The sequence below is a fragment of the Rhodopseudomonas parapalustris genome (genome assembly GCF_053772255.1).
Map to the genome: position 1 here is coordinate 1 of NZ_JAMKBZ010000036.1, position 48,862 is coordinate 48,862.

The following is a 48,862-nucleotide window of genomic DNA, read 5'->3' on the forward strand; positions in this document are numbered from 1 at the left end:
TCACCCCGCGGCTTTCCTGCAAAATCGAATACTTGCCAACAATCGATCAGCCAACAAAATCAACCGCTTCCAAATTGTTCACGGACGACTACTCCGCCGGTGGTGCCTGCGTCGAGCTCAACGCCGACGCCAATCTACCGCAACGCTTCGAGATGTTGCATGGCGCGACCAGGAAGAAATGCCGGATGGTGTGGAAGCGTGGCCGCCGGATCGGGCTCTGCTTCTGAGCTTCAGCAGGCGGTGGAAGTTTCCAACTCAACCTTGTGTCAGCGCTGCAGATCCGGCGGCAGCGGCGGGTTCTCCCGCATCAACGTGATGGTGACGCGGCGGTTGGCCGCCAGCGTCGGCGCGTCCGGAAACAATGGATCGCCATCCCCCTTGCCGACCAGCGACAGCACTTGGCTGGTGGGCAAGCCTTCCTGCTTCAGGATCTGGCGCACGGCATTGGCGCGGCTGACCGACAAGCCGAGAGGATCGTCGTCGCCGGGCCGGACCACGGTCGCGGCGGTGTGGCCGACGATGATCACCCGCAGACTGGTCGCGCGAAGCGGCGCCGCGAGCCGAGCGACCAGCTTGCGGGTTCGCTCGTAAGGTGTCGCCGAACCGTCCGGAAACATCGGCCGGCCGTCCTGATCGGTGAGTTCGAGGTTGAGCCCCGCCGGCGTCTCCTCGAACACCACGTTCTTGGAGACCTCTGCCAGCTCCGGAACGTCCCGCAGCGCCTGACGCAGCGAGGCGGAGGCCAGCGCGAACTCGCGCTCGGCCTTGGCGTGCGACGCGGCACTGCCGGAGCCTCCGGACTCCTCCAGATTCGGCGTGTTGCTGGCCTGGTCGGGCGCGACGTTGTTCTTGCTCTTGACCTTGCCCTGCACCGGAACGCCGTCGGTCTCCAGGACTCCGGCGAAGCGCGAATTCTGCTGCACGCCGAACGCATCGCGCATCGAACCCGCGACGATCTGCAGCTTGCGCAGATCCTGGGTCGAGAACGACACCAGCATGACGAAGAAGCTGACCAGAAGCCCCATCAGGTCGGCGAAGGTGACGATCCAGCCTTGAGTGGCTTGAGCTTCCTCGACCTTCTTCTTGTTGTTGCCCGAGGACAGGCGCCCACCACTGCCCTTCATCAGGATCGCCCCGACGCGGTCATGAGGTACAACAACACGGAACGTTCGAAACGCATGCGCGGATGCCGCTGATCAAATTCGGCGCCGCGATACCGCACATGATGGAGAATGGTTGCAGAAAAATGCGCTTCGCAGCGTCGATGATCTTAGCGGCTGCGGATTACCAAACGGTTTCGTCAGTCTATAACATTCTTTAACCAAAATGCGCATGTCTCACCAAACTGCACATCAACGCTTCTCACCGACAAGGCTTCAACATGACCGCCGCCCTCACCCCCGGCGCCGCCGATGCGCTGCTGTTCGATCTCGGGCGCGTGGTGATCGACTACGATCTCCGTCGCACGTTGAAGGCCTGGGCCGTCGAGCTCGGCAGCGATCCACACGCGCTGATGGCGACGCTCGCGCAGGATGACACCTTCCATCGCTACGAGACCGGCCACGTCACTGACGCCGAGTTCTTCGCCGCGGTAAGGACCGCGCTCGGACTGACGCTGAGCGACGCGCAGCTGCGCGAAGGCTGGAATGCGATCTTCATCGGCGAGATGCCCGGCATCGCGCCGTTGCTCGACCGCGCCGCCAAGCAGCTGCCGCTATACGCGCTGTCCAACACCAACGATGCGCACATCGCTCATTTCTCTCAGCACTACGCCACGCTGCTGGTGCACTTCCGCGAAATGTTTCTGTCGTCGCGGATCGGAATGCGCAAGCCGAACGGCGAGACCTACGATTACGTCGTCAAGGCGATTGGCATCGCGCCGCAGCGCATTGTGTTCTTCGACGATTTGGCGGAAAACGTCGAAGCAGCGCGCGAGCGCGGACTGCACGCAGTGCAAGTGCATTCCAGTGACGACGTCGCCCGCACGCTCGATCAGCTTGGGCTGTAAGCGCGCGAAACCAACGACCGACGAGACGTGATGATGACCACCGCTGCCGCCGATCTCGCCTGGGATCATCCCGCGCCGTTCACGCTGCCGATGACGCCGGCGGCGACCGATATCGACGGTCTCAATCACACCAACAACTCGGTCTATGTGCGCTGGTGCGACAGCGTCGGCTGGGCGCATTCCGAAGCGCTCGGCCTGTCGCTCGCCGACTGGCAGCGGATCGACCGAGCGATGGCGATCCGCCGCGGCGAATACGACTACCTGCTGCCGAGTCACTTGGGCGACGAGCTGCTGCTCGGAACCTGGATCTATGGCAGCGACGGCAAGCTGGTGATGGAACGGCGCTTCCAGCTCATCCGGCTGCGCGACGGCGCCACCATCATGCGCGGACGCTGGCAACTCGTCTGCATCGAGCTCAGCAGCGGCCGGCCCCGTCGCCTGCCGCCGGAGTTCTCGAGCGTCTATCTGCCGGTGATGATCAAGGCGGACGACGCATCGCCGTCCGCCTGACGTCGGTGCGCCGCGTTACTGCGGCGGGTTGCGGCAATCCATCGAATACACCAGCTCGCCCTTGGCGGTGCGGCCGATCGGCTGGCACGGCACATAGGCGCGGCCGGCTTGCCCACTCGGCGCAGCAGCGGGCCGCGCGGCTTCGCTCGGAGCCGCAGCCGGCGTGGTCGCCGGTGTCGAAGCTGCGGGGGGCGCCGCGGGTGCAGCGGCTCCAGGCGCGGACGCGCTCGGCGGGCCGTAATCGTCGGCGTTGAACGACGGCGCCCAGCCTTTGCTCCAGTCGTGGCGCATCCAATACACCGAGCCGAACGCGATGATGCCGACCACGACCATGATCCGCAGGAACCATTTCGGAAAGTCTTCCATCTGCCCGCTCCGTCCGCTCGATGCCGGGAACGTGGTACAGGCGGACGCGACGGTTCGACAATAATGATTTCGAACGACGCGGCGGCAGGTCGCGGGGCGCCGCGATGGCGCTGCGGCCTTGCGTGGTCGCGGCGCGCCACCTAAAGCCGGATCGGGACGGTTCGATTCTCATTCGCCTGCAAGGGAGGAGCCCGATGGCTTTGATGCCGGTCGACGAAGCGCTCGCCGCGGTGCTGGCCGGCGCGCGCGGGCTCGACATCGAGATGGTCGCGCTCGAGGATGCCCACCGCCGCGTGCTGGCGCGCGACCTCGCCGCGCTCCGCACCCAGCCGCCGCAGCCGATGTCGGCGATGGACGGCTACGCCGTGCGCGCCGCCGATGTCGCGGCGCCGCCGGCGACGCTGCGGGTGATCGGCGAGATCGCCGCCGGCCGCCCTGCCACGGTCGGCATCGGCGCGGGCGAAGCGCTGCGGATCTTCACCGGTGGCGTCGTCCCCGAGGGCGCCGATGCGGTGGTGATCCAGGAAGACACGTTGCGCAACGGCGACCACGTCACGGTCAACGAAGCCGTCCGACTCGGCCGCCACATCCGCCCCGCAGGGGTCGACTTTCGCGAAGGCCAGGTGCTGCTGCATCAGGGCCACCGGCTCAACGACCGCGACCTTGCTCTTGCCGCCGGCATGAACCACGCCGCGCTGCCGGTGCACCGTCGGCCGCGGCTGGCGCTGCTGGCCACCGGCGACGAGCTGGTGATGCCGGGAACGGCGCCCGCCCCCGGCCAGATCGTCTATTCCAACGGCTACGCGCTGCGCGCCTTGGCGCAGGCCGAGGGCGCAGAGGTGATCAACCTCGGGATCGCCGCCGATACGCTCGAAGCGACCCGGGCGGCGATCCGGCAGGCCCGCGATCTCGGAGTCGATTTGCTGGTCACCACCGGCGGCGCCTCGGCCGGCGACCACGATCTGGTCAAGGACGCGCTGGAGGCCGAAGGCACCCGGATCGCGTTCTGGAAAATCGCGATGCGCCCGGGCAAGCCGATGATGCACGGCCATCTCGGCGCGATGCGGGTGATCGGCCTGCCGGGCAACCCGGTGTCGTCCTACGTCTGTGCGGTGCTGTTCATGGTGCCGCTGATCCGCGCGCTCAGTGGCATGAGCCAGCCGACGCACATCCGCGAGTCGGCTCTGCTCGGTGCCGACCTCGCCGCCAACGACACCCGCGAGGACTATCTACGGGCCCATCTGGCACGCGACGACGCCGGCCGGCAGGTCGCCACTCCGGTCGACAGCCAGGACTCCTCGCTGCTGGCACGGCTCGCGGCGGCCGAGGCGCTGATCGTCCGTCCGGCATTCGCGCTGCCCGCGCAGGCCGGCTCCCCCTGCGTCATCCTTAAGCTCCCGCTATAACGACCCGTGAAATTCCTGGCGTTCGATTAACAGGTTGCGGAACACACCCCGAACATATAGTGTCCGTTCATGATTTGTTTTCGAGATTCGGCGATAATGAGGCTGTTACGCAGACTCGTCGTCCGAACCGAGACGCACCTCGAACCGGCCGGTCGTCGCCGAATGGGAAATCGCCGATGCTGACGCGCAAGCAGTTTGAGCTGTTGAAATTCATCAACGAGCGGCTGAAGGAAGCCGGGGTTCCGCCGTCGTTCGACGAGATGAAGGATGCGCTCGATCTGCGCTCGAAGTCGGGCATTCACCGCCTGATTACGGCACTGGAGGAGCGCGGCTTCATCCGGCGATTGCCGAACCGCGCCCGGGCCATCGAAGTCATCAAACTCCCCGATACCAGCGGCATGCCCAGCGGCGGTCGCCGCGGCTTCACCCCGAGCGTGATTGAAGGCAATCTCGGCAAGGTTCGGCCGCCGAGCCCGGAGCCGGCCGAAGACGATCATAATCGCGGCAGCGTCGCGGTTCCGGTGATGGGCCGGATCGCCGCCGGTACGCCGATCGAAGCGCTGCAGAGCCGCAGTCACACCATCAGCGTGCCGGCCGACATGCTCGGCAGCGGCGAACATTACGCGCTCGAAGTACGCGGTGACTCGATGGTCGAGGCCGGTATCCTCGACGGCGACATGGCGTTGATCCAGAGGAACGACGTCGCCAGCACCGGTGACATCGTCGTGGCGCTGATCGACGAAGAGGAAGCCACGCTGAAGCGGTTCCGCCGCCGCGGCGCCTCGATCGCGCTGGAGCCAGCCAACGCCGCGTATGAAGTGCGGATCCTGCCGCCCAATCGCGTCCGCATTCAGGGCAAGCTGATCGGGCTGTACCGCAAATACTGAGCCAGGCGGTTCGGTCTCCAACGAGCATCACTCTCAATCGTCGCCCGTCCGATCCTGCGGCGCCGGAGTGGCATCCTCGGATGCTGCCGGTGCGGGCCGTCTGATCGAGGCCGGCCTGCCCTGCGCGTCCGCTGCCGCTTCGGCCCATGGCCGGCTGTGCCCCCTGGGCCGGGCTGCCTCGATTACAAACACGGCCGGCGCGTCGCCACTTCGTCGCAGCGCCAGCGTTCCACCCGTTCGCAGATCATCGTCGCCGAGCACCTGCGCCGCACAGTCCGGCGGCGGCTGCGCCGCGGTGACGACCAGCGCCGCGCGAGCGCAATCGTCGGCCAATCCATCGGGCCGCAGCGACAGCGCCACCAGCCGCCCGTCCGCGAGCGGCGTGACGCAGCCATCTGCATCGCAGGACACACCGACGCGAAGCGAGGCATCATCCGGCGTGCGGGAATCGGCGTCTGCGGCAAGCCATTGCTTGAGCCGGAACGCATCGGCGCCGCTCTGCATCAGCCGGAGCCGACCGTCGGCGCCGCGCACCGCGACCTGCCTGCCGTCGCCGGCGACCAGTACCTCCGGCTGCAGCGTCAGCGCCGCCCAGACGATCGCGCCGATCAGGCCGAGCGCCCCGCTCCAACGCAGCGGCGTGCGCAGCAAACCAACCGTGACCAGCGCGAGCGTGGCCAGTAGCAGCGGTCCGGGGCCGAATGCGGTGACGCGGCCGACCGCGCCGGGCAGCGCCGCCACCCATTGCGCCACCAGGGTCATCCAGTCGATGCCGAATTCCATGATCCGCCAGAACGGCGCGTCGAGTCCAAACGGGATCGCGACGAGACCGAGCAGCCCCGCCGGCATCACGATCGCTGAGACCACCGGCATCGCCGCCAGATTGCTGAGCACGCCGTAGGGCGTGATGCGGTGGAAGTGATAGGCGGCGTAGGGCATGGTCGCGAGGCCTGCGACCAGCGAAGCGAGTGTCAGCAGCGCGATCTCCCGCCCGCCCCACAGCGCCACCCGCGACGCCACCGAGCTGTCGTCTGCTGCGAACAGCGCCGGCATCCCGATCTGCACCAATGCGACCAGACCGAGCGTGGCGGCAAACGACATCTGAAAACTGGGATGCACCAGCGCTTCGGGCGCAATCGCCAGCACGATCAGCGCCGCCAGCGCCAGGGTCCGGAAGGTGATGGCGCGGCGATCGACCATCACCGCGATCAACACGACCGCGGTCATCAGAAAGCTGCGCTGGGTCGCGACTTCGGCGCCGGATAGCAACAGATAGAACGCAGCGGCCGCGAGCGCTGCGGCAGCCGCGACCTTCTTGATCGGAAACGTCACCGTGAGCGCCGGGATCAGCGCCAGTAGCGCGCGCAGCGCAAAGAACACCACGCCCGCCACCACCGCCATGTGATAACCGGAGATCGACAGCACATGGCCCAGTCCGGAGACGAACATCGCATCGTTGACCGGTGTCGAGATCGCATCGCGCTTGCCGGTGAGCAGTGCGGTGGCGATGGCGCGGGTATCGCCGTCGAGCGCGGCTCTGATCCGCGCGTCGATGGCGTCGCGCAAGCCCTGCATCGCGGCGGCATAGCGCAGCCGCCAGCCTCCGCTTTGCGCCGGCGCTTCGACAGTGATCGTGCCGAGCACGAAGCCGGACGCGGCGATACCCTGGAAATACAGATCGCGGGCGAAGTCGTAGCCGCCCGGCTGCAGCGGCTGTAGCGGCGGCTGCAGCCGCGCCTTCAGCGTCACGAAGCTGCCGACCGCAGGCGCCTTACCCTTCTTCACCGACAGTCGCACCCGCTCGAGCTGTGGCGGGGCGCGTGCCGCCTGCATCTGGGTGACACGCAGTACGAAGCGGTCGGTGCGCTCGCGCTCTTCGCGAACTTCGACGAAGCCGCTCAGCTTGGCGGCGTACACCGGCGTGATCAGTACCGGATGCGCAACCCGTGACGCCTTCAGCGTCGCGGTGGCAAAGCCCGCCACCGCCGCCGCGATCAGCAGCAGCGGCGCGAAAGCGCGGGTGCGGCGAAGCAGAAAGGTCCCGATCGCGAATCCGACCGCGGTCGCAGCGGCGACCCAGGCGACCGGCTCGTGATCGGCCGCAAAATACAGTGCGATGCCGGCACCGAACGCGACCGGCGTCCATGGCAACAGCCGCCCCGGCCCGGCTTCGGCCCGCGCCCACACGCGCAGCCGATCGGTCAGCGCAGTCCACGCCGTCAGCCCCCACGCCAACAGCGCGCCGGTGCCGGCCGAGGCGCCGACCGGCCATGTCCGTGCCTTGGTTCGATCGCGCCGCTGCAAGGCCGCGCCCCCACCTTCGCCGCCGGGCGAACAGTGGAACAGATCAGCGGCACCGGCAATCGCCAGCGCCGCACCGTCGGAGATCAGGCTCGATCGGGCGTCAGCCCTTCGCCACTTCCTTGGCGAAGGTATCCCGGAGCCCGATGGTGCGATTGAACACCGGCTTGTCCGGCGTCGAGTCGCGATCGCGGACGAAGTAGCCCTGACGCTCGAACTGCAGCGGCTCGGCCGAATTGCTCGCCGCCGTCTCCGGTTCGATCCGGGCGCCGGTCAGCACTTCGAGCGACTGCGGATTGAGATCGTCGGCGAAGGTCGCCGCGCTCGGTGCCGGGTTGGCGAACAACTGGTTGTAGATCCGGATCTCGGCCTTGACCGACTGCGCCGCCGGCAGCCAGTGCATCGTCGCCTTGACCTTGCGACCGTCGGGCGCGTTGCCGCCGCGGGTTGCCGGATCGTAGGTGCAGCGTAGCTCGACGATCTCGCCCGCGTCGTTCTTGATCACCTCGCGGCACTTGATGAAATAGGCGTAGCGCAATCGCACTTCGTTGCCCGGAGACAGCCGGAAGAACTTCTTCGGCGGGTTCTCCATGAAGTCGTCCTGCTCGATGTAGATCTCGCGCCCGAATGCGATCTTGCGGGTGCCGGCGCTGGGATCGTCGGGATGGTTGATCGCCTCCAGTTCTTCGGTCTGGCCTTCCGGATAGTTCTCGATCACCACCTTCAGCGGCTTCAGCACGGCCATCCGGCGCTGTGCGGTGCGGTTCAATTCCTCGCGGATGCAGAACTCAAGCATGCCGAGATCGACCACGCTGTTGGCTTTCGCCACGCCGATGCGCTTGACGAAGTCGCGCAGCGCCGCCGGCGGCACGCCGCGACGGCGCATCCCGGCCATCGTCGGCATCCGCGGGTCGTCCCAGCCGGCGACATGGCCGCCGCGCACCAGTTCGGTCAGGACGCGCTTGGACAACAGCGTATAAGTGATGTTGAGGCGGGCGAACTCATACTGCCGCGGCTGCGACGGTACCGGCAGCTTCGACAGCAGCCATTCGTACAGCGGCCGATGGTCCTCGAACTCCAGCGTGCAGATCGAATGGGTGATGCCCTCGATCGCGTCCGACTGGCCGTGCGCATAGTCGTAGCTCGGATAGATCGACCATGTGTCGCCGGTCCGCGGATGATGCGCGTGCAGAATGCGATACAGCACCGGGTCGCGCAGATTGATGTTGCCCGACGCCATGTCGATCTTGGCGCGCAGCACCCGCGAGCCGTTCGGGAATTCGCCGGCCTTCATTCGCCGGAACAGGTCGAGATTTTCCTCGACCGAGCGGTCACGGAACGGGCTGTTCTTGCCCGGCTCGGTCAGCGTCCCGCGGCTGGCGCGGATCTCGTCCTGCGACTGGTCGTCGACATAGGCGTCGCCGTTCTGGATCATCAGCTCGGCCCAGGCATAGAGCCGCTCGAAATAGTCCGAGGCGTAGAACATGTGCTCGCCCCAGTCGAAACCGAGCCAGCGCACGTCGGCCTGAATCGAGTCGATGTATTCCTGCTCTTCCTTGGTCGGATTGGTGTCGTCGAACCGCAGGTGACAGCGGCCGCCGAATTCCTGCGCGATGCCGAAGTTCAGCGCGATCGACTTGGCGTGGCCGATGTGCAGATAGCCGTTGGGCTCCGGCGGGAACCGGGTCACGATGGTCCGGTGCCTGCCGCTGTCGAGATCGGCCTGGACGATGTCGCGAATGAAGTCGCGCCCTGCTTCGCCCGCCGCTGTATCTGCCGTGGTCATTCGTCAATCGTCCTACTGGTCGGAACCGAAGGGGGTATCTGCCAAATCCGCCGCCCCGCGCCAACCCCCAGGGGACGCGCGGAGCACTTTAGTTATGCGCCGATCCTGCTATACACCCTGCGCGCCGCTCCGGCCCTGTTCCCTTCCCTGCAATTGGTTCGAATGACCCGTCCCGTCGTCACCCGCTTCGCGCCCTCGCCCACTGGTTTCCTGCACATCGGCGGAGGCCGCACCGCGCTGTTCAATTGGCTGTACGCGCGCAAGCACGGCGGCACCATGCTGCTGCGAATCGAGGACACCGATCGCCAGCGGTCGACCCAGGAGGCGATCGACGCCATCCTCGACGGGCTGAAATGGCTCGGAATCGATTGGGACGGCGGCACTGTCTACCAGTTCGCGCGCGCCGCGCGGCATCGCGAGGTCGCCGAGCAATTGCTCGCTGCCGGCAAGGCCTACCGCTGTTACGCCACCGCCGAGGAGCTGGCGGCGATGCGCGACAAGGCGCGAGCCGAGGGCCGCGCCAAGCTGTACGACGGCACCTGGCGCGACCGCGATCCGGCCGAGGCGCCGGAGGGCGTCAAGCCGACCATCCGGCTGAAGGCACCGCTCACCGGCGAGACCGTGATCGACGATCAGGTCCAGGGCCGAGTCGCCTGGCAGAACGAGAACCTCGACGATTTGGTGCTGCTGCGCGGCGACGGCACCCCGACCTACATGCTGGCGGTGGTGGTCGACGACCACGACATGGGCGTCACCCACGTCATCCGCGGCGACGACCACCTGATCAATGCTGCGCGTCAGAAACAGATCTACGATGCGATGGAGTGGGAGCTGCCGGTGATGGCGCACATCCCGCTGATCCACGGTCCCGATGGCTCGAAATTGTCGAAGCGCCACGGCGCGCTCGGCGTCGACGCCTATCGTGCGATGGGGTACCTGCCCGCCGCACTCCGCAACTACCTAGTTCGTCTCGGCTGGAGCCACGGCGATCAGGAAATTTTTACCACACAGGAAATGATCGAGGCGTTCGACCTGCCGGCGATCGGCCGCTCGGCGGCACGATTCGATTTCGCCAAACTGGAGAGTCTCAACGGTCACTACATCCGCCAGAGCGACGATCACTGTCTCGTGAGCCTGCTCGAGGACCTGCTGAAATACGTGCCGCAAGGTCCGGCGATCGCCGCGAAATTCGACGACACGATCCGCGCCAAGCTGACCCAGGCGATGCCCGGTCTGAAGGAGCGCGCCAAGACCCTGATCGAGCTGCTCGACAATGCCGGGTTCATCTTCGCCGATCGGCCCCTGGCGCTCGATCCGAAGGCGCAGGCGGTGCTGACGCCCGAAACCCGGCAGTTGATCGGCCGGCTCCGCGCCGCGCTGGAGGACGTCACGCCATGGACCGCCGCGACCACCGAAGCTGCGATGCGGACGTTCGCCGAACAGGCCGGGCTCAAGCTCGGCGCCGTGGCGCAACCACTCCGGGTGGCCCTCACCGGACGAACCACATCGCCGGGAATCTTCGATGTTTTGGCGGTGCTGGGACGCGATGAATGCCTGTCCCGGCTCGCAGATCAGGCCGGATAAAAGCCCCGGAAACGGCTGGTGTCCGGCCGCCTTGCAGTGCACAGTGCAATGAGCTACGCATTTGCGCCAGCGCTTCAAGACAACCAGTCTCGCTCGCAAGAGCACTGCGCATACGGCTGGTTTCGCCAACGAACATCGGGGACCACACGATGGACGCAACGACCAACAACAAGACGGCAACGCTCACGGTTGGAAACAAGAACTACGATCTTCCGATTCTGACCGGAACAGTCGGCCCCGACGTCATCGACATCGGCAAGCTCTACGCCCACACCGGAATGTTCACCTACGATCCGGGATTCACCTCGACGGGGAGCTGCCAATCCAAGATCACTTACATCGACGGCGACGCCGGCGTTCTCGAGTACCGCGGCTACCCGATCGAACAGCTCGCCGAAAAAGGCGACTTCCTCGAGACCTGCTATCTGTTGCTGTACGGCGAACTGCCGACCAAGGCGGCGAAGGAAGATTTCGACTACCGCGTCACCCGCCACAACATGGTGCACGAGCAGATGGCCCGGTTCTTCCAGGGCTTCCGTCGTGACGCACACCCGATGGCGGTGATGGTGGCTTCGGTCGGTGCGCTCGCCGCGTTCTACCACGACTCCACCGACATCAACGATCCGACCCAGCGGATGGTCGCCTCGATCCGGATGATCGCCAAGGTTCCGACGCTGGCCGCGATGGCCTACAAGTACTCGGTCGGCCAGCCCTTCATCTATCCGAAGAACACGCTCAGCTACGCTGCGAACTTCCTCCGGATGTGCTTCGCTACGCCGTGCGAGGAATACATCGTCAATCCGGTGCTGGCGAACGCGCTCGACAAGATCTTCACGCTGCACGCCGATCACGAGCAGAACGCCTCGACTTCGACCGTGCGCATCGCCGGCTCGTCGGGCGCTAATCCGTTCGCCTGCATCGCGGCCGGCATCGCCTGCCTGTGGGGCCCGGCACACGGCGGCGCGAATGAAGCTGCGCTGCAGATGCTGAAGGAGATTGGTTCGGTCGAGAACATCCCAGACTTCATCGCCAAGGTGAAGGACAAGAGTTCGTCGGTGCGGCTAATGGGCTTCGGCCACCGCGTCTACAAGAACTACGATCCGCGCGCCAAGATCATGCAGCAGGTCTGCCACGAGGTGCTGGCCGAGACCGGTCATCACGGCGACCCGCTCCTCAAGGTGGCGATGGAGCTCGAGAAGATCGCGCTCAGCGATCAGTATTTCATCGACCGCAAGCTGTACCCGAACGTCGATTTCTATTCGGGCATCACGCTGAAGGCGATGGGCTTCCCGACCGACATGTTCACCGTGCTGTTCGCGGTCGCCCGCACCGTCGGCTGGATCAGCCAGTGGAGCGAGATGATCGAGGATCCGCAGCAGAAGATCGGCCGTCCGCGCCAGCTCTACACCGGCGCCACCACCCGCGACTACGTCGAGATCGACAAACGCGGCTGATCGTCGACGCAGCTCAAAGAACCAACGGCGGACCGCTCCAGCGGTTCGCCGTTTTCGTTTGTAGCCTGCGGCTGATGGGAGCTGCGGCGCGCAGCTCAGTAGCGGGCGCGGTCCGGCAGTGCGCGGAACTCGTTCCAGACCTTCTTGCGGTGAACGACAGTCACCGACGCGAACAGCACATCGAGCGCCGAGGCGGACTCGATGTTGGTTTTCTTCATGGGAGGGAGCTCCGGTTGAGACGGTCCGCGTCCTCTCCGGTCCATTGACGCGCAAACTGGAGCTTCGACGCGTCGGCAGGCTAGTTGCAATCCATTGAGAATTGATTGCAACAACCGCCATCTTCAATCGCGGTGGCCAACGGCAATCAGGCCTGGTGCATCACGTCCAGCACGATGTCGGCCGCACGTCCGCTCGGGGTCTGCTCGCCGGTCGACAGGATGTCGTCGATCTTTGCAAAGCCCGCGAGCTGGCGCCGCCGCGCCGCGGTGTCGCCGATCAGATCGCGGACCGCCGGGGCGAGCTTGGCGGCCACGCACTCCTCCTGGATGAACTCGGGCACCACCTCCTCGCCGATTACCAGATTGGCGAGGATCACTGTGCCCGGACGCACCACCCGGCGCGCGATCCAGATCTCCACGCTGCCGGCCCGATAGGCTGTGACCATCGGGACTCCGGCGATCGCGAGCTCCAGCGTCACCGTACCCGACTTCGCCAGCGCAGCATGCGCTGTCCGAAACGCAGCGCGCTTCTCCTGCTCGCCGACGACGATCCGCGGCTGCACCTCCCACGAAGCCACCGCAGAGCGGACCAGCGCTTCCAGATGCGGCGTGGTCGGCAGCACCGCCTCGAACGCCACGCCCTCGCGCCGGAGCTGCGCCAGCGTCTCGCCGAATGCCGCGGCGTGGTGACGGACTTCGCTGCGCCGGCTGCCGGGTAGTACCAGCAGCACCGGCGGTGAAGCCTCGCGGCGCTCCTGCTCGGCCTCGTTCGGCCGCAGCGAGCCGAACTGCTCGGTGAGCGGATGGCCAACGTAACTGCACGGCGGCCCCTTCAGCCGGCGATATTCGGCCGGCTCGAACGGCAGCAGCGCCAGCACATGATCGACATAGCCGAGCATCGCCCGCGCCCGCCCCGGCCGCCACGCCCACACGGTCGGCGACACGTAGTCGACGATCGGGATCGAAGGATCGCGCCGCCGGACCCGCCGTGCGACGCGATGGGTGAAGTCTGGACTGTCGATGATCACCAGGATGTCGGGCTGAGTGGCGACCACATCGTCGGACGCGCGCCGGATCAATTTCAGGATCATCGGCAGCCGTTGCAGCACCGCGGCGAAACCGATGATCGACAACTCCTCGATCGGAAACAGCGATACCAGCCCCTCGCCGGCCATGCTGCGACCGCCGATGCCGGCGAACCGCACCGAGCCGCCGAGCCGCGACCGCAGTTCGCGCATCAAGGCAGCGCCGAGCCGATCGCCGGACTCCTCGGTGGCGATCAGATACACCGTCCGCACCCGATCCTCGGCCTTTGCCGCCGTGCTCATGCGGGCATCCCGATCACAAACAGCCCCGCCCGGTCGGCGGCGGCGATCATGTCTTGCGGCTCGGCGACAACGGTATGGCCTGCCACGACGGCGACGCCGCCGAGCTGCGCGGCGACCAGTCCCTCGATGGTCTTCGGTCCGAGCGCCGGCAGGTCGAAGCGCAGATCCTGGCCGATCTTCGGCGCCTTCACCAGCACGCCGTGGCCGGGCTTGGCGCGGATCCGCCGAGCGTCACGGAGCTGCGCCACCCGCCGCAGCAACTCGTCGGTGCCGCCGGTGTCCTCGACAGCGACTACATGCCCGTCGATCACCACGCAGCCCTGGCCGATGTCGAACGGGCTCAGCGCCGCCAGCACGGCACGGCCCTTGGCAATGTCGGCCTGAACGTTGGCATCCGGCGCGGCGCGGGTGAGACAGCCCTCCGGGATCAGCAGATCGCTGGCGATATCCTTCAGGCCGAGCAGCCGGAAACCATAGCGCTCGAACAGCCGGCCGACGCCGCTCAGCAGATGGTCGTCGCCGCCGCGGTAGGCCGCCAGCACCGCCGGGAGTACTTTGATGGCGCCCCAGTCGAGCCGCAAATCCGACAGCGCCGGCCGCACCAGGGAGCCGATGAACACCAGGTCGCGGCAGCCTTCGGCGCGCAGCAGACGCAGCAGCCTGCCGAACGCCCCCATCGGCAGCCAATGATGCCTGTAACCGGTCACGCGCTGGGGATCGCAGCTCCCCTTCAGGGCGAACAGCACCGGGGTCAAGCCGCGGGCGGCGAGCAGGTCGGCGACCGCGAACGGCAGCGTGCCGCCGCCGGCGATGATGCCGACGGGGCTAGCTGTCTGCAGCGAGGGATCGGTCATGGCCGGAGCGCCGGCCGGTCAGGCGTCGTCGCCGTCGTTGACGGCCGTGCCGCCTTCACGCGCCATGCACAGCGCGATGCGCTGGCCGCGACCGCCGCGTCCCTTGATGTCGTCGATGAACGTGATGATCTCGGCGATCGCCGGGTCGTCCGCCGTGCGCGGCCGCACCCGTTCGAGCCGTTCGGCGAGCGGGCCGCTGCTGTGGAACAGGTCGTTGAAGAACGAGCGCACAATCGCGAGCCGCTCCTTGGTGAACTTACGCCGGCGCATGCCGACGATATTCAACCCGGCCAGCTTCGCATAGATGCCGTTGGCCAGCGCGTAGGGAATGACGTGGGTGCGCAGGCCGCTCATGCCGCCGATCATCACCTGGGGACCGACCCGGGTGAACTGCTGCAGCACGGTCATACCGCCGATGAAGGTGAAATCGCCGATTTCGCAATGACCGCCGAGGGTGGCGGCGTTGGCGAAGATCACGTCGTTGCCGACGATGCAGTCGTGGCCGACATGGCTCGCCGCCATGAAGAACCCGCGATCGCCGACGCGGGTGACGCCGCCGCCGCCGACCGTGCCGGTATTCATCGTCACGTTTTCACGAATGGTGCAGGCGTTGCCGATGATCAGCGTGGTCGGCTCGCCCTTGTAGCCGGTCGATTGCGGCGCGCCGCCGAGCGAGGCGAACGGATGGATGATGCAGCCTTCGCCGATCGTGGTGTGGCCGGTGACGTTGACGTGGCCGATCAGCCGGGTTCCCGCGGCGATGCTGACGTTTGGGCCGATCGTGCAATAAGGCCCGATCTCGACCCCGTCGCCGATTACGGCCCCGTCTTCGATCCGCGCAGTCGAGTCAATTGTGCTCATTCAGGTCCGTCAATCTGCCAGCATCGCGCCGACATCGGCTTCGGCAACGATCTGGCCGTCGACTTTGGCCTCGCCGTGAAACCACCACATCGTCTTACGGCGTCCGGTGCGTGTCAGATGATACTCGACGGTATCCCCTGGAATTACAGGCTTGCGGAACTTGCACTTGTCGATGGTCAGGAAATACACCGCGCGCGGCTTCTCGGTGCCGGTCACCGACAGAATGCCGATCACGCCAGCGGTCTGCGCCATGCCCTCGATCATCAGCACGCCGGGATACACCGGACGCTCAGGGAAGTGTCCCTGAAACGCCGGCTCGTTGACGGTGACGTTCTTGACGCCGATGCCGCTGTAATCCTCGCGAATGTTGATGACGCGATCGATCAGCAGAAACGGAAAGCGGTGCGGCAGTGTCTTGAGGATGGTGTTGATGTCAACGTTCTCAAAGCGAATCGGCGATTCCATCACCCCCGTCCTTCATCCCTGTCGTCGTCGGGTCGTGCCGCGGTCTCGGCTCCGCCACTCTCGGCGAGCCGCCGTACCGCCAGCATCTCCCGGAACCATGTTCTGGTCGGGCGCGCAAACATGCCGCCCCATCGCTCACCGGCGGGGATACTGTCCTTGACCCCGGACATCGCCGCCACCTGGGCGCCGTCGCCGATCACCACATGATTGTTGATGCCGACCATGGCGCCGAGCGCGACGTTGTCGCCCAGCGTCAGGCTGCCGGCAAGACCGCATTTGGCGGCGATCACACAATGTCGACCAATTGTTACGTTGTGGCCGATCTGAACCTGATTGTCGATCTTGGTGCCTTCGCCAATTACGGTGTCACGCAGCGATCCGCGATCGATCGTGGTCCCGGCGCCGAGCTCGACGTCGTTCTGGATGATCACCCGGCCGGTCTGCGGAACCTTGGTATGGCGGCCGGCAAAGATGAAGCCGAAGCCGTCCTGACCGATATGGCAGCCGGGGTGCATCAGCACGTTGTTGCCGATCAGCGCATGTTGCAGATGACTGCCGGCGCCGATGTCGCAATCCCGCCCTATCTTGACGCCAGCGGCAATCACCGCACCCGCCCCGATTACCGTACCCGAGCCGATCTCGACGTCGGGGCCGATCACGGCGAGTGGCTCGACCGTGACTTCGTCTTCGAGCCTGGCGGTGTCGTGGATCACCGCTGTCGGCGCGATTTCAGGCGCTGCCGCCAAGCCGGTGTGCGGCCGTAACGCGTCTTCATAGAGGATCCGGGCATAGGCAACGAAGGCATGGAACGGCCTGCGGGCTCGCAGCACGGCGACGTGCTGCGGGACCCTGCCCTCGAACCGCTCGCTGACAAGACAGGCGCCGGCCCGTGTGTTCGCGAGTTCGTCGGAGTACCGGAGGTTCTCGAAGAAGCTCAGGTGCATGGGCCCGGCCTCGTCGAGCGAGGCCAGTCCAGTGATGCGATGCTCCGCGCGCGAAGCATCAACCAGCGTTGCTTTCGTCAGGCTGGCGATCTCGGCCAGGGTCGACGAAGGACGCGGCGGGAAAAACGACGTGGATGCCATTCCTTCGGTCGTGGTCCGGGGTGCGGGACTTAGAACGAGGTCCCGCCGCCGAACTTGAACTCCTGAACGCGGTCGTACTTACCCTTGGTGATCGGGATGGCGTAGTCGAAGCGCAGCGGACCGAACGGCGACGCCCAGATCAGGCCAACACCGACCGAAGTGCGGACGAGGTTGGTGTCGTCGTAGTTCAGGCCAGCGCAGCTACCAATCATGGTCTGGCTCGCCGGAACGCAACCGGGAGAGTTGACTTCGCCAGTGACTGTCCACGAAGTCGGTCCCTTGTAGTCGAACAACGAACCAGCGTCGGCATAAACGGCGCCCTTTAATCCGACCTCTTTCGGCAGGAACCAGAACGGCATCTGCAATTCGACCGACGCACCCCAGTAGTTGGTTCCGCCGAGCGCGTCGCCGCCGTAGCCATAAATGGCATAGGTTCCGATGTCGCGTGGACCGATACCGTTGGGGGCGAAGCCGCGAACCAAGTTCGATCCCATCTGGAAGTGGTCGAGCATCCGGAGCTGGTTGTCGCCGTAGGTGCTCAGGTTGCCGGCCTGCAGGTGGATCAAGCCGACCAGGTCCGACACCAGCGGGGTGTAGTACTTGGCGTCGAACGCGGTCTTGATGAACTTCACGTCGCCGCCGACGCCAGCGAAGTCCTGGCGCAGATCGACGAGCAGACCGTCGGTCGGGTTCTTGATGTTGTCGAGGGTATTGTAGGTCAGCGTATAGCCGATCGACGAAGTCCAGTAGGCACCACCGGCCAGACCGATGCGGACCGGAAGAGAAGCCTCGCCGTCGCCGTAGCAACCCAGCGTAGCCCCGCCAGGATTGTTATTCCGGAAGTTTGTATATTGGGGCGTCCAATAGCTTGCGTCATTTGAGAGGTTGTTACAGTTGTTCAGGTACGACGGCAGCGTGATTTCCTGCCGATACAGCGAGTAGCGGAGCTGCAGCGACAGATCTTCCCGCAGCGCGAAGCCGAGGCGCGGGCTGAAGCCGAGCGTCTTGGTCGAGTACGAGATGTAGCGGTTGGCGAGCTGCTCGCGCTGATACAGGTCGAGGCCGAGCGCGACGCGGTAGTCGAGCAGATACGGCTCGACGAACGACAGCGAGTAGCCGCGAGCGTACTGGCCGTACTGAACCGACGCCTTGGCGAAGATGCCGCGGCCGAGGAAGTTACGCTCCGACACCGAGACTTCGCCGAGGGCGCCGTCGCTGGTCGAATAGCCACCCGACACCGAGAAGTCGCCGGTCGATTTCTCTTCGAGGTTGACCAGTAGAATGACGCGGTCGCTCGACGAGCCCGGCTCGGTGCTGATCTTCACAGACTTGAAGAAGTCGAGGTTCTTCAGGCGACGCTCGGCGCGGTCGACGAGTGCACGGTTGTAGGCATCGCCTTCGGAAATGTCGAACTCACGCCGGATCACATAGTCGCGGGTCCGGGTGTTGCCGACGATGTTGATGCGCTCGATGTAGACGCGCGGCCCCTCCTCGATCGAGAACACGATCGAGACGGTGTGCTGGTCGAAATTGCGATCGCCGCGCGGACGCACGGTCGCGAACGCATAACCGCGCCGCGACAATTCGATCTGCATCTCCTCGACCGACTTCTCCAGCGCCTCTGCGTTGTAAAGCGAGCCGACGCTGACGCGCGAGTAGCTGCGCATCGAGTTGGCATCGAGAGTCGGAATGGTGGATTCGAACGTCACCGAGCCGACACGGTACTGCTGGCCTTCCTCGATCTTGAAGGTGACCATAAAGCCCTTGCGCTCCGGATCGTATTCCGTGAGCGCGGCGACGACCTGCACGTCGGCGAAGCCGTGCTTGAGATAGAAGCGGCGGATCAGGTCGCGATCGGCCTCGACCCGGTCCGGATCGTACACGTCGCCGTTGCCGAGGAAGCTCAGCAGGTTGGATTCGCGGGTCTTGATCACGTCCTTCAGGCGATAGGACGAATAGGTCGTGTTACCGACGAACTCGATCGACTTCACGCCGGTCTTCGGACCTTCGGTGATCACGAACACCAGATCGACGCGGTTGTTCGGCTGTTCGATGATCTGCGGGTCGACGCGAACGTCGTAGCGACCCGAACGACGGTAGATTTCGGCGATCCGCAGCGCGTCGCCCTGCACCATCGGGCGAGACAGCGTGCCGCGCGGCTTCGACTGGATCTCGGCCGAGAGTTGCTCGTCCTTGATCTTCTTGTTGCCCTCGAAGGCGAGCCGGCCGATCACCGGGTTCTCGACCACGCTGACCACCAGCCGGCCGCCGGCGTGATTGATGCGAACGTCCTGGAACAGGCCGGTTTCGATCAGCGCCTTGAGGCCGTCGTCGATCGATCCCTGATCGAGCCGCCCACCGGGTCCAGGCTTGAAATAGGAGCGAATGGTCTCAGCCTCGACCCGCCGATTGCCCTCGACCCCGATCGAGGAAGCGGACTGGGCGGCGGCAGGAGACGCCATCGCCACTCCCACCGCCGTGGTGGCGGCCGGTACGGCGAAAAACACCAGGGCGGCACCGATCACCCCCCGCAACACTCGCATTCCAACTTTCATGCGCTACGCGCCCTTGTCATTCCGATGCCGGCACAAGGCCCCTGCACCGACAGAATCCCCAGGTTGCCTCGCTTGTAGACAATTTTGCCCCGCCGGCAAACGTCCTTTCGCGATGCGATTTCAATTTCATTCCAACACGTTGCCTATCCGCCACGTTTGACGGATCGAATACATCACGACGACGCCAGATGCAGGATGTCGTTGTAAGTCGCGAACATCATCAACATCAGCACCAGCGCCAAACCGATTCGGAACCCGACCTCCTGGGCCCGCTCCGACAGCGGCCGGCCGCGCACGGCTTCGATACCGTAAAACAGCAGGTGCCCACCATCGAGCAGCGGCACCGGGAACAGGTTCAACAGACCGATGGAGATCGACAGCACCGCCGCCAGATGCAGCAGCGGGGTGAACCCGATCGTCGCCACCTGCCCCGACACCTGCGCGATCCGCAGCGGACCGCCGAGCTGATCGGCCGCCTCGCGCCCGGTGAAAATACCGCCGATGTAAGAGAACGTCCGGTCGACCACGAACCAGGTCTCTTTGATCCCCATCCAGAACGCCACCGCCGGATTGACCGACTGGGTCGTCACCTCGCCGGCCGCGGTCGACCGGCTGATGCCGAGGATGCCAAGTCGCTGGACGTTGCCGAACCGGTCCTTGACCTCCTTGAGCTGCGGCGTCGCCTGCAGCTCAACGGTCGAATCGCCACGCTTGACGGTAAATTTGAGCTGCTTGCCGGCGTCCGCGCTGACGATCCGCTGCATTTCCAGGAAATTGGCGATCGCGCTGCCGTCGATCGCGGTCACCACGTCGCCCGGCTTGAACCCGGCCGATTCGGCCGCACTGCCCGGCTGCACGCCGTCGACCCGCGCCGAGGTGTTCGGTGCCCCGAACACGGCGAACAGGAAGGTGAACAGCACGATCGCCAGAATGAAATTCGCCACCGGGCCGGCGACCACGATCGCGGCGCGCGGGCCGACCGGCTTGTGATGGAAGCTCACGGAGCGATCCGCCGCCGACATCTGCGCCAGCGCCTCGCCGGAGGGCGTGCTTGCCTCGCTGTCGTCGCCGAAAAACTTGACGTAACCGCCGAGCGGCACCGCGGAGAGCTTCCAGCGGGTGCCGTGGCGGTCGTTGAAGCCGACGATCTCCGGACCGAAGCCGATCGAGAAGGTCAGCACCTTCACGCCGTTCCAGCGCGCGACCAGGAAGTGGCCGAGCTCATGGAAAAACACCACGATCGTCAGAACGAACAGAAAGGGAATGACGTAGCCGACGAAACCGTGGCTCAACGTATTGAAGCTATGAAGAAAAAGATCGGCCATCCCATTCCTTTCGAGCAGAACCGACGGCCCTGTTCCCTGTTCCTTTATGATGCCTTTGCGGCAATTTGAGGCAACAGGGTGGCAGCGAGGTTTCTCGCCTGATGGTCAAGAGCGATGGCGTCATCGGCGGAACCGAGTGGCGCCAGATTGCCGGCGCGAACCCAGTGATCGAGCGTATCCTCGACCAGCCGGGCGATCGCACCGAACCTGATCTTCTGCGCGATAAAGGCGGCGACTGCGACCTCATTGGCCGCGTTATACACGGTCGTTGCGCCGTTACCGGTGCGAAGTGCGTCATACGCCAGTCGCAGACCAGGAAAGCGGGTGAAATCCGGGGCTTCGAAGGTCAGTTGGCCAATTTTGGCAAGGTCGAGCTTGGCAGCACGGCCGGTAATGCGATCCGGCCAGCCCAGGCAATGGGCAATCGGAATCCGCATGTCGGGGGCACCGAGCTGCGCAACGACCGAACGGTCGGCGAACTCGACCAAGCCGTGCACGATCGACTGCGGATGCACCAGCACGTCGATCTCGTCCGGCGCCAGCGCGAACAGATAGGAGGCTTCGATCACCTCGAGCCCCTTGTTCATCATCGAGGCCGAATCGATGGTGATCTTCTGGCCCATGCTCCAGTTCGGGTGCTTCAGCGCCTGCGCCAGGGTCGCCTGCTCGATGTCGGCAGCGGCCCAGGTGCGGAACGGCCCGCCCGAGGCGGTGATGATGACACGCGTCAATTCGTGACGATTTCCGGAGGCCAGTGCCTGAAACAGCGCGTTGTGCTCCGAATCCGCCGGCAGGATCCGCGCCCCGGCGGCGGCGGCCCGGCTCATGAAGAAATCGCCGGCGCACACCAGACACTCTTTATTGGCGAGCGCGACGGTGGTGCCGCGATCGACCGCGGCCAGCGCCGGTTTCAGCCCTGCGGCACCGGAGATCGCCGCCATCACCCAGTCGGCCGGCCGGGCGGCCGCCTCGATCACCGCGCCCTCGCCCGCCCCACAGGCGATGTCGGTCCCGGCCAGCGCTGCGCGCAATTCGCCGAGCCGCGCCGGATCGGCCACCGCGACGAATTTGGCATTGAACTCGCGGGCGAGCTTGGCGAGGCCGGCGACATTGGCATTGCCGGTCAGCGCCTCGACCCGGTAGCGCTCCGGTTCGGCGCGGATCAGGTCCATCGTGCTGTCGCCGATAGAACCGGTCGCGCCGAGCACGCTGACGGTGCGGACGCCGCCATGGGCGGGGTCGGCATTCTTCAAGGGAACAGGGTTCATTGCGTCACCACACCATCAATCCGCGGCCAATACCATCCAGTGGCGCCCGCGTCAGTCCAATCAATACCGCCACCACAACCGCAGCCACATAGCCGTCGAGCCGGTCCATCAACCCGCCATGGCCAGGAATGATGTGGCTGGAGTCCTTGACACCGAACCGGCGCTTGACCGCGGATTCGAGCAGGTCACCGAGCTGGGAAGCGGTTGAAAGAATCGCCGCAAGGATCAGAAGCGGAACGATTTTTCCAAAACCTGTGAGACCGAAACCGAGCCCAACCAAGAGGCTCAGAGAGAGCCCGCCGAGCGCCCCCGCCCAGGTCTTTTTCGGGCTGACGCGCGGCCACAGCTTGGGCCCGCCGATCGTCCGGCCGGCAAAATAGCCCCCGATATCGGCGCCCCACACGACCAACAGAATCAGCACCAGCGCCGCAAACCCATGGTCCGGATCGAGCCGGATCAGAATCGAGGCGATCAGCGCGGCCGCAGCGTAGCCCAGCCCGGTCGCGGTCCAGCGCCGCGGCTGGTCGCCGAGCAGCGCCAATCCGCCGACGCCGCACACCGCCGCGACAAGCGCCGGCACCGGTTTGTCGAACGCCAGCCCCAGCCCGCACACGATCAGGCACAGGCAGCCGAGCACCAACACACGGAAGTCGCGCGCCGCGCCGACGATCCCCAGCCATTCGACAAACAAGCCGATCGCAACCAGCGTGGCGAGCACCGCCCACGGCCAGCCGCCGAGCCAAGCGATCGCGATCGCGCCGGGCGCCAGCACCAGCGCGGCGGCGATTCGCTGGATCAGATTGCGGGACCCCTGCTCGGCCGCCGGCGCCGGCGGCGCGTTGTCCTGGCTCACGCGTGTCACGATCCTGTCTTGGCGGCCAATCCGCCGAACCGGCGCTCGCGCCGGGCATATTCGGCAATCGCACCTTCCAGCGCGGCCTTGTCGAAGTCCGGCCAGTGAATGGGCACGAACACCAGTTCACTGTACGCGGCCTGCCACATCAGGAAATTCGACAATCGTTGCTCGCCGCTGGTGCGGATGATCAGGTCGGGATCCGGAATATCGGGGGCGTCGAGATAGCGCCCCAAGGTCTCGATATCGATCGACGCCGGGTCGCGCTTGCCCTCGGCGACCTCGCGGGCCAGTCGCTGCGCGGCGTTGGCGATTTCCTGCCGCGAGCCATAATTGAACGCCACCACCAGATTCAGCTTGGTGTTGCCGCGGGTCAGCTCCTGCGCTTCGTCGAGCATCGCGCACAGATCGCGGTCGAGCCGGTTGCGCTCGCCGATCACCCGGATCCGGACGCCGTCGCGGTGGAGCGAGGCCAGATCATTGCGGATGAAGCGGCGCAGCAAGCCGAACAGGTCGCCGATCTCGGTGGCCGGCCGGGCCCAGTTTTCCGAGCTGAACGAAAAGATCGTCAGATAGCGGATACCGAGTTCGTTGGAAGCACGGACGACACGGCGCAGCGCCTCGACGCCGCGGCGGTGACCTTCGGCGCGCGGCAGCCCGCGCGCAGCGGCCCAGCGGCCGTTCCCGTCCATGATAATGGCGACGTGCGCCGGAGCGCTCGGCGGTTCGGACGGATCAGGCAACGGCGCGGCGGCTTTCGACATAGCTCATTCCCGAAGCATCATCCCGCGAGAAGGTCACCGGCTCGCTGCCAGAACTTATTCGAGATCAGTAAGTTATAGTCGACGCGGCGACAAGACCCGAACTCGAAGGGCCCCGCGCCCGAACCGTGCCTTTCCGCACACCCACGCGCGACCGCGCAACTGATCGATGGGACGCGGTCAGATCGCCGCGTCCCAAGCTCACGGCGAGCAGATTAGACCGTGAGGATTTCCTTTTCCTTGTTCGCGAGCAACTGATCGATTTCCGCGATCGACGCGTCGGTGGCCTTCTGCACCTCCTGGTCGAGCCGCTTCTGATCGTCCTCGGAGATCTCGTGCGCCTTCTCCAGCTTCTTGATGGTGTCGAGGCCGTCGCGGCGGACGTGGCGCACCGCGACACGGGCGGCCTCGGCGTATTTGTGCGCGACCTTGACCAGATCCTTGCGGCGCTCTTCGTTGAGCTCGGGGATCCGCAGCCGGATCACCTGACCTTCGGTCGCCGGCGACAGGCCGAGATTGGAATCGACGATGCCCTTCTCGACCGCCTTGACCATCGACTTGTCCCAGACCTGCACCGAGATCAGACGCGGCTCCGGCACCGAGACGGTGGCGACCTGGTTCAGCGGCATGTGGCTGCCATAGGCGTCGACCTGAACCGGCTCGAGCATCGAAGCCGAGGCGCGCCCGGTGCGCAGACCGCCGAGTTCGTGCTTCAGGGACTGCGCGGCGCCCTGCATCCGCCGCTTCAATTCGTTGATGTCGAACTTGTCGGACATTGCCGCCTCTCTCTTTCTCAATCGCAAATCATCATCGCCGCGCGCCGCGCGTCCGTCGTCAGCCTGCTACGACAGTGCCCCGCCCCGCCCCGCTCAGCACCGCGCCGATCGAACCGGGCTCGGCGATCGAGAACACGATGATCGGCAGCGAGGTTTCGCGGGCGAGCGCGAAGGCCGTCGCGTCCATCACCTTGTAACCGCCGGCGAGCGCTTCGGAATGGGTCAGCTTCTCGAACCGCTTCGCGTTCGGATCGAGCTTCGGATCGGCGGTGTAGACACCGTCGACGTTGGTCGCTTTGAGCACCGCACCGGCGCCGATTTCGGCGGCGCGCAGCACCGCGGCAGTGTCGGTGGTGAAATACGGATTGCCGGTGCCGCCGGCGAGCAGCACGATGCCGCCTTCGCTCAGCGTCTGCTCGGCCGCAGCGCGGGTGTAGAGTTCGCAGACTTCCGGCATCATCAACGCAGCCAGCGTGCGCGCTTTCTGGCCGTGGCGCTGCAGCGCTTCGGCGAGCGCCAGGCAGTTCATCACGGTGGCCAGCATGCCCATGGTGTCGCCGGTGGTACGCGACACGCCGCGGGCGGAGACTTCGACACCGCGGAAGATGTTGCCGCCTCCGATCACCACGGCGACTTCGACACCGAGCGCGCGAGCGGCGATCAGCTCGCCAGCCACCCGATCGATGGTGGCCTGATCGATTCCGTAATCCTGGGGACCGGCGAAGTACTCGCCCGACAACTTGACCAGCACACGACGATAGATCGGCTCAGCCATGACGCGGTCGTTGCCCCCTGTTGGTTTGGCGACTCCCGGCCCGAGGGCCGGAAGTCGCAGAGCGCGAAACGCTTACTTCTGGCCCGACGCGGCAGCGACTTCGGCGGCGAAGTCGGAGGTCTGCTTCTCGATGCCCTCGCCGAGCGCGTAGCGGACGAAGCCGGTGATCTTGATCGGCGCGCCGACCTTGCCTTCGGCTTCCTTGACCGCCTGCGCGACCGACTTGCCCTTCTCGTCGTGGATATAGGCCTGCTCGAGCAGGCAGACTTCCTTGTAGTAAGTCTTCAGGCCGTTCTCGACGATCTTCTCGATCATGTTCTCCGGCTTGCCCTGCTGACGATACTTGTCGGCCATCACCTCGCGCTCGCGCTGCACCACCGCCTGATCGAGGCTGGACGGATCGAGCGCCTGCGGGTTGGCAGCGGCGACGTGCATCGCGAGCTGGCGGCCGAGAACGGCGAGCTCGTCGGCCTTGCCGGACGATTCCAGCGCAACGATCACGCCCATCTTGCCGGCGCCGTCGATCACCGCGTTGTGGATGTAGCTGGCAACCAAGCCCTGCGACACTTCGAGGGCGGCAGCGCGGCGCAGCGTCATGTTCTCGCCGATGGTGGCGATCGCATCGGCGATCGCACCGGCGACCGTGGACGAACCGACCGGCGCGGCATTGATCGCGTCGATGTCGGCGCCGACCTTGAGCGCGACCTGAGCGATCATCTTGACCAGGCCCTGGAACTGCTCGTTGCGCGCAACGAAGTCGGTCTCGGAGTTGACCTCGATGACAACGCCCTTGGTGCCGTCGGTGAGCGCGCCGATCAGACCTTCCGCAGCGACGCGACCGGCCTTCTTGGCGGCCTTCGACAGGCCCTTCTTCCGCAGCCAGTCGACCGCGGCTTCCATGTTGCCTTCGGTCTCGGAGAGCGCCTGCTTGCAATCCATCATGCCGACGCCGGTGGTCTCGCGCAGCTCTTTGACCATTGCTGCAGTAATCGTTGCCATCGCTAATAAGCCCTCTGCCTGTGAGTGCGACCGCGCAGCCGGAGCCCGCGGTTCGCAATCAGGAACACATCTCAGATTTTGACGACGGAACGATGCGGCCGGGTGCCGGCCGCATCGCCTCGTATTACTCCGCCTCGGCGGTCAGCGACTTGGCCTGCGCCACCCAGGCATCGGCCCGGCTCGGCAGACCGAGCTCTTCGCCGATCTGATGCGCGGTAGCCTGGTCGAGCTCGGCAAGCTGCCAGAAGTGGAAGATGCCGAGGTCGTTGAACTTCTTCTCGATCGCGCCAGAAACGCCCTGCAGCTTCTTGAGGTCGTCCGGAGTGCCGCGCGGACCGGGCAGCCCCTGGAACGCCGAAGCCTGGGCCGCCGGCAGGTCTTCACGCAGCGGCTGCGCCGCCGCACCGATGTCGATGCCCACATCGCCCTGAGCGCGCGAGATGCCATCGATCACCGCACGGGCGACCAGATCGCAGTACAGCGCGATGGCGCGGCCGGCGTCGTCGTTGCCTGGCACCAGATAGGTGATGCCCTTCGGGTCGCAATTGGTATCGACGATCGCGGCGACCGGGATGCCGAGACGCTGGGCTTCCTGGATCGCGATGTCTTCCTTGTTGGTATCGATCACGAAGATCAGATCCGGCAGGCCGCCCATGTCCTTGATGCCGCCGAGCGAGCGGTTGAGCTTGTCGCGCTCACGCTGCAGCTCGAGGCGCTCCTTCTTGGTGTAGGCATTGGCGTCGGCCGAGCTCAGCACGTCTTCGAGGTGACGCAGACGGCGGATCGAGCCGGAGATCGTCTTCCAGTTGGTCAGCGTGCCGCCGAGCCAGCGCGAATTGACGAAGTACTGCGCCGAGCGCTTGGCGGCATCGGCGACGGCGTCCTGCGCCTGGCGCTTGGTGCCGACGAACAGCACGCGGCCGCCCTTGGCGACGGTGTCGCTGATCGCCTGCAGCGCACGATGCAGCAGCGGGACGGTCTGGGTCAGGTCGACGATGTGGATGTTGTTGCGGACGCCGAAAATGTAGTCCGCCATCTTCGGATTCCAGCGATGCGACTGGTGACCGAAATGCACGCCAGCTTCGAGGAGCTGACGCATAGAGAATTCAGGAAGCGACATAGGTAGTTCTCCGGTTGGTTCCTCCGGAAACGTGTGGGCAACCGTGCTGAGATGGGGACGAATCCCCTCGCGGCCCGGTGCCACCGGACGGCCTTGCGAGCCATGTTTCCGTGTGAGATGGCGCGCGTTATAGCGGGATTCCCCAATAACGCAAGGCGCACCGGCGGGGATCGGCCGATCGGACGGCGCCCCGCCCCACTCACCGCCGGCCGCCATAACGGCCAGCGGACCGGCGGGTCAGGCGGCCGGCACCCGGCTCAGCATTCCTTCACCCCGGGCGGGCAGCGCTTGGCGGGCCCCTGAGGCCGCGGCGGCGGAGCAGCCCGCGGCGGGGCTGGCGGACGCGGCGGTGCGACATGGGGCGGTGGCGGCGCCATCCGCGGCGGAGCCATCCGCGGCGCCGCGTGTGACGGCGGCGGCGGTGCAACCACCCGGGGAGCCACATGCATCGGCGGAGGCACCGGACGAGCCACCGTCGGCGGCGTGGGGCGCTGAATCCGGGGCGCCTGGGGCGGCGGGCGCCGCTCGACCGACGCGGCCGTCGGTGGTCCCGGCGGCCTTGCCGGTCGCGCGACCGGACGCGACACCGGCGGTGCGGGCCGCATCGTCGCGGCCCCCAGAGGCCGCACCGCATCGGGGCGCAGTGCGGGGCGCGGACCTGACGGCGGCCTGCCGGCTTGTTGATCTGCCCGCGGCGGAACCACTGGAGGCACGAGCTTGGCGTTGCCCACAGCAGGGCCTGGGCCGTGGATGCCCGGCCGGGCGTTCGCCGGTCCGGGAGCCGGTGGCAGTCCTTTGGTCCCGGGCACCGGCAGCGCCTGCACGGCGGGAGCGGCGCCGGCGGGGCCGCCCGGTCCAGGTCGGCCCTGCCCCGGACGCGGCGCGACGGCTGGCCCGCCGGCCCTCACCGGCGGCGCGCCGGGAGTGGCCCCAGGCGCGGGGACCGGAGCGGTCGTGGTCTGCGCCGGTGCGAGCTTGGCCGCAGGCTGGGCCGGTCGCGGCCCCTGGAGCAGCACGCCGGGGCGCGGCGCGAAGCCGCCCGGCGGCTTGGTGGCGATCGAGGCGCTCGGCGGCACCGCCGCCTTACCCTGCTGAATCAGCGCTGCCCGGTGCAGCGCTGCGGCCGGCAGCGCGGCGCCGATCACCGCGCCGGTCGCGACGGCCGCCGTGGCAACTGCCGGTGCAGGTGCCCCTGGAGCCGCGACCGCAGGCCCTGGCGGCGGGCTCACCAGCGGTGCTGCCGGGTTGGCTGTCACAGGCGGCGGCTGGTTGATCACCTGATTGATCACCGTGGTGTTGTGGATGTTGGCGAAAATGATGTTGTTCGGCGGCGGCCGCACATCGATCGGCGGGCGAACATAGGCCGGGATCGGCACGAACAGCGGCCGCGGCAGATAGAACAGCCCGATCGGCGGCGGAGGTGGCGGCAGCTCGACGAAATCCGGCGGCGGGGGCGGCAGGAAGAACACCGGCGGCGGCGGGGGCGGCGCGAAGTCGAACTCCGGATCGCTGAACATCAGCACAGGCCGATCGACATAGACGATCTCGTCCGGCGGCGGCGGCGGTACGTCGTAATCGATCATCGCAAAGCTCGGCGGCGGCTCCAACGCCGCGGCAAGGATCTCAAGCCGGCGCCGCGCGTCGGCGGCATGCGGGCCGCGCGGATAGCGGCGCAGATACGACCAGTATGCGTCCGGCGTATCGACGCGGTAGGTCCGCCGCCAGGTGATCGCCTCGCGCCGCGCGGCGACGATCGCTCTCACCCGCTTGGCCAAGGGATCGTTCGGATAGGCCGCGAGGAAATCCTCATAGGCTTGCAGCGTGTCGCGATCGAGCGCGGCCGCATAGGCCTCGGCGGCGCCCATGTCGCGGATCGGCTTGCTGCGCAGCGCCTGATCAGGAGCCGGCAGCGGCGGTGCATCGGGCGCGCGATCGAAGAACATGAAGTTCGAGTCGACCGTCCGGGTGTCCCACGGCACCTGCGCGCCCTTGGTGGTTTCGTTGACGCGCAGCCGAACCCGGTCGAACAATTGCGGCAGCGTCAGCCCGCCGGTGCGGATCATCTCGGCCAACGCCTGGGCATAGACGCCGTAGGCGCCGCGCTCGTCCGGCGCCACCGTGCCGGGCGCGGCGTTGAAGGCGATCAGCATCTTCGGATTCGGCTCGACCATGGCGAGCCCCGAGGCGACCGATCCGCCGGGCACGAAGGGCTGCTCGCGCGCCAGATCGAGCACCACGACGCTGGTCTTCAGCGGCAGCGCCGCGAGCTGGCGCAGGTAGTCGCTGATCCGCAGGCCTTCGGTCGGAATCTCGGTGTCGCGCGACAGCCGCGTATCGACCGGGATGAAGTAGTTCTCGCCGGCATATTGCACGCCGTAACCCGCCAGATAGATCGCCGCGACGGTGTCGGGACCGGAGTCCTCGGCCTTCTTCAGAAAATCGCGGAAGGTGCCGCGCAGCGTGTCGCCGTCGAGATCGCGCGCGCCGGTGACGTCGAATCCGGCGGCTTGCAGCGTCTGCGCGATCAGGCCGCCATCATTGGCGGCAGTGGAAAGCGGCGCTTTCGCATAAGCGCCGTTGCCGATCACGAGAGCGATGCGCTTTTCCTGCGCCTGCGCACGGGCATGATCGATCGGGGCGACGAGAAGGATGGCGAGAACGACGGAGGCGAGAGACAGAGCGGAGGTGAAACGCATGGCCGGGGACCCGATGCAAGGGCGCCGCCGGGACCGACGGATCGCCGCCGCACGCATTTCAGCGCGCCGCAATCTGAACGGCAATTGAATAAATCGCGCCCTCAATAAGGCAGCGCCAGTTGCAGAGGCGGTGCGGCTTGAAGAGGCGGCGCGGCTGATGCGTTGATTTGTGACTGTGCTCCGCAGGGGCTCAGAGCGTCTCGACGTGCTCGACGCCGCTGACCGCTTTGATCGCGCCGGCGATCTGCGGCGAGACCTGAAAGCGACCCGGGATCTCGAACTCGACCTCAGTCTGCGGATCGAGCCGCAGAACCAGCGCGACGTTGCCGCCGGCGGTCCGAGATTCCGATGGCTGCAAACGCTTGGTCAGCGACTCCAGCGGCTTGGTGTCGCGCAGGAAGATGCGGAGCCCCTTCTGGGTCTTCGCCGCCGCGGCGTCGAGCAATTCGGCGTGCAGGACGCGGGCGCGGACATCCTCACCCTGCAGTTCGGCGCCGAGCTGCAGCAGCACCGCCGCCCCCGGCTCCAGCACGTCGCGATACTGCGCCAGCCCTTCGGAGAACAGCACCGCCTCGAAATGCCCGGTCGGGTCGGACAGGCCCATGATGCCCATCTTGTTGCCGGTCTTGGTGCGCCGCTCCATCCGCGACACCACCGTGGCGGCGACCTTGCCGGCAGTGGCGCCGGACTTCACCGCCTTGCAAAACTCGGCCCAGGACTGCACCCGCAGCCGCTTCAGCGCGGTGACGTAGTCGTCGAGCGGATGGCCGGACAGGAAGAAGCCGATCGCATCGTATTCGCGGCGCAGCCGCTCTGCCGGCAGCCAGGCGTCGATCTGCGGCAGAATGATCGACGGAGCGTCCGACAGCCCGCCGAACATGTCGTTCTGACCGCTGGTCGCCGCTTCATGATTGCGCTGGCAGGCGGCGACGATGGCATCCGCAGCAGCGGACACCACCGCGCGGTTGGAGTTGAGGCAATCGAACGCGCCCGCGGCGGCGAGACACTCGACCACGCGCCGGTTGATGGCGCGCGGATTGACCCGCGCGGCGAAGTCGGCGAGCGAAGCGAACGGCTTGTCTCCCCTCGCCTCGACGATCTGCTGCACCGCCTGCAGGCCGACGCCCTTGAGGCCGCCGAGCGCGTAGTAGATCGTGTTCGGCCCGACCTCGAAGGTGGCGCCGGAATGATTGACAGACGGTGGCTCGACCTTGATGCCGAGCCGCTGCGCCTCGGCGCGGAATTCGCTCAGCTTGTCGGTGTTGTGGATTTCCAGCGTCATCGACGCGGCGAGGAATTCGACCGGATAGTGCGCCTTCATGAAGGCGGTGTGGTACGACACCAGCGCATAGGCCGCCGCGTGGCTCTTGTTGAAGCCGTAGTCGGCGAATTTGGCGAGCAGATCGAAGATGGTATCGGCGGCGTCCTTGGCGACGCCGTTCTTCACCGCGCCTTCGACGAAGATCGCGCGCTGCTTGTCCATCTCGGCGCGGATCTTCTTACCCATGGCGCGGCGCAGCAGGTCGGCGTCGCCGAGCGAGTAGCCCGCCATCACCTGCGCGATCTGCATCACCTGTTCCTGGTAGATGATGACGCCGAACGTCTCCTTGAGGATCGGCTCCAGCATCGGATGCAGGTATTCCGGCTCCTCGTCGCCGTGCTTGCGGGCGCAATAGGTCGGGATGTTGGCCATCGGGCCCGGCCGATACAGCGCCACCAGCGCGATGATGTCCTCGAACCGGTCCGGCCGCATGTCGATCAGCGCACGCCGCATGCCGGCGCTTTCAACCTGGAACACGCCCACGACGTCGCCGCGCGCGAGCATCTGATAGCTCGGCGCGTCGTCGATCGGCAGCGTGTGCAGATCGACATGGATGTCGCGCTGCTTCAGGAGCTTTACCGCGACGTCGAGCGTGGTCAGCGTCTTCAGGCCGAGGAAGTCGAATTTGACGAGGCCGGCCGGCTCGACCCACTTCATGTTGAACTGGGTCACCGGCATGTCGGATTTCGGATCGCGATACAGCGGCACCAGATCGCTGAGCGGGCGATCGCCGATCACGATGCCGGCGGCATGGGTCGAAGCGTGGCGGGTCAGGCCTTCGAGTTTCTGGGCGATGTCGAAGGCGCGCGCCACGATCGGGTCTTCATCGCGCGCCGCCTGCAGTTTCGGCTCGCCCTCGATCGCCTGCTTCAGGGTGATCGGCGCAGCGGGATTTTGCGGCACCAGCTTGGTCAGCTTGTCGACCTGACCGTAGGGCATCTGCAGCACCCGGCCGACGTCGCGCAGCACGCCGCGCGCCTGCAGCGTACCGAAGGTGATGATCTGCGCCACCTGATCGCGACCGTAGCGCTGCTGCACATATTCGATCACTTCGCCGCGGCGGTCCTGGCAGAAGTCGATGTCGAAGTCCGGCATCGAGACGCGTTCGGGATTGAGGAAGCGCTCGAACAGCAGGCCGAATTTGATCGGATCGAGATCGGTGATGGTCAGCGAATACGCCACCAGCGAGCCGGCGCCGGAGCCGCGGCCCGGACCGACCGGAATGCCGTGCGCCTTCGCCCACTTGATGAAGTCCGACACGATCAGGAAGTAGCCCGCGTATTTCATGCGGGTGATGACGTCGAGCTCGAAGGCGAGCCGCTTGTGGTAGTCCTCTTCGATGGTGCCCTGCGACAGGCCGTGGACGCTGAGCCGCTTGGCGAGACCCTGCTCGGCCTGGCGGCGCAGCTCGGCGGCTTCCGCCGCGGCGGCTTCGACGGCATCGCTGACGCTGGCGCCCACCGTGAACAGCGGCAGGATCGGTTTACGCGTGAGCGGCCGGTAGGCACAGCGCTGCGCGATCTCCACCGTCGAGGCGAGCGCCTCGGGCAGGTCCGCGAACAGCACCGCCATTTCGGCACGGGTCTTGAAGCGGTGATCGGGCGTGAGCTGAACCCGTTCGGTCTCGGCGATCAGCTTGCCGGAGGCGATGCAGAGCAGCGCGTCGTGGGCTTCGTAATCGTCGGTGGAGGCAAAATGCGGCTCGTTGGTCGCAACCAGCGGCAGGCCCTTGTCGTAAGCGAGATCGATCAGCCCGGCCTCGGCGCGGCGCTCGGCCTCGGTGCCGTGGCGCTGCAGCTCGACATACAGCCGGTCGCCGAACGCCCGCATCAAGCGCTCGCAGCGCTGCGCAGCAAGCGCCGGGTCGTTCAGCATCGCCAGCGAAATCGGGCCGTCCGGTCCGCCGGTCAGCGCAATCACGCCATCGGTCTCGCCGTCGAGCCAGTCGAGCTTGATGTGAGGCGCCTGATTGATCGGCGTTTCCAGGAACGCCCGCGAATTCAGCCGCATCAGGCTGCGATAGCCCTGCTCGCGCGCCGCCAGGAGCACGATCCGCGACGGCTCGCTGAGCGCGCCGTGCCGGGCGTTCGGATCCTGGTCGCCAAAATCGATCCCGAGTTCGAGCCCGACGATCGGCTGGATGCCGGAGCCCGACAGCTTGTCGGAGAATTCCAGCGCCCCGAACATGTTGTCGGTGTCGGTCAGCGCCAGCGCCGGCTGATGGTCGGCCTTCGCCAGCTCAGCGAGCTTGGCGACTTTCATCGAGCCCTTCAGCAGCGAATAGGCCGAGTGGACATGCAGATGGACGAATCCGGCGTTGCTCATCGGCGCGGCGGCTCTTCAGACTCAGGCGGGCGGTCGGGGCGAGAGGTGGGCGGAGCCGGCACCATCACGGCCGCCGACTCGGAAGCCCGATGGTGGGCTCCCTCACCTTTCACCGCAAGCATCGGCGGCGAGCTTATCCCCGCTATGCCGAAGCGATCGCAGCGCCGCACGCTGGGATCAAGCCTGCGCCAGCACCTGGGCCCACACCGCCACCATGCTGATGAACAGTGCAATCGACGTCAGCGCCGCAGCTTCCTGGATGAAGATCTTCAGCATCGTCCCGCCTCCCTGACTTCGTGAACATAACAAGAACAATGTTCTCATTTCGTTCTAGAGTCAAGCAACCCCAGCGCAGCGCACCCCTGATCGTTAACGAGCCGTTACTATCCCCGGAATTCACCGCGCGGCGCGGATTGACGATGATCCCGGAATGGCGCACGGACCGAAGCGGACGCGCCGTCAGGGTAAACGATCGGCGTGCGCGGGAGCGGAGACGGCGATGCGATTTGGAGCGATCGTACTGGTGGCGGGGTTGGCGCTGCCCGCAGCGGCGACGGCACAGCCCTACGACAACTATCCGGTCTGCCTGCGGGTCTACGGCCCGGTGCGCTACGACGAGTGCCGCTACAGCTCGATCGAGCAGTGCCGGCCATCGGCCTCGGGGATCGCCGGCCAATGCGTCGTCAATCCATGGTATCAACCGCCGGCGGGACCGAGTGCCCGCCGCGCCAAGCGGCGCTGATCCGGCGCAGATGCGCCGAGCCCGCCGGCGTCGTAGACTTCTGAAAGCCTTGGACTTCTGGAAGACTTGCAGGCGCCCCGAGGCGCCAGCAAGACGGACCGCCACTCAACAAGGATATCAACGACGATGCGCAAGCTGTTCCTGATCGCGATGCTCGCCGGCCTCGGCTTGACCACCACCGCGGAAGCGCGAGACTATCCCGTCTGCCTGCGGGTGTATCAAAACTACCACGACTGGTACGACGAGTGCAGCTACGACACCATGGCTCAGTGCCGGATGTCGGCTTCGGGCCGCCATGCCGATTGCATGACCAACCCGTGGTACACCGCGCCGCAGCCGACGAAGAAGAAGCCCCGCAAACACCGCCGCCAGCATCGACGGCACTGAGACCCGCTCAGGCCAGTCATTCCGGGGCGCGCGCCAGCGCGAAACCGGAATCTCGAGATGTTCTGCGTTGAAGCTCTTCACCCTGCACTGCGGGATCGTAAGTCTCGGTCGACCTCGAATGATCTAATGAGGTCCTCGGGGCGGGCGTGACGAGTTTCGGGAGAGGTCTTTGACGACCGTCGGAATCTCGTCCCCCGCCTCGTTTGGTCGAAAAGGCCGGACACCCGGACGGTAGTAAGTGCTGGCCGCACGATAGACGATCCAGGCGCCGGCCTTGCCTCGTGGAACAAGGCAGGGACATCATGACAGCCTCCTCTTTATCGGACAACATCTTCGTCGGCATCGACGTCGGCGGTGCGAGCCTCGACGTGGCGTGGCATCGAGGCGGTCGCGCCCACTACGCGAACCGCCCGGACGCGATTGCAGAGCTGGTTCAGCGGCTGAGCGACGGGCCGCAGCCGACGCGGATCGCGGTCGAGCCCACCGGCGGCTACGAAAAGCCGCTGGTTCAGGCGCTACGGCGGGCGCACCTGCCGGTGGAGATCGTGCACACATCGCGGTTCGCGGCGTACCGCACTCTGATCGGCCAGAAGGCCAAGTCGGACACCTCGGACGCGCGACTGCTCGCCGCCTATGCGGCAAGCCCCAACGAAGTCCGCGGCCGCAAGCCCGATCACGTCGAACTCAAGGAAGATCCGGTGCGGGAGGCGCTTCATGAATGCGCCAGTCGCCGCGACCAGCTCAAGCAGATGATCCACGCCGAGAGCTGTCGCCTCGGAACGACGCGGCTCACCGAGATCCGGCAGGCGATCGAGCTGCATCTCGATATGCTTCGGACCGAAGACAAGCTGCTGCAGCTGAGGATGCAAACCCTTCTCTGCCAGAGCGACGACCTAGTCGCCGCCCGACGCCTGCTCACGACCATCAAAGGCATCGGCGTCACCTCAGCGACGACCCTGATCGCCATGGTCCCGGAGCTCGGCCGCGTCGACAACAAAGCCGCCGCAGCGCTGGTCGGAGCGGCGCCGTTCGTGCGTCAAAGCGGCACGATGACCGGCCCAGCGCGAATCCGCGGCGGCCGTGCGGCCGTCCGACACATCCTCTACATGGCCGCGGTCGCCGCGAGTCGGCACAATAAAATACTGAGACCGTTCTACGAACGCCTCATCGCCGCTGGCAAACCAGTGAAGGTCGCACTGATCGCCGTCCTTCGCCGACTCGTCGTGTTCGCCAATGCCGTTCTCAAATCCGGGCAGCCTTGGAAAGGTGCTGCACTGACTTGACAGCAAACACGGTAGATTCCGGGTTCGCGAACTTCGTTCGCGCCCCGGAATGACGTGCCAATGACCGGCGGAAGCCGAGCCGCCCTATTCCAGCTCGACAACCACGCCGTTCTGCAGCGATACGCGGCGGTCCATGCGGCCGGCCAGCTCCATGTTGTGGGTGGCGATCAGCATCGCCACCTGGGTCGCCTTGACCAGTTGCATCAGCGCGTTGAACACATGATCGGCGGTGTGCGGATCGAGGTTGCCGGTCGGCTCGTCGGCGAACAGGACGCGCGGCGCATTGGCCACCGCGCGTGCAATCGCGACGCGCTGCTGCTCTCCGCCCGACAGCTCCGCCGGCCGGTGGGTGATGCGGTCGCCGAGCCCGAGAGAGGCCAGGATCTCCTTGGAGCGGCTGATCGTCTCTTTGCGTTTCAGGCCGCGGATCATCTGCGGCATCATCACGTTTTCCAGCGCGGAGAATTCCGGCAGCAGCCGGTGCGACTGATAGACGAAGCCGATATCGGTGCGGCGGATTTGGGTGCGCTCGGCATCGGTCAGCGCCGAGGTCGCGGCGCCTCCAACATAGACCTCGCCATCGTCGGGATGCTCGAGCAACCCGGCGATGTGCAGCAGTGTCGACTTGCCCGAGCCGGACGGCGCCACCAGCGCCACCGACTGGCCCGCCCACAGCGCCAGCTTGGCGCCGTCGAGGATGGTCAGCGTCGCCTCGCCTTGCGAATAGTGCCGCTTGATGTCGTGCAGATACACGACGGGGATGTCTTCGGCGCCCTGCTCCATCGTCTTTAGCCTTACTCGTAGCGCAGCGCGTCGACCGGATCGAGGCGCGCGGCGCGCCACGACGGGTACAGCGTGGCCAGGAACGACAGTGTCAGCGCCATGATCACCACCGCGCTGGTCTCGGCGAAGTCGATCTCGGCCGGCAGCTTCGACAGGAAATACAGTTCAGGCGAGAACAATTCGGTGTTGGTGACCCAGGACAGGAATTGCCGGATCGACTCGATGTTCAGGCACACCAGCACGCCGACCAGGAAGCCGGTCAGCGTGCCGACCACGCCGATCGCCGCGCCGGTGATCAGGAACACCCGCATGATCGAGCCCTGGCTCGCGCCCATGGTGCGCAGGATCGCGATGTCAATTCGACACCGCCTTTACTGGATCGCGGCGGCGTTCGCGGTGATCAAAATCATACTTTTGATCCACGACACAGCTTTCAGCAAAGAAAGAGAAGGCTTGCTGCCCGTCATCAGAGCTCGGCCCAGCGACGCCTCGCGTCAGCTCTGACGGACGATACCGCTCATTGGCGTTCGCAAAAGCTAGCTACATACTCGTCCGTGCAATTGACGGCTTGAGATAAACATACGTTATCTAACTGCATACGGCCACGAATCAGAATGTCATGACAGAAGACACAATCAAACAATTGTCCGAGATGACCGACGACGCCGAGTTCGAACGGCTTGCGATGGCCATTCTACGCGAGGCTAATCCCGAGTATGCGTCGCTACTCCACACCGGGGTGAATTCGGCCGGCAAGACCGTTAAGTCACCGGTGGACGGCATTAGTTTTGCTATTGGTGCGCAGCCGCCGCATATGCTCGCCGTTCATCACACGACGTGCGCCCGAAAAGACCTTGAAGGTAAATGGCTTCACGATCCCGCAACAGTAAAACCTCACAAAGGCGGAAAACCTAAAGCGCCCCCAGGCGACGTTCTAAAAGCCGCTAAACTTTACGAGGACGAAAGGGCGCGGCTTGGTACATTGCGCGGTACACTCATTCTAACGACCAATCAAGAACCATCCGAAGAGCTTGTCAGGGATACGCACGCCACCGGACGAAAGTTTGGTCTGAGTGTTGATATATGGTCGGCGTCACGGCTTGCCCATGTACTCGATAACACCCCGACCGGACAATGGATCAGAGCTAAATATCTACGCATTGATCAAGAGCGTCTTTCAAAGGAGCTATTGGCGAAGCTATCGCGAGATAGTCTTGACGCTCATCGGCCTAGCAATGACATAGCCGCCTGGGTACCGCGTTCGCTTGACGGTTTGCTTGACGCCGCCGACAGTCAAGACGTGGTCTTCGTCATTGCCGAGTCTGGCCTCGGTAAAAGTGTAGCGTGTTACAAATACCTTGACCGCCATATCGCGTCAGGCGGTTTTGGCCTGATACTGCCCCATCACTTGCTGGCTTCAACGCTTACGGTAAATCAAGCGGTTGAAGCAGCGTTAGAGCAACTTCATCCCGCGCTTGCGCCAGGCTCGGGCAATACCGCGCTTTCATTTTGCTCGGGTGACCGCCCATTTATTGTCGTTGTAGAAGACATCAACAAATCTGGGCAGGCGCAGTACTTGGCCGAAAAACTCACACAGTGGGCCGCAGCAAATTCGACGGTTACGAAAGAGACCGGTCAAGGAACGACGAACAACAATTGGCGGCTGATTTGTCCGGTGTGGCCGCAGGTAGTTTCCTCATTAAAAGATGAAGCGAGGAAACGCGTGCAAGGGTCGGCAATCGTCGGCGCTGCATTTACGCCTCCAGAAGGGCGAGAGGCCATTCAGAGAAGGGCGAAAGCAAGAGGCATCTACATCAGTGACATGGAGGCCGACAGCATTTCCAACGCCCTCGGTCACGATCCGTTGCTTATTGCTCTGCAAGAGCCAGGCAGGCAACCTGACTCTACTAAGGTCATTGAAGATTTCATTGACGGCAGTGCTTCCCGCTTGGCCGGTGAAAAAGGCGAATTCACAGCGGGAGACTACCGAGCCTCTTTACGGCTTTTAGCAGCCGAGGCGCTGCATCATCGGGAATTGAACCCAAAGTGGCAATCCGTCATTGCGTGGTTTGCTCAGCAGGGCGATGCGCTCACTATGCTTCGGCACCTAGTGCATCACGGAGAAGTAATTCGCATTACGGGCGCTGGCGTCGAGGAGCGACTAACGTTCCGCCACGACCGCGTGCGTGATACGCTCTTTGCGGACGCGCTCGGTGGGATGATCAAAGATGACACTATCTCGCCGTTGTTGCTATCGGAACCGTATTTCTCTGAGGTGCTCGGAGCCGCTTTGCTCATTGATGGCATCCCGGTCCCGTTTATTGACCAAGTTACAACTAAGAATCCTCTCGCGTTGTTTCATGCGCTACGTATCTTTAGAGAGCCGGCCACGCCCATTCACGATGCGATCATTGCAGCTATAAGTCAGTGGTTAGCGGAACCCGCTACGCACCGACAAGAAAATGAAGGGCTTCGTTGGGCCGCTCTCGCTGCTCTGTCCGAGACAGAGTCCTCAAAAGTAATCGGTATTGTTCGACAGTTTAAAGATCGTGCTTGGACAGCTTGGCAGGCGCTTTTCAGAAATGGCGACGTCACGGGTGGACTAAATCTTTGCCTAGACGTTGAGCCGGGCACTGGCGCCGTTTGGAGAGATCGGCAAATTGAACATGCCAAAAGTCGGTTTGGAAGCAATCTCAGGAAGTCAATTGGCGAGCTGCTCCGGCGACCCGATCTCGGTCGGCCAGCTCGCGTTGGTGCGTTGAGGCTCGCCGGGTTTTTAGCTGCCCCCCAACTGGCCGAACCAATTGAGGCCTCTTGGGCCAACGATGCCCAAAAGGACGACAACCTTGCCGATTATCTGTGGGCCGCGGGTCGATGCTGTGGCAATGAGTCAGAGCGATTTCTGACGCCAGTTTGTGATGCTTGGGCTGCGCTGTCCGACGAAGGATCCGAACATCGCAGTTCGCCGCGCCAAGACTTAGCGGCTCATAATATTCGCTGGGCTTTCATCGAAAATATTCCCATTTCAGCGATAGGATTCTTTATCAAGCGCGCCGCGAAGGACGATCTTCGTTGGCCGATTACCTACATGCTTCACGGCATAGATCATCCGGATGCGGTTGAGTTTGTAGTCCGGGAGATCGCCGAGCGCGAACGGCCGATAGAAGGGAAAGGTTTGATCCTTCCCTTTGGGATGACGGCATCTGACGAATGGCGTCGAAGGCAAGAAGGTCGCGGCAAGCCAATGTCACGGGAATCTCGTGAGCGATTGCTGTCTCTCTGGCAGAATGGTCTCAATGATAAATTCGTTCGCCAAAAGGCATTTAGCTTTTGGACAGTTACCAGAGGGACTGAGGATTTAGAAATCCTTCGGGCTGTTAAACCAAATGATCTATTGGCGGATTCGGCGCTGTGGGGCCGCCTCGTACGCAAAGATCATACGGCAATACCCGCACTTCTCGACAAATTAAATGGCGAGGAGCGCGCCCAGTGGTGGCATCTGGGCGAGCAGATTTGGTCGGATGAGTTGGCGAAGGCGTTTGACGAAGAACTGACGCGGCGCGGAGCGGTTACGCCGAGAGAATGGGGTGCGACATACCCATCCGATTACACATTGGCTGAGATCATCGTGGGCCTACCAGTAGAGGAAGCAGAAAGGCTTCTTCTAAAGCACTGGGACCACTTGCGATATTACAATTATTACGTGCAGGCCGCTCTCTATGCGGCGACACCGAGATTGCTGAAACTCGTGCGGGAGGTAGTAAAGAGTACGGACGAGCAACATAAAGTGTTCGAACACATAAGCATGCATTACGGAGTTCAAACGCATGGCCGCGTTGGAGTTACTCGTAGAGAGCAATTCGAAGCGCTTGCTCCTTATTTAGACATGCTTGATGAGCACGACATTTGCACATTCTGGCAGGTCTGCAATGATCGTGGCTGGTACGATCTCCGTACAAAGTATTTTGACGCACGAATAAACAAGAAATACGGTCACATTTATATTGATGAAGAAGGGGTTTTGGCTGCGCTTGATCGAAGGATTGAGCATCCATATTGGATAGATCATGAGATTGAGCACTTGCAGAAGGCCGGGATGTCGCTGACCGACGTCATGGCCATCATTCGTAAGTGGCTCGAATCCAAGAAGTCGTTGCCTGCGTTGAAAGTGGCCGCACTTGCGGTTGAGCATGCAGGCCAGCGCCACGACCTTAAAGTCTTGGATGTTGCCGTTGAGCCTAAAGAGGCTGCTGACGCTATTCGCTTTAACGCAAGCTTTGCAGTCCATCGACGGACGTTACGATAGCCTTTTTTGAAGAATCCGCACCAAAGGGCGGGCCTACGGCCCCCGTCCGTCAAGGCTCAAGCCGTGCGCCGCAAGGGCGGCGGCCTTGACGGACTGACTTCGCTCATTGGCGCGAGCCTTTAGTCCGGTTGCATGGCAACCGGATGGGTAATTAAGGAGCGCCGAGTACGGAGCCATGCGGCGTCTCTGCCCTACTCCAGCTCCACCACCACGCCGTTCTGCAGCGATACGCGGCGGTCCATGCGGCCGGCCAGCTCCATGTTGTGGGTGGCGATCAGCATCGCCACCTGGGTCGCCTTGACCAGTTGCATCAGCGCGTTGAACACATGATCGGCGGTGTGCGGATCGAGGTTGCCGGTCGGCTCGTCGGCGAACAGGACGCGCGGCGCATTGGCCACCGCGCGTGCAATCGCGACGCGCTGCTGCTCGCCGCCCGACAGCTCCGCCGGCCGGTGGGTGATGCGGTCGCCGAGCCCAAGATAGGCCAGGATCTCCTTGGAGCGGCTGATCGTCTCTTTGCGCTTCAGGCCGCGGATCATCTGCGGCATCATCACGTTTTCCAGCGCGGAGAATTCCGGCAGCAGCCGGTGCGACTGATAGACGAAGCCGATATCGGTGCGGCGGATCTGGGTGCGCTCGGCATCGGTCAGCGCCGAGGTCGCGGCGCCTCCAACATAGACCTCGCCATCGTCGGGATGCTCGAGCAGCCCGGCGATGTGCAGCAGCGTCGACTTGCCCGAGCCGGACGGCGCCACCAACGCCACCGATTGGCCCGCCCACAGCGCCAGCTTGGCGCCGTCGAGAATCGTCAACGTCGCCTCGCCTTGCGAATACTGCCGCTTGATGTCGTGCAGATACACGACGGGGATGTCTTCGGCGCCCTGCTCCATCGTCTTTAGCCTTACTCGTAGCGCAGCGCGTCGACCGGATCGAGGCGCGCGGCGCGCCACGACGGGTACAGCGTGGCCAGGAACGACAGTGTCAGCGCCATGATCACCACCGCGCTGGTCTCGGCGAAGTCGATCTCGGCCGGCAGCTTCGACAGGAAATAGAGTTCAGGCGAGAACAATTCGGTGTTGGTGACCCAGGACAGAAACTGCCGGATCGACTCGATGTTCAGACACACCAGCACGCCGACCAGGAAGCCGGTCAGCGTGCCGACCACGCCGATCGCCGCGCCCGTGATCAGAAACACTCGCATGATCGAGCCCTGGGTCGCGCCCATGGTGCGCAGGATCGCGATGTCGCTGCCTTTGTCCTTCACCAGCATGATCAGGCCGGAGATGATGTTGAGCGCCGCCACCAGCACGATCAGCGTCAGGATCAGGAACATGACGTTGCGCTCGACCTGCAGCGCGTTGAAGAAGGTGGCGTTGCGCTGTCGCCAGTCGACTAGGAACACAGGTCGCCCCGCCGCCTCGGTGACGGCCTTGCGGAAGGCGTCGATCCGGTCCGGATTGTCGGTATAGACCTCGATCGCGGTGACGTCGTTGGCGCGGTTGAAATACGCCTGCGCTTCCTTCAGCGGCATGAACACGAAGGTCGAGTCGTATTCCGACATGCCGATCTCGAACACCGCCGCCACCTTGTACGGCTTGATCCTCGGCGTGGTGCCCATCGGCGTCACCGCACCGCGCGGCGCCACCAGCGTGATGCTGTCGCCGGCATGCAGCGAGAGCTGATCGGCGAGCCGCCGGCCGATCGCGACGCCCTGGCCTTCGTCGAAGCCTTCCAGCGTGCCCTGCTTCAGGTGATTGGCGATCGACGAAAGGCGATTGAGATCGTCGGCGCGGATGCCGCGCACGAACACGCCAGAGGCGTTGAACGGCGACGACGCCAGCGCTTGGCCGTCGACCACCGGCGCCGCGAGCTTGATACCCGCCACGCCGCTGATCCGGTCGGCCACTTCCTTCCAGTCGGTCAACGGGCTTTCCAGCGGCTGCACAAGCAGATGGCCGTTGAGGCCGAGAATCTTGTCGAGCAGCTCTTTGCGGAAACCGTTCATCACCGCCATCACGATGATCAGCGTCGCCACCCCCAGCATGATGCCGAGGAAGGAGAAGCCGGCGATCACCGAGATGAACCCCTCACGCCGGCGCGCACGCAGATAGCGCCCGGAGAGCAGCCACTCGAATGGCGCGAAAGGAGGAGTCCGAACAGGCTCGTTCATGGCGTGATCCATAGTCCGAATTTCACACGATTCGGGCTTTATCTGGCCGACGCCGCCCTCGCCGCTTAGGCCCGCGGTGGATAAGTGCCTATTACGTCAGACGTGAGACCACATCGGCGAGCGCGAGGTTTTCACGCGAGCCGTCGCTGCGCCGCTTGAGTTCGACCTTGCCTTCGGCGAGCCCGCGCGGTCCGACGTGGATCTGCCACGGAATGCCGATCAGGTCCGCGGTCGCAAACTTGGCGCCGGCGCGCTGATCGGTGTCGTCGTAGAGCACTTCGACGCCCTTGGCGGAAAGCTCGCGATAAAGCTGGTCGCAGGCCGCGTCGGTCGCAGCATCGCCCTGCTTCAAATTGAGGATCGTCACTCGGAACGGTGCCACCGCCTCCGGCCAGATGATGCCGTTGTCGTCGTGGCAGGCCTCGATGATCGCCCCGACCAGCCGCGACACGCCGACGCCGTAGGAGCCGCCATGGATCGGCGCATCGGCGCCGTCCGGTCCGGTGACGTTGGCCTTCATCGAGTCGGAATATTTGGTGCCGAAGTAGAAGATCTGGCCGACCTCGATGCCGCGGGTGCTGAGCCGGTTGGCCTCGGGTACTTCGCTCTCGTAACGCGCCGGCTCGTGGACGTCCTCGGTCGCCGCATAGACCGAGGTCCACTGCTTGATGATCGGGGTCAGGTCGCCGTCGTAATCGACGCTCTCGTCCGGCACCGGCAGGTTCAGCACGTCACGGTCGATGAACACCCCGGACTCACCAGTCTCGGCCAGCACGATGAATTCGTGGGACAGATCACCGCCGATCGGACCGGTCTCGGCGCGCATCGGAATCGCCTTCAGACCCATCCGCGCGAAGGTACGCAAGTAAGCAACAAACATCTTGTTGTAGGACTTGCGCGCGCCGGCCTCGTCGACATCGAACGAATAGGCATCCTTCATCAGGAATTCGCGCCCCCGCATCACGCCGAAACGCGGACGCTGCTCGTCGCGGAATTTCCATTGAATATGATAGAGATTGAGCGGCAGGCTCTTGTAGGACTTGATGTAGGACCGGAAGATCTCGGTGATCATTTCCTCGTTGGTCGGCCCGTACAGCAATTCCCGCTTGTGGCGATCCGCGATGCGCAGCATCTCGGGGCCATAGGCGTCGTAACGGCCGCTCTCGCGCCACAAATCGGCGAGCTGCAGCGTGGGCATCAAAAGCTCGATCGCCCCGGCGCGGTTCTGCTCCTCGCGCACGATCTGCTCGATCTTCTTCAGCACCCGATGGCCGAGCGGCAGCCAGGCGTAGATGCCGGCGGCCTCCTGCCGCAGCATCCCGGCGCGCAGCATCAGCCGGTGCGAGACGATCTCGGCCTCCTTCGGGTTTTCCTTCAGGATCGGCAGGAAGAAGCGCGACAAACGCATGGGATTTGCTCGGAGAATCGGGTGGAAGTTGAACTTGCGCCAGTGAAACCGGATCGGACGCCAAAACACAAGGGCGCGGGCCGCGCAGTTCGGCAATTCGGGCCGGATTCGCCGCGCTGCGGCGCGGGCCGGACGCGGTCCTAGCACGGCGGCCCGGTGCTCGGCACCCGACTATCGAATCACGATCGGGGCTTCGAGGTTCACCTTCTCGAAATCCGAGATCAGCACGCCCAGCGTCAGCGTCCACGTCCCCGGAACGGGCGCCGTCAACCGCGCCTGCCATTGTCCGTCCGCAGCTTTCTGCGCCTCGGCGCTGAGCGGCTCGATCCCGGCGTCGGGATTGGCCAGCGACACCGTCAGCGCCTGCGCGGCGAGCGGCGCCTCGTCGGCGGTCTGCAGCAGCACTGTGATCGCGATCGGGCCAGCGTGGCCGGCCGTCAGCGTGACCGTCGCCATCGCCCGCTCGGTATGGAGGTGCACCACCTCCGCGGATTGGACCGCGACGCTGCGCGGCGGCGGCGTGAACCGCCACAGCCCGACGACGCCGAGGATCGCGATCACCAGCATCAGTTCGGCGAAGATACTGGCGCGCATCGTCCGCAGCGCGGCCGCCTCGCCCGCCAGCAGACGCGGCGTCAGCCGCACCCGGTTCCACAGCGCCAGGCCGAGCAGTCCGAGCACCAGCGCCAGCTTGCCGATCAGCACCCGGCCGTAATCGCTCTGCCACAGCGCATCGACCCGACCGAGCTCGATCGCCGCCAGCGCCACGCCGCTGATCAGCAGCGCCACGACCGCCGGCGGAATCGCGCGCGAAAACCGCCGCAGCGTCGCCGGCGCCGAGTCCCCCTTGGAGCCGACCGCGATCGCCAGCGGAACCAGCGCACCGATCCACACTGCAAGGCTGACGCCATGCACCCACACCGCGCCGGATGCGAGCACGCGCGGTTCAGCCGTGGCGGCATGGCCGCTGACCGCGAACGCCGTCCCCAGTCCAGCCACCGCGCCGAGCGACAGCAACCGCGCATTCCAGCCGCGCCAACGCAGCGACAGCAGCGCCACCATCAATGCAATGCCGGACAGAGCCGCGGTGTCTCCGGACGAGCCGGATCCGCCGGCCCGCCATACCGCAGCCTCGCCGATGCGGGAAAGCGGCAGGTCGAGCACGTCCAGCCCTTGCAGGCCGACCGACAATATAAGCGTGACGAGGCCGAGCAGCGCGGCAGCGGCGCAGCCAGCTCGCGCACCGCGCGACGGGTCTGCGGCGATCCAGCCGAGAAATGCCGCGCCGCCGACCGCCATCAGCAGCGTCAGCTCGAACGCGATCCGGGTCAGCCAGATCGCGGTGCGGCGCAGCGGATCGTCAGGCACCTCGATGGCCGGCAACCTCTGGCCGGGTGCGCCGATCCAGAACGTCAGCGCCCCGCCGATCGGGTGACCATCGTCCGACGACACCCGCCAGCTCAACACATACGCGCCCTCACCCAACGACGCCGGCGGCGCGAACCGCAGCGTCGCCCCGTCCTGATCGATCGCGCTGACCGGATGGCTCCGGCCGCGAGGGTCGATCAGTTGCAGTCGCAGCACGGTGACCGGTTCGTTGAAGGTCAGCGTGAAGCTCTGCGGCGCCGTCGCCAGCACGGCCTCGGCGGCCGGCTCGCTGGCGACGAGGCTTGCATGCGCGGCCGCAAGCGCCGGCCACAGAACCACGGCAACCACCATGATCCAGGCCAGCCAGCGCCCGCGGCTACGCATGCGATGGCGAAGCGCGGTCACGGCGCCTTCGGCTTCAGCCGCAGCGCTGGCGCCGGCTCGTGCAGGGCTTCGGACTTCGGGCCCGCGGCTGGAATCTCGATCCAACGCGAGACGCCCTTTTCGCATTCCTGCACCACCGGGAAGTACAGCGTCTTGCCGGCTGCGTCGGGCAGCTTCATCACCAGACCGAAGGTGTCGTAGAGGTTGTCCGGGAGCGGGCCGCCACGCCAGGTCACCTCGTCGACGGTTTCGGTGATGGTCTTGCCGTGCAGCTTCGGCTGTTCGCCTTCGATCTTGCGGGTCTTGATCTCGACCGACCAGCCCGGCTTCATCTGCGGCTTCACCGACAGCACGCCGTTCGGAATCTTGACCCGCACCGCGCGGGTCGCGGAACCGTCGCAGCCGTGCGACACGCTGAGCACCGCCTGGAAGTAATTGCCGGCCACCGCCTCGTTCGGCTGCAACGTGACGTGGGCCAGCGCCGGCGCGGCGCCGAATGCAGCGGCCGCAAGGGCCGCCGCTGCCGTTACCGATCGGGACCGCATTACTTCTTCATCCCGTGGCCGCTATGATCCATGGTGCCGTGGTCCATCTTCATCATGCTGCCGCCGGTGTCGCCCGGCGCCTTGGCGCCGACGCCTTCGACGTCGAGCGTGACCTGCACCTTGCCGGCTTTTTCGAACTGTAGCGTCATCGGCACCTTGTCGCCCTGCTTCAGCGGCCCCTTCAGGTCCATCAGCATGATATGATAGCTGCCCGGCATCAATGTCACCGTCTTACCGGGCTCGATAGCCAGCCCCTTGTCGAGCGGGCGCATCTTCATCACGCCGTTGTCCATCGACATCTCGTGGATCTCGACCTTGCCGGCGATGTCGGCGCTGCCGGACACCAGCCGGTCGGCGCTGCTGCCTTTGTTCTCGATGGTCAGGAAGCCGCCGGCGACCTTGGCGCCGCCCGGGGTTGCACGGCTCCACGACTGACTGATCACCAGATCGCCGGCCTTGACCTCGGCGGCCTGCACGGCAGCGGTGGACAGCAAGGTGGCGACGGCGACGGACGCGACGCTGCGAATGAACATCTTCATGGGAGGATCTTTCTTTCGTTGAGGACTAAAATGAGAATGCGCCGATGGCGCCCCCCATGCTGCGGGGACACGCGCCGCCGGGCGAATGCCGAAAAAGAGACAGGCGGCAGAGGCCGCGATCAGGCGAAGGCCGGCATCCCGACCGGCGGCCCGCGGGCCTGAGCATGAGCGAAAGGCCGGGTGTTGATCGGCGCGGCACCAGCAAGGTGCCACACCACCTTCTGTGCAAATCGCGCCTGCACGAAGTCCTGCGGCGGCAGCGCCGGCACCGGTGCTCCGCCGAGCGAGAGCGAACAGATCACGCAGCAACCGCCACCATGGCTTACCGGGACACCGTCCGACGTCCGCTCTGGCTGCGCCATCGCCGCACAGAGCGGCGCGCCCCCGACCGGATCGGCGATCACGCTGGCGATGACGCGCACTGCACTGATCGGCGCCAGAAGCTGCACCAGCACCGCCAAAGCGACCAACGGAATCACCCGCCCGAAACGTCGGCGAAGCCCGGTTCGTGCTTTCGGTGGATGAATTATCATGCAGGTTGGTTGCGGTCTGTTGGGAAGCGCAGCATCGCACAGCTCGACAACCGCGCCAAACGAAACTGCCAAGCGCGCGCAACAGACGCCTTATCGTTCATTTCGCGCTTTGCCTTAAATTTGAACATTCGTTGCCGAGAATGATGACAAGGCGCTTCGGATAGGCTACCAATATCGGCACAGGCTGAGCTTTGCGGCGAAAGTCTGAGTGGTCCAAGTCTCGGGAGGAACCCTGACGTTCACCAACGAACGTCGCCCCGGCCAAAGATAAAACAACTATTCGGGGTAATTACAGGGTCGACAAGTTTTTGAGCAGGGCGCCGCGCCCTGCTTTTTCTTTTTCGGCGTCGTTTCGGCACTATTTTTCATTGTACGAATCGCCGAGCGCGCGAGTCGCTCGGCGCGCCGGCATCCGACGCCATTTGGCAGACTGAGTCGTCGTCCGTGAAGTTTGCTGAACTGGATTGATTTAGGGGTGTCGGGCGGCTTCGAGTCGGAGTGACAGCATCATCAGCAGGGCACGCAAA

The 48,862-nt window shown here is 65.0% G+C and carries 41 protein-coding genes and 1 pseudogene; 12 read left to right on the plus strand and 30 right to left on the minus strand.

The annotated features are described in order from the left end of the window. Positions 1-32: 32 nt before the first annotated feature. On the plus strand, positions 33-227 hold the full coding sequence (locus M9H71_RS22310) for a hypothetical protein (protein ID WP_455407108.1): 195 nt from the start codon (positions 33-35) through the stop codon (positions 225-227). A 39-nt stretch (positions 228-266) separates the two neighbouring features. On the opposite strand, the gene M9H71_RS22315 is transcribed toward M9H71_RS22310, so the two are convergent. After that, on the minus strand, positions 267-1,124 hold the full coding sequence (locus M9H71_RS22315) for an OmpA/MotB family protein (protein WP_455407072.1): 858 nt from the start codon (positions 1,122-1,124) through the stop codon (positions 267-269). Positions 1,125-1,381: 257 nt separating this feature from the next. Between M9H71_RS22315 and M9H71_RS22320 the strand changes: the two genes are divergently transcribed. Next, a complete protein-coding gene (locus tag M9H71_RS22320; protein ID WP_455407073.1) occupies positions 1,382-2,008 on the plus strand; it encodes an HAD family hydrolase in 627 nt (208 codons plus the stop codon). 30 nt (positions 2,009-2,038) lie between these two features. Beyond that, complete coding sequence (locus tag M9H71_RS22325) at positions 2,039-2,518, plus strand: acyl-CoA thioesterase (protein WP_455407074.1); 480 nt, start codon at positions 2,039-2,041, stop codon at positions 2,516-2,518. A gap of 15 nt (positions 2,519-2,533) precedes the next feature. On the opposite strand, the gene M9H71_RS22330 is transcribed toward M9H71_RS22325, so the two are convergent. Then, entirely contained in the window at positions 2,534-2,884 is a 351-nt protein-coding gene (locus tag M9H71_RS22330) for a hypothetical protein (RefSeq protein WP_455407075.1), read from the minus strand. A gap of 194 nt (positions 2,885-3,078) precedes the next feature. Between M9H71_RS22330 and M9H71_RS22335 the strand changes: the two genes are divergently transcribed. Both M9H71_RS22335 and lexA read left to right on the plus strand, forming a co-directional pair. After that, on the plus strand, positions 3,079-4,290 hold the full coding sequence (locus M9H71_RS22335) for a molybdopterin molybdotransferase MoeA (RefSeq protein ID WP_455407076.1): 1,212 nt from the start codon (positions 3,079-3,081) through the stop codon (positions 4,288-4,290). A gap of 176 nt (positions 4,291-4,466) precedes the next feature. Beyond that, positions 4,467-5,177 carry a transcriptional repressor LexA gene (gene lexA, locus M9H71_RS22340; RefSeq protein WP_455407077.1) on the plus strand — a complete coding sequence of 237 codons (711 nt, stop codon included), beginning with the start codon at positions 4,467-4,469 and terminating at the stop codon, positions 5,175-5,177. Between the two features lie 33 nt (positions 5,178-5,210). Here the strand turns inward: lexA and M9H71_RS22345 are convergent, their stop codons facing one another. Continuing rightward, positions 5,211-7,481 (minus strand): ComEC/Rec2 family competence protein, encoded by a 2,271-nt coding sequence (locus tag M9H71_RS22345; protein WP_455407078.1) that lies wholly within the window; start codon positions 7,479-7,481, stop codon positions 5,211-5,213. Positions 7,482-7,581: 100 nt separating this feature from the next. After that, entirely contained in the window at positions 7,582-9,264 is a 1,683-nt protein-coding gene (locus tag M9H71_RS22350) for a glutamine--tRNA ligase/YqeY domain fusion protein (protein ID WP_455407079.1), read from the minus strand. 162 nt (positions 9,265-9,426) lie between these two features. Here M9H71_RS22350 and gltX point away from each other — a divergent pair, with 162 nt between their 5' ends. Next, positions 9,427-10,848: a glutamate--tRNA ligase gene (gltX, locus tag M9H71_RS22355; RefSeq protein WP_455407080.1), complete on the plus strand. Its 1,422-nt coding sequence runs from the start codon at positions 9,427-9,429 to the stop codon at positions 10,846-10,848. 149 nt (positions 10,849-10,997) lie between these two features. Beyond that, positions 10,998-12,302: a citrate synthase gene (gene gltA / locus M9H71_RS22360; RefSeq protein ID WP_455407081.1), complete on the plus strand. Its 1,305-nt coding sequence runs from the start codon at positions 10,998-11,000 to the stop codon at positions 12,300-12,302. Positions 12,303-12,397: 95 nt separating this feature from the next. Here gltA and M9H71_RS22365 read toward each other — a convergent pair whose 3' ends face one another. The 17 genes from M9H71_RS22365 to dnaE all read right to left on the minus strand — a co-directional run bounded on the left by M9H71_RS22365 (position 12,398) and on the right by dnaE (position 33,887). Further along, a complete protein-coding gene (locus tag M9H71_RS22365; protein WP_455407082.1) occupies positions 12,398-12,520 on the minus strand; it encodes a hypothetical protein in 123 nt (40 codons plus the stop codon). A gap of 146 nt (positions 12,521-12,666) precedes the next feature. Beyond that, positions 12,667-13,848 (minus strand): lipid-A-disaccharide synthase, encoded by a 1,182-nt coding sequence (gene lpxB, locus M9H71_RS22370; protein ID WP_455407083.1) that lies wholly within the window; start codon positions 13,846-13,848, stop codon positions 12,667-12,669. After that, positions 13,845-14,702, minus strand: a complete 858-nt coding sequence (locus M9H71_RS22375) for an LpxI family protein (protein ID WP_455407084.1) — start codon at positions 14,700-14,702, stop codon at positions 13,845-13,847. The genes lpxB and M9H71_RS22375 overlap by 4 nt, the downstream gene beginning before the upstream one ends. A gap of 18 nt (positions 14,703-14,720) precedes the next feature. Further along, complete coding sequence (lpxA, locus tag M9H71_RS22380) at positions 14,721-15,563, minus strand: acyl-ACP--UDP-N-acetylglucosamine O-acyltransferase (RefSeq protein ID WP_455407085.1); 843 nt, start codon at positions 15,561-15,563, stop codon at positions 14,721-14,723. 9 nt (positions 15,564-15,572) lie between these two features. After that, positions 15,573-16,028, minus strand: coding sequence for a 3-hydroxyacyl-ACP dehydratase FabZ (gene fabZ, locus M9H71_RS22385; RefSeq protein WP_455407086.1), 456 nt, complete (start codon positions 16,026-16,028; stop codon positions 15,573-15,575). Continuing rightward, a complete protein-coding gene (lpxD, locus tag M9H71_RS22390; RefSeq protein WP_455407087.1) occupies positions 16,028-17,113 on the minus strand; it encodes a UDP-3-O-(3-hydroxymyristoyl)glucosamine N-acyltransferase in 1,086 nt (361 codons plus the stop codon). The genes fabZ and lpxD overlap by 1 nt, the downstream gene beginning before the upstream one ends. A 29-nt stretch (positions 17,114-17,142) precedes the next feature. Beyond that, positions 17,143-19,668 (minus strand): outer membrane protein assembly factor BamA, encoded by a 2,526-nt coding sequence (bamA, locus tag M9H71_RS22395; protein ID WP_455407088.1) that lies wholly within the window; start codon positions 19,666-19,668, stop codon positions 17,143-17,145. Between the two features lie 173 nt (positions 19,669-19,841). Then, positions 19,842-20,993, minus strand: coding sequence for an RIP metalloprotease RseP (gene rseP / locus M9H71_RS22400; RefSeq protein WP_455407089.1), 1,152 nt, complete (start codon positions 20,991-20,993; stop codon positions 19,842-19,844). A 44-nt stretch (positions 20,994-21,037) separates the two neighbouring features. Further along, complete coding sequence (gene dxr / locus M9H71_RS22405; RefSeq protein ID WP_455407090.1) at positions 21,038-22,261, minus strand: 1-deoxy-D-xylulose-5-phosphate reductoisomerase; 1,224 nt, start codon at positions 22,259-22,261, stop codon at positions 21,038-21,040. 4 nt (positions 22,262-22,265) lie between these two features. Continuing rightward, entirely contained in the window at positions 22,266-23,114 is an 849-nt protein-coding gene (locus M9H71_RS22410) for a phosphatidate cytidylyltransferase (protein WP_455407091.1), read from the minus strand. Positions 23,115-23,119: 5 nt separating this feature from the next. Then, the gene (locus M9H71_RS22415) at positions 23,120-23,878 is read right to left on the minus strand and encodes an isoprenyl transferase (protein ID WP_455407092.1); all 759 of its coding nucleotides are present in this window, start codon (positions 23,876-23,878) and stop codon (positions 23,120-23,122) included. A 212-nt stretch (positions 23,879-24,090) separates the two neighbouring features. Further along, on the minus strand, positions 24,091-24,651 hold the full coding sequence (gene frr, locus M9H71_RS22420; RefSeq protein WP_110785608.1) for a ribosome recycling factor: 561 nt from the start codon (positions 24,649-24,651) through the stop codon (positions 24,091-24,093). A 58-nt stretch (positions 24,652-24,709) separates the two neighbouring features. Continuing rightward, a complete protein-coding gene (pyrH, locus tag M9H71_RS22425) occupies positions 24,710-25,426 on the minus strand; it encodes a UMP kinase (protein ID WP_230634082.1) in 717 nt (238 codons plus the stop codon). A gap of 72 nt (positions 25,427-25,498) precedes the next feature. Then, positions 25,499-26,425 (minus strand): translation elongation factor Ts, encoded by a 927-nt coding sequence (gene tsf / locus M9H71_RS22430; protein ID WP_455407093.1) that lies wholly within the window; start codon positions 26,423-26,425, stop codon positions 25,499-25,501. 124 nt (positions 26,426-26,549) lie between these two features. Further along, positions 26,550-27,545, minus strand: coding sequence for a 30S ribosomal protein S2 (locus M9H71_RS22435; RefSeq protein WP_455407094.1), 996 nt, complete (start codon positions 27,543-27,545; stop codon positions 26,550-26,552). 257 nt (positions 27,546-27,802) lie between these two features. Continuing rightward, the gene (locus M9H71_RS22440) at positions 27,803-30,241 is read right to left on the minus strand and encodes a caspase family protein (protein ID WP_455407095.1); all 2,439 of its coding nucleotides are present in this window, start codon (positions 30,239-30,241) and stop codon (positions 27,803-27,805) included. A gap of 190 nt (positions 30,242-30,431) precedes the next feature. After that, positions 30,432-33,887, minus strand: coding sequence for a DNA polymerase III subunit alpha (gene dnaE, locus M9H71_RS22445; protein WP_455407096.1), 3,456 nt, complete (start codon positions 33,885-33,887; stop codon positions 30,432-30,434). Positions 33,888-34,386: 499 nt separating this feature from the next. Between dnaE and M9H71_RS22450 the strand changes: the two genes are divergently transcribed. The 3 genes from M9H71_RS22450 (at position 34,387) to M9H71_RS22460 (ending at position 36,299) form a co-directional block, all read left to right on the plus strand. Next, positions 34,387-34,629: a DUF3551 domain-containing protein gene (locus M9H71_RS22450; protein ID WP_455407097.1), complete on the plus strand. Its 243-nt coding sequence runs from the start codon at positions 34,387-34,389 to the stop codon at positions 34,627-34,629. 126 nt (positions 34,630-34,755) lie between these two features. Then, entirely contained in the window at positions 34,756-35,016 is a 261-nt protein-coding gene (locus tag M9H71_RS22455; protein WP_455407098.1) for a DUF3551 domain-containing protein, read from the plus strand. 302 nt (positions 35,017-35,318) lie between these two features. Beyond that, the gene (locus M9H71_RS22460; RefSeq protein ID WP_455407109.1) at positions 35,319-36,299 is read left to right on the plus strand and encodes an IS110 family RNA-guided transposase; all 981 of its coding nucleotides are present in this window, start codon (positions 35,319-35,321) and stop codon (positions 36,297-36,299) included. Positions 36,300-36,383: 84 nt separating this feature from the next. Here the strand turns inward: M9H71_RS22460 and M9H71_RS22465 are convergent, their stop codons facing one another. Together M9H71_RS22465 and M9H71_RS22470 are read right to left on the minus strand one after the other, a co-directional pair. After that, the gene (locus tag M9H71_RS22465; RefSeq protein WP_455407099.1) at positions 36,384-37,082 is read right to left on the minus strand and encodes an ABC transporter ATP-binding protein; all 699 of its coding nucleotides are present in this window, start codon (positions 37,080-37,082) and stop codon (positions 36,384-36,386) included. Positions 37,083-37,093: 11 nt separating this feature from the next. Next, positions 37,094-37,438 (minus strand): annotated as a pseudogene (locus M9H71_RS22470) (FtsX-like permease family protein); the annotation flags it as partial. Between M9H71_RS22470 and M9H71_RS22475 the strand changes: the two are divergent. Together M9H71_RS22475 and M9H71_RS22480 are read left to right on the plus strand one after the other, a co-directional pair. Continuing rightward, positions 37,392-37,586 carry a hypothetical protein gene (locus tag M9H71_RS22475; RefSeq protein WP_455407100.1) on the plus strand — a complete coding sequence of 65 codons (195 nt, stop codon included), beginning with the start codon at positions 37,392-37,394 and terminating at the stop codon, positions 37,584-37,586. The pseudogene M9H71_RS22470 and the gene M9H71_RS22475 overlap by 47 nt on opposite strands. A gap of 115 nt (positions 37,587-37,701) precedes the next feature. Next, positions 37,702-41,388: a hypothetical protein gene (locus tag M9H71_RS22480; protein ID WP_455407101.1), complete on the plus strand. Its 3,687-nt coding sequence runs from the start codon at positions 37,702-37,704 to the stop codon at positions 41,386-41,388. Positions 41,389-41,579: 191 nt separating this feature from the next. Here M9H71_RS22480 and M9H71_RS22485 read toward each other — a convergent pair whose 3' ends face one another. The 7 genes from M9H71_RS22485 to M9H71_RS22515 form a co-directional block, all read right to left on the minus strand. After that, the gene (locus M9H71_RS22485) at positions 41,580-42,278 is read right to left on the minus strand and encodes an ABC transporter ATP-binding protein (RefSeq protein ID WP_164604396.1); all 699 of its coding nucleotides are present in this window, start codon (positions 42,276-42,278) and stop codon (positions 41,580-41,582) included. An 11-nt stretch (positions 42,279-42,289) separates the two neighbouring features. Continuing rightward, positions 42,290-43,570 carry a lipoprotein-releasing ABC transporter permease subunit gene (locus tag M9H71_RS22490; protein ID WP_455407102.1) on the minus strand — a complete coding sequence of 427 codons (1,281 nt, stop codon included), beginning with the start codon at positions 43,568-43,570 and terminating at the stop codon, positions 42,290-42,292. Positions 43,571-43,649: 79 nt separating this feature from the next. Beyond that, on the minus strand, positions 43,650-44,966 hold the full coding sequence (gene proS, locus M9H71_RS22495) for a proline--tRNA ligase (RefSeq protein ID WP_455407103.1): 1,317 nt from the start codon (positions 44,964-44,966) through the stop codon (positions 43,650-43,652). A 171-nt stretch (positions 44,967-45,137) separates the two neighbouring features. After that, on the minus strand, positions 45,138-46,739 hold the full coding sequence (locus M9H71_RS22500) for a copper resistance CopC/CopD family protein (RefSeq protein ID WP_455407104.1): 1,602 nt from the start codon (positions 46,737-46,739) through the stop codon (positions 45,138-45,140). Then, positions 46,736-47,263: a YcnI family protein gene (locus M9H71_RS22505; RefSeq protein WP_455407105.1), complete on the minus strand. Its 528-nt coding sequence runs from the start codon at positions 47,261-47,263 to the stop codon at positions 46,736-46,738. Before M9H71_RS22505 ends, M9H71_RS22500 begins: the two co-directional genes overlap by 4 nt. Beyond that, a complete protein-coding gene (locus M9H71_RS22510) occupies positions 47,263-47,802 on the minus strand; it encodes a copper chaperone PCu(A)C (protein ID WP_455407106.1) in 540 nt (179 codons plus the stop codon). The genes M9H71_RS22505 and M9H71_RS22510 overlap by 1 nt, the downstream gene beginning before the upstream one ends. A 119-nt stretch (positions 47,803-47,921) precedes the next feature. After that, a complete protein-coding gene (locus M9H71_RS22515; protein WP_455407107.1) occupies positions 47,922-48,281 on the minus strand; it encodes a hypothetical protein in 360 nt (119 codons plus the stop codon). Positions 48,282-48,862 lie beyond the last annotated feature (581 nt).

Coding starts and splice junctions, on each gene's coding strand:
- dnaE (WP_455407096.1), bottom strand. CDS start 33,887: ATGAGCAACGCCGGATTCGTCCATCTGCATGTCCACTCGGCCTATTCG.
- fabZ (WP_455407086.1), bottom strand. CDS start 16,028: ATGGAATCGCCGATTCGCTTTGAGAACGTTGACATCAACACCATCCTC.
- proS (WP_455407103.1), bottom strand. CDS start 44,966: ATGCGTTTGTCGCGCTTCTTCCTGCCGATCCTGAAGGAAAACCCGAAG.
- M9H71_RS22325 (WP_455407074.1), top strand. CDS start 2,039: ATGATGACCACCGCTGCCGCCGATCTCGCCTGGGATCATCCCGCGCCG.
- M9H71_RS22475 (WP_455407100.1), top strand. CDS start 37,392: ATGATCGAGCCCTGGCTCGCGCCCATGGTGCGCAGGATCGCGATGTCA.
- lpxD (WP_455407087.1), bottom strand. CDS start 17,113: ATGGCATCCACGTCGTTTTTCCCGCCGCGTCCTTCGTCGACCCTGGCC.
- M9H71_RS22450 (WP_455407097.1), top strand. CDS start 34,387: ATGCGATTTGGAGCGATCGTACTGGTGGCGGGGTTGGCGCTGCCCGCA.
- pyrH (WP_230634082.1), bottom strand. CDS start 25,426: ATGGCTGAGCCGATCTATCGTCGTGTGCTGGTCAAGTTGTCGGGCGAG.
- bamA (WP_455407088.1), bottom strand. CDS start 19,668: ATGAAAGTTGGAATGCGAGTGTTGCGGGGGGTGATCGGTGCCGCCCTG.
- dxr (WP_455407090.1), bottom strand. CDS start 22,261: ATGAACCCTGTTCCCTTGAAGAATGCCGACCCCGCCCATGGCGGCGTC.
- M9H71_RS22315 (WP_455407072.1), bottom strand. CDS start 1,124: ATGAAGGGCAGTGGTGGGCGCCTGTCCTCGGGCAACAACAAGAAGAAG.
- lpxB (WP_455407083.1), bottom strand. CDS start 13,848: ATGAGCACGGCGGCAAAGGCCGAGGATCGGGTGCGGACGGTGTATCTG.
- frr (WP_110785608.1), bottom strand. CDS start 24,651: ATGTCCGACAAGTTCGACATCAACGAATTGAAGCGGCGGATGCAGGGC.
- M9H71_RS22330 (WP_455407075.1), bottom strand. CDS start 2,884: ATGGAAGACTTTCCGAAATGGTTCCTGCGGATCATGGTCGTGGTCGGC.
- lexA (WP_455407077.1), top strand. CDS start 4,467: ATGCTGACGCGCAAGCAGTTTGAGCTGTTGAAATTCATCAACGAGCGG.
- M9H71_RS22485 (WP_164604396.1), bottom strand. CDS start 42,278: ATGGAGCAGGGCGCCGAAGACATCCCCGTCGTGTATCTGCACGACATC.
- M9H71_RS22510 (WP_455407106.1), bottom strand. CDS start 47,802: ATGAAGATGTTCATTCGCAGCGTCGCGTCCGTCGCCGTCGCCACCTTG.
- rseP (WP_455407089.1), bottom strand. CDS start 20,993: ATGGCCGATCTTTTTCTTCATAGCTTCAATACGTTGAGCCACGGTTTC.
- M9H71_RS22320 (WP_455407073.1), top strand. CDS start 1,382: ATGACCGCCGCCCTCACCCCCGGCGCCGCCGATGCGCTGCTGTTCGAT.
- M9H71_RS22465 (WP_455407099.1), bottom strand. CDS start 37,082: ATGGAGCAGGGCGCCGAAGACATCCCCGTCGTGTATCTGCACGACATC.
- M9H71_RS22455 (WP_455407098.1), top strand. CDS start 34,756: ATGCGCAAGCTGTTCCTGATCGCGATGCTCGCCGGCCTCGGCTTGACC.
- M9H71_RS22335 (WP_455407076.1), top strand. CDS start 3,079: ATGGCTTTGATGCCGGTCGACGAAGCGCTCGCCGCGGTGCTGGCCGGC.
- M9H71_RS22350 (WP_455407079.1), bottom strand. CDS start 9,264: ATGACCACGGCAGATACAGCGGCGGGCGAAGCAGGGCGCGACTTCATT.
- tsf (WP_455407093.1), bottom strand. CDS start 26,425: ATGGCAACGATTACTGCAGCAATGGTCAAAGAGCTGCGCGAGACCACC.
- M9H71_RS22435 (WP_455407094.1), bottom strand. CDS start 27,545: ATGTCGCTTCCTGAATTCTCTATGCGTCAGCTCCTCGAAGCTGGCGTG.
- M9H71_RS22365 (WP_455407082.1), bottom strand. CDS start 12,520: ATGAAGAAAACCAACATCGAGTCCGCCTCGGCGCTCGATGTGCTGTTC.
- M9H71_RS22490 (WP_455407102.1), bottom strand. CDS start 43,570: ATGGATCACGCCATGAACGAGCCTGTTCGGACTCCTCCTTTCGCGCCA.
- M9H71_RS22460 (WP_455407109.1), top strand. CDS start 35,319: ATGACAGCCTCCTCTTTATCGGACAACATCTTCGTCGGCATCGACGTC.
- lpxA (WP_455407085.1), bottom strand. CDS start 15,563: ATGAGCACAATTGACTCGACTGCGCGGATCGAAGACGGGGCCGTAATC.
- M9H71_RS22415 (WP_455407092.1), bottom strand. CDS start 23,878: ATGTCGAAAGCCGCCGCGCCGTTGCCTGATCCGTCCGAACCGCCGAGC.
- gltA (WP_455407081.1), top strand. CDS start 10,998: ATGGACGCAACGACCAACAACAAGACGGCAACGCTCACGGTTGGAAAC.
- M9H71_RS22440 (WP_455407095.1), bottom strand. CDS start 30,241: ATGCGTTTCACCTCCGCTCTGTCTCTCGCCTCCGTCGTTCTCGCCATC.
- gltX (WP_455407080.1), top strand. CDS start 9,427: ATGACCCGTCCCGTCGTCACCCGCTTCGCGCCCTCGCCCACTGGTTTC.
- M9H71_RS22480 (WP_455407101.1), top strand. CDS start 37,702: ATGACAGAAGACACAATCAAACAATTGTCCGAGATGACCGACGACGCC.
- M9H71_RS22375 (WP_455407084.1), bottom strand. CDS start 14,702: ATGACCGATCCCTCGCTGCAGACAGCTAGCCCCGTCGGCATCATCGCC.
- M9H71_RS22505 (WP_455407105.1), bottom strand. CDS start 47,263: ATGCGGTCCCGATCGGTAACGGCAGCGGCGGCCCTTGCGGCCGCTGCA.